We start from the raw sequence: 54,513 nt of genomic DNA, 5'->3' as shown, positions 1-54,513 counted from the left end.
CCTCGCGAACAGCGACACGTTTGCGACAGGCGTCAGAGGGACTTTTCAACCTTCATCAGAGGAAAGAGCCGTGAGCACCTTCAACGAGTACTCAGACAAATTCGAGACCATCCGCATGACACGTACCGATGGCGTACTGGAGATGCACTTCCACACGCACGGCGAGCCACTGGTATGGAATCTGACAGCCCATCGCGAGTTCGAGCAGGCTTTTCTCGATGTAGGACGCGATCGGGACAACGAGGTCGTGATCATGACCGGCACGGGCGATGCCTTCAGCGGACCGGCCATTGCGCCCGGCATGCATCAGAACCGCAATTCGATGACGCCCACGGTCTACGATCCGATCTACTGGGAAGCGAAGCATCTGCTCATCAACCTGCTCAACATCGAGGCGCCGGTGATCAGCGTCATCAACGGCCCGGCCGTGCGGCATGCAGAGATCCCGCTGCTCGGAGACATCGTGCTCGCATCCGACACCGCGACGATCCAGGACACCGCACACTTCCAGGGAGGCATGGTGCCGGGCGACGGCATGCATCTGATCATGCCGCTGCTGATGGGTCGCGCGCGCGGCCATTACTTTCTTCTGACAGGTCAGAGCATTCCCGCCAGCGCGGCGCTCGAAATGGGATTAGTGAACGAAGTGCTGCCGTCGGCCGAACTTTTGCCGCGCGCCCGCGAACTCGCCAGGCTGATGCTCAAGCAGCCGCGTCTCGTGCGACGCTATACACGCACCTGCCTGAACCAGGAACTGAAAGCACGACTGCACGACGTGCTCGGATACGGACTCGCGCTGGAAGGCATCGCCCGCATGAGAGAAGTGGCCGCCTGAGCGGGCCCGATTCTTCCTATCTGCATCACTTCACAAATCAAGGAGGCAGCATGACTGTCAGCAGTATTACCAGACCGATCGATATGGTAGGTTCGGTCATCGATGTGGTCGATTCCACGCCCGATGTGCTCGGCGAGTCGATCATCTGGGATGAGAAAACGCAACTTCTCTGGTGGGTGGACGGGATCGGTCAATCGATCCATCGCCTCGACATTTCTAGCGGCGCCAAGAAGAGCTGGCTGATGCAGGAAGAGATCGGCAGCATCGGCCTGCGCGCCAAAGGCGGCCTGATCGTAGGCATGCGCTCGGGCTTCTACTTCTTCTCGCCCGAAACCGGTGAGCTGACCGAAGTTGCGCGTCCCGATGCCGAGCGTCCGAAGAACCGTTTCAATGACGGCAAATGCGACAGGCACGGCCGCTACTGGTCGGGCACCGTGGAAGCGGCCGCCTACACCCCACGCGGACGTTTGTTCCGGCTGGATCCCGATCTGAAGCCGAAACTCATCATGGAAGGCATCACGTGCATCAACGGGCTGAGCTTTAGCCCGGATAACCGCCTGATGTTCATGACCGACTCGTTCAGTTGCCAGATCGACGTGTTCGACTACGACTCCGTCGACGGCGCCATCTATAACCGCCGCAAGTTCGCCGAAGTTCCGCTCGGACGTGGTATCTGCGACGGCTCGACCGTCGATGCCGACGGGTGCTTCTGGAGCGCGAACATGGACGGCTGGTGCGTCACGCGCTACGACCCGCGCGGACGAATCGACATGGTCATCAATCTCCCGGTGCGACGCGTGAGCAGCCTGTGCTTCGGCGGTCCCGATCTCGACACCCTCTTTATCACTACGGCGCGCCGGCGCATGAGCGAGAAGGAACTCGCGCAGCAACCGCTCGCGGGCAATGTGCTCGCGGTACGTCCCGGCGTGAAAGGACTGCCTGAGCCGGAATTTCTCGGATAACGGTGTGGGCTGCCTGGTATATCGCGTCGTATGAGGATCGCGATATACTGACTGATCGATCGAATAGTACGGTGAGGGAGTCGCCTGGATGAAGACAGAACGCGAAAAGAAGGTGTCGGCACGCACGGGCAACAGTGTTCAGGAACCAGAGCACGCGCCGGGCACCCGCCTCTCCGCGATCCTGAATGCGGCCGAACGGGTGTTCGGTGAGCACGGCTACGCCGGCGCGAGCATGCGGAACATCGCAGAGGAAGCGGGCGTCGCGCAGGCGCTCGTGCATTATCACTACGCGACCAAGGACAAGCTCTACGAGGCCGTGTTCGAGCGACGGTCGTCGGCGATCAATCAGCACCGTGGCAAGCTGCTCGACGCCCTGTTCGCGAGCGAAAGCACCGCGACCGTCGAAGACGTGCTGACGATCGCCTTCACCCCGCTGTCGGAAATTTTTCATGGCGAGGATGCGGTGAATCTCGCGCTTTACGTGCAACTCGTCGCGTCCGTCAGTCTCGGCAGCGACGAGCGTTCACGGCGCATTCGCGAAACCTACTATGACCCGATCGCGGAGCGATTCATCGACGCCCTGCATACGGTCTTGCCTGGCATTGCACGCGAGCAGGCGGTGTGGGCGTATCTGTTTTCGGTGGGAGCGCGGCAGCAGGCCCATGCACTCAATGGCCGGGCGATGCGACTGGGTGCACGGGACCGCGCCAGGAAGTCGACGGCGCACTATTCCGACCTCGTGCGCTTCGCGGCGGCGGGCATACGTGAGTTGGTGCGGAACGAAACCGGCACGAACGCACGATCGAAGGAGCCCGAAGGCCGCGTCGCAAAGCTCTCGAGTGGTCGAACGAAGAAATCGCAAGCCGGCACCGTCGCAAACACACCGACTCGTAGCGTGCGCGGTCGCGAGTGACGCGACGCACCACCTGTGGAGAAATATGAATGACTGATCTAAGCAAATCAGGCTTGCCGACGCAGCAGTTGATTGAATTCGATAACGTCGCTGTCTCGGTGACTGACATCAATCGATCCGCAGACTGGTACGGGCGCCTCTTCGGGTTTCGTCGAGGATACTCGACCTACATCGAACCACTCGAGGCCGATTTCCAGATTCTCGAAAGAGACGACATACGGATCGAACTTCTTTCGCGTGCAACGACCGTTCGCAATCCGGACGCGGATATTGTGCCGGGGCCGCACATCGACCGGACCGGGGCGAAGGCGATCGTTTTTCGCACATCGAGCCTCGAAGCCGTCACATCTCACCTCGAGAATGAAGGCGCGGTCTTCGAATGGAAACTCAAGCCTCTCTCTGCAGACGGCTTACGGTCGACGATGGTTCGAGACCCCGACGGTACGATCATCAACATCCTGCAGTACCCGTAGTTATTCACCTACGAGCTCATTGGCCCAAATGCGGGCGTACTCGCGCGTCGACGCGTTCAGCCGACTCGGCAACAAATAATCGGCGGGCTTGAGCCACCTATCAGTGCAGCATCGTGATCGGTTTACTCACTGGGCTGCAGTCATCGAATCCGACAGCATCGTCTCGGCGATATCCAGCATCGCGCGCAAGCGATCCATGTGTCGCAGGTCCTGATGATAGCCAACCCACAAATCCCGCATGGGAGGTTGATCGGGCGTGTCGATGCGATGCAATCCGGAGATTGCATCGCCAAGTGGCCTTGGCAGCACCGCAATACCTACCCCTCTCAGGCACATCTGTGCCTGGACCGTTCGATTTGTGCTTGTGAAGGCTCGTCGTGAAAGCGGGAACCTTTCCAGCACCCAACTGACGTCGGGAAAGTGCGACTGCGCGGTATTCATGAGAATGAGCCCTACGGATGCCGGATCGTCCTGCAACGCCTGTGCGGTTGCCGCCGACGCAAAGAGGCCATATTGAATTCGCATTAGACGGCGCTGAACAATATCCGGCTCGCTGAACGGCACGATGCGAAAGGCGACGTCCGCCTCACGACGTGAGAGATCGAGTAGTCGATAGCTTGCAATCACTTCCGGCACGACAGCGGGATGACGGCGCGTCAACTCGGCCAGGACGGGAGCCAGTACATAGCCGGCAAACCAGTCCGCCGATGAGATCCGCAGGATGCCTTCGAGGCGTTGGTTGTTGCCGCTCAGACGCCTTTCCATGGACAGCGCGGCATCCTCCATGGATTCCGCCAGCGCGAGCACGGTGTCCCCGGCGTCCGTGAGCACGAGTCCGTCCTTTGTCCGACGAAAAAGCGGCTGCTTCGCTTCGTCCTCAAGCACCTTGATTCGCCGACCCACTGTCGGATGGCTCACATCCAGCATCCGGGCGGACTCGCCGAAGGACCCGCTGCGAGCTACTGCCAGGAAGATGCGAACGTCGTTCCATTCCATGCCCGATCTCCGTACAAAATTGCACGGCAAATATACATGGACGTCAGTATTCGAACAATGTTGTTCGGAGCACTATACGGCTCGATAAACGGATGTCCCCGCGAACCGACTGCGCGCCAATCCCAAGCCAGTCTGATCTGGAACCTCAAGATATGAATACCGAAGCCCGGCAGGTTGTTATCACTGGGACAGCAGCCTCCGACTCCCGGCGCTGGCTCGCCCTGGCAGTGCTGTTGACCGGCACGCTGCTGCCACCTTTGGACTTCTTCATCGTCAACGTGGCGCTACCTACCATACGTACGGGCCTGCAAGCATCTTCAGATGTCTCGCAGTTGGTGATCTCGGTGTACGCCGCGGCCTATGCCGTCACCCTGATCCTGGGCGGTCGCCTCGGCGATCTTTATGGCCGGAAGCGCGTATTCATCGCTGGCATGCTCGGCTTTGGGGTCGCTTCGGCGTGGTGTGGCCTGGCACCGTCGTCGGACATGCTTGTCGTCGGCCGGCTGCTGCAAGGGATCTCCGCAGCGATCATGGCACCGCAATCATTGGCCTCGATACACGCCATCTTCCCGGAAAGAGAAAAGAATCGCGCGTTGAGTCTATACGGCGCGACATTCGGCCTGGCCTCTGTGGGCGGTCAGCTGCTGGGGGGAATGCTGGTTTCCGCCAGTCCGTGGGGACTGGGGTGGCGCAGCGTATTTTTGATCAACCTGCCGATCATCATCGTTGCCGTTCCAGCTGCAACGATGCTGCTGCGTGAAAGCCGAGCCGAGCGTTCGCCTCGCCTGGACGTGCCAGGGGCGTTGATGCTCGCCGTTGGCTTGCTGGCGCTCGTGGTTCCGCTCATCGAAGGGCAAGAACACCGCTGGCCGTGGTGGTGCATAGCGCCGCTGATCCTGAGCATGCCATTGCTATGGGCCTTCTGGCAGTATGAAAAGGCACAGGAGCGCGCCGGCAGAACTCCTCTCGTTCTGCCCTCGCTTCTAGCCGTGCGCAAGTTGCGACAAAGCTTGGCGTCAACGTTCTTCTTCTACGCGCTCGCTGCGTTCTTCCTGGTGTTTGCCGTGTATGAACAGGCCAGCCTGCGTCACGACGCGTTGACGGCCGGCTTGGCCATCGTGCCGCTCGGCATCGGGTTCTTCCTCGGTCCACTGTGCAGCCCGTACATCGCCCGGCGTATAGGCACACGCACTGCCGCGTTTGGCATGGGTCTGGAGGTGCTCGGTCTGATCATGGTCGCAGCGCTGGCGTTCGCCGGTGCGTCGTCGTGGCTTGCGTTGCCGTTGTTTTTGATTGGCGCCGGGCAAGGTATCGCCCTTCCTGCGCTAGTGCGCCTGAACGTAGACCATGTGGAAACACGTTGGGCGGGGCTGGCCTCGGGCCTGGTAAGCGCTACGTTGCAGATCAGCGCTGCAGTAAGCGTCGCCTTGTTCGGCGGTCTATTCATCGCGATCGCGCCTGATGGTGCAAGCGCTCAGGACGTGCAGCTGGGCTTTGCGGTGGCTTCATTGGCCATAGGCGCGTCACTGGCACTGGCAGCCGGACTAAGTTGGAGACTCCGGGAATCATGAAGAATCAAGATCGATACGAAATTATCCAAACATAGAAATTCTTGCCATGAACAGTTCCACCTTTCCTCTCGCCGGCAAGCGCGCGCTTGTGACCGGTGCAGCACGTGGCATCGGCGCGGCCATCGCACTGAAGCTGGCCGAAGACGGCGCCGACGTCGCGATCACCTATGAGAAATCGGCCGCAAAGGCCGAGGCGCTCGCCGCTGAAATCCGCGCCCTGGGCCGCACGGCCGTCGCCATCCAGGCCGATGCCGGCAGCCCGGACGCCACGCAGACCGCGGTCGAACAGGCCGTCGCCGATCTTGGCGGGTTGGACATCCTGGTGAACAACGCTGGTGTCCTCATCGCCGGCCCCTTCTCCGAGCAGTCGCTGGAGGAGATGAATCTGCAGTTGAACGTCAATGTGCGCGGCGTCTTCGTGGCGACCCAGGCTGCGCTGAAGCACCTCCCAAACGGCGGCCGCATCATCACTATCGGCAGCAACGCAGGCCTGTCTGTCCCGTTTCCTGGCATAGCCGTCTATTCGGCCACCAAATCGGCGATGGAGAGCTTCACCCGCGGTCTTGCGCGTGAAGTGGGCCCTCGTGACATCACCGTCAATCTGGTGCGCCCCGGCCCGATCGACACCGACATGAATCCCGCCGACGGCCCGCTCGCGCCTTCCATTCTTCCGAACCTGGGAATTGCCCGCTATGGCAAGACCTGGGAGGTTGCCGAGTCAGTCGCCTTCCTTGCCGGACCTGGTGCCGCTTATGTGACCGGTTCCGGCATTCTCGTCGATGGCGGCATCAGCGCCTGAGTGGATGTCCTGAGAGGACAACTGACCTCCCTGGGCGTTGCACCCACGGCAAAATCTATCAGAGCGTCCAGAAAAGCCCTCCCCCTACAACGATGGCGGGCCGGGCGACGTTGCCCTTATGACGGTAATGGAGAGAGAAAGGCATATGACAAAGATGATCGTGGTCTGCACCGGCGACGCCAACACGAAGTTCGATCGGGATTACTACGCGAATGATCACTTCAACCTGGCGCGCTCATGCTGGGAAGAGTACGGGATGCAATCTGCGGAGGCGTTTTTTCCTTACGCTGAAGCCGATGGCTGGAAATCCATTGGCGTCTACACCTTTTCCTCGGAACAAGGCGTCCATGACGCGCTGGCGAGCCCTAAAACACAGCAAGTCATGGACGATGTGAAGAACTTCACCGACGCGCAAGTCGTGTTGCGCAGTCTGTTCATGGCGTTCTGAGCGGCATCGCAGCGTCAATGTTTTTGGATTCACCTCGCGCAATAGCTACTTGTTCAATTTCTCAGCCTCGCTCGGCTCCTCTCTGGGCTTGTAGCGCGGCGTGGGCTGTGGCAGCAGAAAGAAGGCGACGCACAGCAGTGCAATGGCCACTCCGATGCGCGACGCCGCGATGACGACGGGAATTGCAGCGATCTGGAGCAGCGTCGCGACGCCGTAGCGACGTGTCATCTGCTGGAGGAAATCGGGCGCGAGCCGTTCGTCCATCAGCCGGCGGCCTGGCATTGCGTAGAACCACTTCGCCATCCACGTGCAGGCGGTCAGGGCAAGACCGGCAACAAGGGTCACTGACGCGGCGGACTCGAAACCCGTGCCGAGGTGGAAGCACCAGACGCGGATTGGATAAGGAATGACGACGATCGCCAGCAGGAACAGGAGGTTGATCACGCCGAACCAGTGATCACTCTTGGCGTAAATGCGACCCGAATAATGGTGTTGCAGCCAGTACGCCCCAATCACGACGTAGCATCGTCCGGGCAATACCAAACTTCATGAAGGTAGCCTAACGCCCTCGTCATCCAATACCGTCCTTCCGGCCATTTCTTTCGGTTCGCGAATTGTTGACGATTTTACGCGAGGCGTCGAGTGGCGGTTCATCGCCGATGACCGGCTAATGCGGCATGCATATTTCCCGGCGCGCGAATGAGCCGCCTTACTTCGACGCGTTCAGCAAGATCATTCGATGAACGCGGGAAAGCGCCTGCTGCCATTCGGCGCTATTGCGCGCGGCGTCGCCCTTGTCAATGAGCGGCTCGAGCAACGAGAGCAGTTCCGTTGAACGGGATGTGTCTTCCGGTGTGGTCAGATCGGAAGTCAGCACCCCTCGTTCGTACTTCAAATGACGTGTGCTCCGGTCTGAAGTCTGACGCAGCGAGGCGTGTACCAGCGCGCCACGTTCCGTAGCCAGCTGGACGGTGCTTTCGGCGGAGTCGTCGATCCGCACATAATCGTAGTTCTGCGAGGACCTCGATGAGGTAAGGGCCGGTTTGGTGCCGCCCGTAAGCGCCCGATGGTAGTTGGCGACCAGATGCGATTGCTGGCTTTGCGAAATCTTGCCTTCGAAGCGCGAGCCTTCGAGCTGCGTCGTTTGCGAGACCTGATACGAAAATGCGTCGACTTCGCCCGGACGCATCGGATTGGGCGACGCCGACGCGTCCGTGATCGATGCGCTAAAGTCAGCGAGTCCCGTCAACATCGCCTGAGCCGACTGCTGCAGCCCCGGGCCGTAGCCCGTTCCCGGCAGCACCTCGGCCGAAGGCGTCCCGTAGCTCTCGTTCATCTGCGCGAATCCGTCCTCGAACATCGACATCAACGTTGCGTTGCCGTGCCCGCGTGAATTGGCGTGGTCGAACTGCTGAAGATAGCTCGCCACCGAAGCAGCGCGTTGCGCGTTCGTTCCCCAAAGTGCCGAATGGCTCGTATCGACCTTCACGCTCATGGTTCCCGCCGCGCTCGTGACGCTCAGGCTGCGCGCCGCGCTGTCCTGCGAATAGCTTGCCGAGACGTCCGCATTGCCGGCGCCCGTTATGCTGTATTCAAAGCTCACGGAAGCGAGCACCGAAGTGTCGGACTGCGTCAGGCCGCTCAGGTCGAGTTTCGGTGGCACGGCGCCCAGACCGTCGATGGCCTGTTGGAAACCCTCTGAAAGCTTTGTCAGCGCATTGCGTTCGCTCTCGCTGAGCGCGCCGCTGCTCTTGATGCTGACCGAAAGGCCGCCGTCCTCGCTGCCCAGCGCGATTTCGACCGTCACGCCGCTCGCCGTTCGCACCGTCAAACCGATCTGGCCGGCGGGTTGTTGAGAAGACCGTCCAATGCCGCCCACGCCTGCGGACCCAACGCTGACGGTTTGCGAATAATCGCTGCCCGTGGTCCTGAAGCGATCGAGCAGCGCGCTGCCGAGCCCGGCGAAGCGTCCCGCCATCGTCTGCGCGGCGTAGTTCCCTGCCATCCTGAGCGTTACCGCGTCGCGGTTGTCGCTGGCCCAGCTCACCGTCGGCATGGCGGCGCTCAGCGTGCCTTCCGGCGTATAGGTATCGAGCACCGTGATGCTGCTCGCGGAAGGGACCGTGACGATGGCCGACGGCGAGAGCGCCACCATGCGTCGCGCATCGCCGTCAACCGCCACCGCGGGATTCACGGAATCGGAGCGGGGGGTGGGGACAAGGGGCGCGGCAAGGTTCAGGGACGATAGCGTGGTCATGGCTCAATGCGTTCTTGTTGTTCGCGAGGGAGCGTGGCGCGCAGCTCTGGACAGCGCCATCATCTGCTTATCGTCAATGCTTTCGAATACTTTAGTAAGAACGTGACAGATACGAGCACCCCTCTAGCGTCCAGATAGCCGACATTCAGTCTGCATCGTCAGCGATTCAGCCCTGTTGTCGAACGGCCGTTCCTGGCCGCTTTGAGGCAGTGCCACTGGCAATTTGATCCCCGGAAACCGGCCAATCAGCGGGCGGCGGACACGTGCAGACCGCATCGGCTGACGGCGGGCAGGAGCTGGCAGCGAGCCACGTGACACCATGGACGTGAACGCGCGTATCCTGCCTTCCAGCGGATTTTCCTATGGACATCCGGTGGCCAACGTTTTTTCCGTCAAATCAGGGCGTTCTAGGCATGTCCATAGCACCGTCGTTCTGGGGTACTGCGCGTACACCGGTTGTAACGAGCAGGAACTTGGTCCGCGAGCTTTTGCTTTCATCAGGCTGGCGGATGTGACCGCAGGGTTAGGCCGTCGCAAGTATAAAAGCGCCGGACTGGACCTCGAACTGCAGAACGCTTGCGCGGATATCGGCATGCTGCTATGCGACCGCCCCCCGGCACAACCGCAGACATCACCAGCGACGCAGTGTTGTACTGGGACGCCGGAAAGCTTTGTGGCGCGAGCCTGTCCCTCGACGAGCCGTACGTCGTAGCGCTTCCTATAGACCCCGAGGACTTCCTGCCCGAGGTCCGGGTGGCGGTTACGAACTGGCTGGGGCGGCCAACCTTCAGTTACCGCCCTTCCCTTTTGGAGTGGCTGGAAGATCCGCGGGCGGTAGATCGGGTACCGCAAGTACCGCCCCCGGGGCGGGAATGACGAGAGTTTTCCGTTCGTTATCCGTCGTGCTTCCGCGCTCTGCTTTTCCCTCGTCCCGCGCTCATGCGTCTTCGAGGGCTTTGCGCGCTTCGGCGGACATTTCAAGCAAGCCTGCGTCTACTTCCGCAAGCCATCGGTCGCGCATCATCAGCGCGTCGCGCTGAGCTTGCGGATCGCGTTCATTTTTGATCGCCGCAGCCACCTTCTGCACGTTGGCCAAATCAACCTTTACCGTCACTGTCTCCTGTTGCCGCGCGGCCGGCGCGAGCGGTTTTCCGACTTGTCCGTCAGAAGTCGAAATATGGATAGCCGTTTCCGGCCATCGCTGTCATCAAATTCATGAACACACCCCATACGCCGACCGCTCCGGCGACGGTGAATAACACGAGTCCAGCCAGCCTAGGTCGCAATATGATGGCCATGGCACTCAAGAGTAGGGACACTACCAGCATTGCAGCGAAGCAATTCCGTGCATCGCTGGCGAGATATCCATATCTAGCCCACGGAGAATGAACCCACGAAGCGGCGTATGCCAGAAACGAGTACCCGGCGAACATGCCAACAAGGAAACCCCAGCCCAGGACTACACAGAGCAGCCCGTATCGTCGACCGGATTTTTCTCGTTGCGGAATCGCTCCTGTTGACGCTTCGCCCATTAGTTCAGTCCTCAGCTAGTCCAGTTTTCCTACGCCTTCTGCATGTTGAAGTTTGCCGCCGCGTACCGTGCATTGCACGTCCAGACTTCTTCCCCGTTACGGTAGAAAACTGCCCGACCCTTTGCGACGGTCATTCGGGCTTGCGGAAACACTGCGCTGTGACCGTTGAGCGCGGCCGAGATTTCGTTGCGCTCCCGGCACGTCGCCCAATACTCACCGTCGGCTAAGACTTCGCGCGCCATCTTTGCCAAGTTTTCCATAGGGCTAGTCCGATTGCGCGAAGCGCCTGCGCAGGTGTGCCCGCAATGCGGTTTCAGTGGAAGCCTCGTCGTCCTTGCTCGCTTCATACCAAACGTCCGCGTAGGCCTCTGCTCGCACCTCATTAACGCCTTGTTCAGCGGCAAACTGACGAGCGATGCGCCGCGCCTGGTCAATGTCCTGCACTTCGTTGGTCATCGATTGCTCCTGTTTTCCTAGTTAAGCTGACCGCCCTTTCGCTTGGTACGTCAAGTGCGACAAAGCATCTTCTAACTCAGCCGCCAGTGTCAGCGACTTTTCCGTGAACGCTTCCATATCATCGAGCGACTTGACTTTGGACGGGTCTGTGACCTTCTCAATCTCGTGCACAAACTCACGAGCATCGAAGTCGGTCCACGTGTGAAACGGATTGTGCGCAAACAGGTTGCGCTCTTCCGCGAGCTCAGTGATCGACTTCACGCACTTGTAGGCAAGCTGTTTCATTGACTCAGGCCCGTCCGAGCGAGCTATCAGTTGCTTAATGACCCGGATGCGCACGGGTATCGACTGATCGGCCATCAGTACATCGAGCGTGTCGCTGGACAGCTTCCTCATGTAGCGATAGGTGGCCCGCTCGACCAAAGCAAACGCCCAAATCGCCTCGCCGAGTTTCTGCGCAAGCTCACGGTTTTGGGCCATCCATCCATCGTAGCGAACGCTGTCCTCATCCATGGCCGACGACTATCCAGAGCCCCGTAGGTTTCCAGCTGAAAGTCTCCACATTCAACGCCCCAAGAGGTGTCGTGACGGGAAAGCCGGTCGAAAAAGGGACGCGAAAGTCTTTTCTCTTCTGTTTAGGCATGGTGTGGTGTTCCGTGGCTCAATCTGCTCAACGCTCAGGCTTCAGCGATAGCAACTTTTTCGTGGTTGCCTCGCAACCCGCGAGAAAATGCTCCACCGGTAACAACCAGGAGACAGCGTATAAGATTTTCATGTTTTCCTGTGGGGCTCGCGACCGGCGCGAGCGCTTTTCCCGTTTCGCGCACGCGAAAGTCGCCGCGCAATTTTTCTATGGAATAGCCCGCGTACCGGCTGGAAGCTCATACGCAAGTTCGTTGAGGCGTGCGAACTCTGCCTCGTGGTGTTCTTCCGCAACTAGCGGTCGAGCATTTTCATACCATCCTTGCAAAGCAGCTTGTGCTATCGCGCTACGGATCTTGATCTCCGCTACCGGTAGGGGATCGCAAGGCGGGAGCGACTTACACCGCGCAAATCGTGCTCTTGTCGGGAACCTCAAGCGCACGCAGTACTGCAAGAAGATTGCGCTGACGCTGTGTCGGCAGATTCAGTCGCCAGCGCAACGATCCGTAGACGATAGTCAGTAAGTAACCTGCCAGGGCAACTCCGACGATCGAATTCATCACCACGTACGTCGAGAAGCCGTCCTCGACCCGCTCACCACGTGCGAGGTATCCGAAAAGGCAAAAGGCCATGACGGCCGCGACGCCGAACCTGAACACCTGGCGCCATCTGCTTTTTCCCCAGAATCGCGGGAGGCGCGGCAGGTAGTACATCTGTCTGTCTGGCTGGAACTCGAGGGAGCCGGCAGCGAATGCAACGAAAACGCGCGGGTCCGCCGGACGGCGAAACCCGTACACAAGGTGTTGTCCGTCCAGCGCTTCGGACGCAATTGCGAGACAAACATTGTCGCCATTCGCAAGCGGCAACCCTACCTTGGCGTAGAAGGGAATGGCACTTTCCGGCGAATACAGGACAACGGAGGTTCCATTCACCTGAAATCGAAACGAACGCAGCAATCCTTTGGTAACCCCATACGGGGACCCCTCAGTTTTCACCGACATCGTGCCGCACTCCAACCCGATCACCTCGCCGTCGAGCCGGACGATCTCTGCACGCCTCAACCGGTCCTTGACGTCGTCTGGTAGCTTCTGCTGTGGATCCACCCTGGTCGAGGGCGGGATTCCCATAGAGGAAGGTCGAGGTGGTTTTCGTGGCGTGGGTCGTTTTGCCATTCGATTACGAGAAGTGCGATTACTCATTGCTTCTGCGTGTTGCCACGTGGTTACGCTCAATCGCGCGCTCGAACAAGACGCCGCCCACAACAATCGCGATTGCGGTTGGCACGCCGATCCACCACGATAAACCCCCATCCCGGCATGCCCAGAGGATCGCCAACGCGACGAAGCATCCGAACAGCGACAGCAACAGTGTCCATCCCGGCAGTTTGCCCGCGTCAGCGTCTTGGTTCATGTTTTCCACAGAAGGTCTTTCCATTTTATCGCTCGCCAGTGAGGTCTCGACACCGGCAACTTTTGCAGAGCCCAAAGGTGAACGAACCAGCCAGCGCTCCAACGTCCCACTGTTCTTTCTCGGGCTGCCCGTCCACGTTGAACGTCATCGACACCGCGCAACAGTTTTGAACTGGATGGTCGGGTTCAATATCACCCAAGACACGAATCGCATCCGCCGTCCGCGTGAGACCCCGATGTTGTTGCGCGAGACAGCTTGCTTGCGCAGCGACCACGGGCCGACACCCCGCCGCGATGGACTCGACCCGCTCGTGAACCGCTGAGATACGACGCGCAAAATGGACGACCCGGAAGAACAGGCCCGCAGCAACGCATCCGGCAACGGCGTATTCAATAGCGCGTGATCAACGCGCGACGGTATATTCATATGTCTGTAATTTTCCGTTGTCTTTGAAGACCGCGCAATTCAACTGCGTTGCCATCCTTTGCTTCGTCCTGTGCCAGCGAGCTGTGGTGTAACTATCCAGCACTACGCGGCGCACCAGCCAGTGCATGAAAATCGCCGCTTCATCGCCGGAACCGTGATGCGTACTCCAGCAGATCGTTATTAAGCTGATCCTTCTGCGGGCTGTAATGTGCTTCCGAATGGCAGTTCGGGCAGATGGCCACGCAGTTCCACGGACGGTCACCATTCATGACGCCGAGAATGTGATGGACTTCCAGGAAGCCTGGAAAGCGCTGCTTTTCACCGCAGCCATTGCGCTCGCAATGGTCGGTGCGTGCGAGCACGGCCTTCCGAGTGTCCATGCGGCGCTTGTACTGTTTGACGGTACGGATGTGCTGTTCAGCAATGTCGCTACCGATGTCGCCGTTATCATGAAGATCATCGAAGGTGGTGTCATCAACATCGTCGTCGTCAGGCTCGGTTTTATTGGTTTTGGCCTGATTGGAGGGCCATTTGCGAGCGTAGGCCTGGGCAGCTTCCCGGTCGCCCTTGAATTTGATGAAAGAGGATGTTTGCGTTACCGCCGTGCCCCGCACGACACCGAGCGCTGCGCACTCGCTGTAAATCTGTTCCTTGACCGACGGTGGTAACTCCGGCAAGGAAAAATCAATATGCCGACCGCACACATCCCAGACCGTTTCGACCGGATGGGCGTTGGTGGAACGCTGACCTCTGCTCGTCGCCTTGATGTCGACCAGGCGGAAAAAATACTGTTTGCCGTCGTCCCCGGTCCAAACGTGAGTCGCGCCTGGGCTAGCAGCGTGCCGCTCTTTCAACTCTCCGCGGAAGCGGATATGCCTCGTTTCCCCCGGACCGTCGAGTCCGAGACTGCGTGCCGCATCGGCGACGCTTTTGTACTGATTAGTGATGCCATCTACGGTGACTTCGGCGGCATGATGTTCGCCACGCGCGCGCGCAACTTTAGGATCTTTCCACGAATCTTTTACGCCCTCGCTGACGCTTCGACGCGCGGCTAGGGAGGCACCTTTGGGAGAACCGCTCATTATTTTCCGTGATTACTGATTGTGGCTCGCCGTGCGCTCTTGCCTGTCAAACCGCGCGCTGCATATTGCGATATAGGCGCTGCCTATCGTGCGGCCCGCCAACGTATTCGAGCGCCACGCATTGAACGAACGTGCCTCGCGCGTTTGGCCGTCTTGCCCGGTGACGATGTGCGACTCGACGCCGATCCGTGTGACCGAACGACCCAGCACCACAAACACAGCAGCCGTCAAGATTACGAATGCCCCAACAACGATGATTGTCTGCATGATTTTCCTAGGTGCGAGCGTGGATACGTTCCCACGTCTTCGTCAACGCCTTACACGTTGCGGTAACAACCGCTTCGACGTACGCGCAGTCTTGTGCGAGCTTGATGATTTGCGGGTCATTCTCGCCCGCGCCTGATGCGCGGAGAGAATTCGTCTCGCGTTTCAATTCTTCGACCAGGGCACTTGTCGTTGCCACAAGGTCGGCCGCGCGGGCCCCAATGTCCAATGCTCGTTGCGAAGCATTCACCGGGTTGTGCGCTGCGGCCAGAAGGCGATTGATCGCGTCCATTTCCATGTGGCTATTTTCCTATTTCAAAGTACGCATCACACGGGTGAGCTTGTGTTCTGCGTCTTGCAACTGACTGTATGCATAGGGCAGGTTGCCGCCCTTTCCGAGTTCGTTAGCAACTGAGACTTTTGCAGATTCGATAGATCGGAGCACAGCCTTGAGCTCGCGCTCCAATGCTTCCGGGTCTTGACCTTGAGTGTTCATCGCTTTCCTAGAATTTTCCCATCTCTCTGGCTACAACTCTTCCGTCCAGCTTGTCCCATCCGCACGTGTGATGGTTATGCTCAGGCTCTCGCTGATGGAGAGATTTGCGACATCGTGAAATCCAACGAACAGCCTATCGAGAAACTTCATTTCAAACTCGAGCGGCGTGCTGTCGGCGCGCAACTGCACGTGAACAATGTTGCTTGCTGCCGCTACCTTTTTCGCGCCGGATTGCAAGTCCAGCGGACTTACGATAAATCCGCCGTCGGCGCCGGTGTCCTGTATCGAGTATGCCAACGACGCGACAATCGCCTGCGGTAAGTTAGAAGTAGTGTGTCGTTTGCACTCGACAACCATAAAGGCGACACCGTCCTCGGCGACGCCCTTGGCATCAATCTCCCAGTCAGTCCCGCTTTGGAGCCCAGTAACGTTCTGCTTACCTTCGACACGGGCCAATCCCAAGTCCGAACAAAACCGGTTCAGTAACTCCGCAGCCACGATTTCATATTGCCGTGCTTTCTTACTTTCGTTATTAGCCATGTTTTCCAATCTTATCGACCAATAGCGACGAAAACAGGCGTATCGCAAGTCTCACTGGCCGCATCGAAGTCAGCGACTGCGCGATCGTACTCAGCGATTAGCGAATCCATTTGGGCCTTTAGCTCGGGCGTAGGAACGTAGTTCAATTGCTGAATCTGCCGTCCAACGCGCACCTGCTCCTGGGCGAGGAAATGCAGCCTGTTGGCGCACCGCTGCTTACGTTGGAGGTCTGTATTGCTCATGATTTTCCTAAATTTTGTACGGCACGCGGACACCCGGCTCGTCTGCTGGAAAGTCCTTCGTATTTCGCGAAACAAGCAACAGCGAGCGGACCTGTGCTGACGCCCACACGATGGCATCGGGCAGACGAATCTTTTTAGTCCTGCGAATCTCGACGGCGCGATTGGCGATCGCACTGTCTACTGCGATGACATCGAATGAATCGAGCCATGCGCGGATCGCGGCGTCTTCCTCGGCGGATGCTCCGACCAGCACTTCCATCCAGGTGATCACGCTGATCGCGCGATACTCATAGCGCGCCAGTTCCTTCTTGGCTGCGCCGACCCCGTTGAGATAGTCAATGAGGATGTTCGTATCGAAGAGCGCCTTCACCATTCGGAACGAAGCTCCTGCTGGTACACAAGGCCATCCGTCTTCCGGCTCTTCCACAGGCCGAATACTTCTGTTCCGAGCGCGCGCTTGCGCTGCGAGATATACGCCTCAATGGCATCGCGGATGACAGCTGCGCGGGGCCGCTGTTCGGCCTCCACAATCACAGCGAGGTCGTCAACCTGCGACTCAGGCAGGTCAACCAGGATACGACTCATAACCACCTCCGTTTCATGATATACATATCGTATATCTTTTGGCAGTCTTTCGCAAGCGATGTGTCCGGTTTATCGGCAGGGAGGCGACTTTTCTACAGTCACACGTTCCGCAGCCGCGCATTTAGGACCTACCCTCACACGCGGGACTCATAGTACTTCGCAAAACATCTGCCGAAGCTTTCTGTCGGACACGGCCAGATAGGGCCGGACGTGATCCAGCTCCGGTTTTATAAGTGTCCGATATCACAATCCAAGCCCGGGCACGGTTGGCCGATATGACTCTCATATTTGAGATGCCCCTTCCGTGGCGGCTGCTGACAGTCGTTGTTGCGTTGTGGTTATAGAGCGGGCCGCGTCCGCCTCTGCCAGCGGGCCGGTCCGACCCCGGTCGGACGACCCACAGCGGTTAGTCAGTCGAATCAGCGTGTTGCGGACTGGAGCGCCATGAAGCGGCCGTTGGCGACTTCACCCAACCGGCCACAAGGAGACTATCGTCTGCGCCTTACCACAGGCATTCAGGCGGCGCCACCACTCCAAAAGCGGTCGTTCGCTTTCGAGAACTGGCCCGAAATCATCGGCACGCTTGACGACTGGGGTAGCTGAATCGTCCGCAGGCAATGCGGCGTGTTGTTGACGGTGAGCGACATCAAGATACGCGACGCCAACTGCTTGCATCAGAAAACTCAAACTCTCACCCCGCTCGAGTTCTCGATGCAAGCGAGATAAGGCCGTTCGGAACTCAGCTGAGCTGGGTGTCTCGCCAAAGAACCGGAAGGAAGAAGGCTTTCAACAACGGTAGTTCTGCCGTCTAGTAAGCAGGCCGCCGACATGGCAGGCAGGCGCCAACGCGAGAATTTCGTCAATTCCTCAGACCAACGAAGTGCCGCCCGTTCGGCTCTCGTGAGTGCGCCCATCGCCCTGCGCGACGACTACGATTGATCGCAACGGCGGGGCGATAATCGCGTTCGCGAGCCGCTGTAGGTCGGGGCGAGGCCTGCACATTTCAGATGATCGCGAAAACGCCGCTTCCAGCGCCTCGCAGATATCCAGCGTACGCCGATCGCCGCGAAACGGTCCGATGACCTGCAACCCGAACGGCATGCCGGCTTCGTCCTTCCCGCACGGCAAGCTTGCGGCCGGATTCGTGCACAGCGTGGTCACATAAGTCAGCGCGAGCCATCGATAGTAGTTTTCCTGCGCACGACCGCCTACGCGGCTCGCGAACATTTGCGTCCACGGGAACGGCGAAACCGGCGTGGTCGGCGCGAGTATCACGTCGTGGCGGCCGAATAGCTCCTGAAAGCGGCGCGCGATGGCCGTTTGCGCCGCGTGCGCCGAGGCCGAATCGGCGAGCGTCATCGCCGCGCCCTGCTCGTAATTGGCGCGCGTATTCGGGCCGAGCGATCCGGGATCGTTCTCATACGCCGCGCGCAGACCCGCAACGAAACTCTCGGCACGAATCACGTCGAAGGCGCGATGTGCATCAGCGAAATCCACGTCGATCGGCTCGCAAACCGCGAACATCCCGCGCATGGCCTCGAGCTTGCGGCGGAACGTGCGGCGAATATCGTCGTCGACATCGCACACGCCGAAATCTTCGGTCCAGCCCACGCGCAGGCGGCTCAAGTCGATCTCGCGCGGCGCGAGAAACGCCCCCGCATCCACCTCGTAGCTGAGCAAATCCCCGCTATCGAGGCCGGCCGTGGCCGCGAGTTGCAGGCGCGCTTCCGCCACGTTGCGCCCCATCGGCCCGACCACGGAAATGGGCGTCCAGCCCAGCAGCTTTCGTGGACTCGGCACGAGCCCCGGCGACGGCCGAAAGCCCACTACGCCACACAACGCCGCCGGAATGCGCAGTGAGCCACCCGTGTCGGAGCCGGTACACACAGGCAGCATGTCGCACGCGAGCGCCGCCGCCGAACCGCCGGACGAGCCGCCCGCGTTGCGGTTCGGATCGAACGGATTGCCCGTTGCGCCCCACACGGGGTTGCGCGTATTCGCGCCCGCGCCCAGTTCCGGCACGTTGGTCTTGCCGACGACGATCGCGCCTGCCGCCCGCAAGCGCGCTACAAGCAGATTGTCCTCGGCTGGTACGAAATCGCGATACAGCGGCGAGCCGTGGGTGGTGAGCAAGCCCGCCGTGGCTTCGAGATCCTTGATGCCTGCGGGCAAACCATGCAGCAGACCAAGCGGCACGCCGCGCATCACAGCGTCTTCCGCCGCTTGCGCCGCGCGGCGAGCGGCGTCGAAGTCGGTGGCCGCCATGGCATTCACGTAGGGATCGAGCGCCTCGATACGCGCGATGCACGCCTCGGTGAGTTCGATCGGCGAAAGGGCCTTGCTGCCGATCATTTTGCGCAAGTCGGGCGCGGGCAATTCCACGATATTCATCTTGCTAGCGATCCGAATTATCGTCGCGCGGCAGCAGGTGTGCGTAGCGTTCGATGAAACTCGCGAGTGCCGCTTTCAAGCGCGCCATTTCCGCGTCGCCCACAGGCAAACTCAGCACCACATAGCCGCGCCGGGCGATGTAAATGCCCTGCTCGATCAGATGGAAGAACAACAGGTCCTTGAACTCGTTCATCCCGGCGTCGATGTCGCGTACCGAACGCACGGGCCGCCCGGTGATCTGCACATTCATCAACGAGCCAATGCCGATAAATCGCATCGCAACGTTTGATGCCGCAAAACGCGAGTTCAGCGCTTCGCGCAATGCGTCGCCGCGCGCCGTGAGCGCACGCGCGGCCTCGGGCGTGAAGATCTGCGTGAGGCCGGTCCAGCCCGCCGCCATCGTCATCACGTTGTTGTTGAAGGTGCCCGCGTGCTGCAACGCGCCGCTCCTGCGCGGATCGAACAACGCCATGATTTCGGCGCGGCCGCCGAACGCGCCGAACGACATGCCGCCGCCGATGTACTTGCCAAGCGACGTGAGATCGGGCGTGATGCCGAGTTCGGCTTGCAAGCCGCCCGGCGCAAGCCGCGAGGTCATCACTTCGTCGAACATCAACAATGCGCCATGCGCGCTCGAAAGCTCGCGCAAACCCTGCAAAAAGGCCGGTTCACCGACGATGCAACCCGACGCGCCTTGCATCGGTTCGACGAGAATCGCCGCGACTTCGTTGGCGTTTTTGTCAAGCAGACGCCGCACGCTGTCGAGATCGTTGTACTCGGCATAGAGAAACGGGTGTGGCACGTTGACAACATTCGCGCCGCGCCCGAACGTGAGCACGCCCCCGTGATAGCCGCCCACGAACACGATCACCTTGCTGCGCCGCGTGAAGGCTTTCGCGGTGGCCAGCATCATCAGGTTGGCCTCGGTGCCCGAGTTCGTGAAGCGCACCGTTTCGAGCGACGCGAAACGCTCACACACCGCTTTGGCCAGACGCGATTCGAGCAGATTGTGGCCGCTCAGATTCAGGCCGTCGTCGAGCGCCGCGTCGATAGCCGCGCGAATCTGCGGATGCGAGTGACCGTAAATACCCGCGCTGAATTCGGCGATGAAATCGAGGTATTCGTGACCGTCCGCGTCCCACAGGCGGCAGCCCTCGCCTTTCGCCATTGCCAGTGGAAACGGCTCGTAAAACAACACCGAACGCGTGTTACCGCCGGGCATGACTTCGGTCGCGCGTTCGTAGTGCTGCGCGCTTTGCGGGTTGCGCGCGGCGAACGCGGCAGCAGCAGCGGCCAGCGCTTCGCCGACCGTCGCGGCATCGCTGCGCGCGTGGACCTGCGTTTCGGGAAGAATCGACGTCGTCATTCTGTGTATTCCTGCTTCGTTGAGCGGTGGATCTTAACTTCATTGTACGGTGAACAAGTAAATTTCCCAGCGGAGCGCGCATCAAATCGACTTTTCGCGCGCGCGGTCTTTCATCACAACCAGCGCGGGAAGCGTGAACAACGCGCTGCCCGCGAGCAGCCAACCCGCGTTTGCGCTCGCGCCCGTCGAGGCGATCGTCCATGTGGTGAGGAACGGCGAAAAGCCGCCGAGGATGGTCGCAAGCGCGCCGCCGAACGCCACGCCGGTGGAGCGCACGCGCGTCGGGAACATCTCCGCGAGCGCCGCCGGGCCCGCACCCGAATACATCGTGAACACCACGTTCATGAGCAATTGCGTCCAGAAGAACGTCATGAAACCGATGCCCGAGACAATGAACGCATAGAGCGGATACGAAAGCAGCGCGAAGAACACGCAACTCGCGAGCAGCACAGGCTTGCGGCCGATGCGGTCGGACAGCGCGCCCATGAGCGGCGCGACGATCATCACCGTGGCGAGCGAGGCCGTGCTGGTCCAGAGTGCCTGCGTGCGCGAGATATGCGCATACTTGTTCGCGAACGTGGGCATATACACCGCCACCATGTACGAACTCACGGCCCAGAAAATCACGAACGAAAACGCGTGAAACAGCGACTTCGCGAATTGCACGCCGCTCAATGTGTGAGCGCGCGCCGCCTCGCTCTCGAACGACGGCGACTCCTGCACGCGACGGCGCACGTACATACCCACCGGCCCGAGCAATGCGCCGAGAAAGAACGGAATTCGCCAACCCCACGAAGCGAGTGCGTTCGAATCGAGCGCGCTGCTAAGTATGGCCGCGACGAGCGAGCCCAGCAGCAGGCCCGCTGCGATGCTCGATTGCTGAAACGCGCCGAAGAAGCCGCGCCGGTTCGCGCCGCCCCACTCCACCAGAAACGCCGCTGCCGTGCCCCACTCGCCACCCGCCGCGAAACCCTGCACGAGACGCGCCGCCACCAGCAGCACGGGCGCCCCGATGCCGATGCTCTCGTACGTGGGCAGAAAGCCAATCGCAACAGTACTGAGCGCCATCAGGATCATGGTGGTGGCGAGCGTGATGTGGCGGCCGCGCACGTCGGCGATTCGGCCGAGCACGACACTGCCGATGGGCCGCGCGACGAAGCCCACGCCGAACACCCCGAATGAGGCCAACAACGAGGTGAATTCGTCTGTCGACGGGAAAAAGTTCTTCGCGATGATCGCCGCGAGAAAACCGTACACCCCGAAATCGAACCACTCGAGGATATAGCCGACCATACCTGCGCCGATGGCGCGCCGCTGCTCGGCTCGCAGCGTAGCGGGCGTGGTGGTATCGAAGGGAGCTGCGTGAGAGGAGCTGCTGTTCATGATCGCGTCCGGCAGAGAGACTGGAAATAGGAGTGCGTTGGCGCAGTGGCGAGCATCAGAACTTGTGGCGAATGCCCACGCGCACGGCAAGCTGTTTGTCGTTGCCCGAGATCGGCAGCGTCACGAGCACAGCGCGCGCGCCGCCGTTGGCCTTGTCGTAGTTCGCGCTCAAGTACACATCGGTACGCTTCGAAAGCAGATAGTCGAGCACCGCGTTGAATTCGTTCCACTGATACGGCGACATCTTCGAGTAACCGTAGCCGCCCGCAAGCACAAGATCCGGCCGCAGATTGCCGTGCACGATCACGTTAAAGCTTTGCATCGTCGAGGCGTTCGCGCCCTTTTCGTAGCGCGTATTCGTGTACAAGCCCGAGAGGCCGACGATGCCGAAATCGTACGACGCGCCCAGGCCGGCCGTGCGATAGCGATCGACCACCACGGCTTGCGACGAAAACGCCACGTTCGTGCCGAGGAAGCTGCCCACACCAAGGCTGCTGCCGGGCGTGACCGTGTAGTCGTGAATGCTGGTGGTCGCCGCACCGATGCTGAACGGCCCATGCTCGTAGGTCGCGCTCAGGCTGTACGCCACGCCGTAGTTGTTCGCCGTGGCGCTGAGCGAATTGAAAGCGTATTGCGCGGAGAAACGCAGGCCGCGCACGGTCGGGCTCACGTAGGTCACGACGTTGTTGAGCCAGTTGCCGGAGATGCGGTCGTGGTCGCCCGCGTCGAACGCGTAAATTCCGGACCAGTAGCCCGAGTGGTAGCGGATCAGCGTGGTCGTCATCTGGTCGTAGGTGCGGCCGAGGGAGAACGTGCCGAAGCGGTCGCTTTGCAGCCCAATATATGCCTGACGTCCGAATTCCAGGCCGCCCTGACGCGACGCGCCCGTGTTGGGATTGAAGCCGCCTTCGAGATTGAAGATAGCCTTCAGGCCGCCGCCCAGGTCTTCCGCGCCGCGAAAACCAAAGCGGTCGCCCTGGCTGATGCTGTCGTCCATGCGATACGCGTGATGGCCGCCCTGATTCGACACGAATGTGAGCCCGTCGTCGATCACGCCGTACAACGTGACCGACGATTGCGCGTGCGCAGCGGCGCTCGCCGCCATCAGGCCTATTGCGCTCCCCAACACTTTCCATTTCATAACGATCTCCGATACCCGTCGTGTGAATGTCGCGGCTGAACGTTGCCAGCCGCTCATCTGTCCTTCGACCATTGTTTCGTTGTTCAGTGAACAAGACGAGGTTATATGGCGATCAAAATGGAAACGCAACCAGGAAAAAAACTGAGATGCGTCTGGCGTCGCGGTGAAGAGACAGTTGTGCGGTATACAATGAAAGCTTGTCCGACCCGGCCCTGCTTGACCTCACTGGCCAGGGGTGGCGCACTGGGCGCTTCATCGAATAACGGATCACATGTGAACAAAGCTATTACTGCAAAGGAAGCCGCAGCAAAAACGACGAAGACGGCGGCGAAAGCCACGGCAAACGGCACGGCAAACGGCACGGCCCATTCAACGACATCGCCGGCTAAAACGTCAGTCAAATCGGCGGCTAAAACGTCAGCCAAAGCATCGGCGGGAACGCCCGCGAAACGCACCAGCAGCACGACCAGAAAGAAAGCGGCACCTGCCAACAAGGCGCTTACGCGCGAGCGCATCGTCGCGGTGGCGATCGAGCAGATCGACCAGAACGGCCTCACGGCCTTCAGCCTGCGCGAAGTGGCGCGCCAGCTCGACGTCTATCCCACCGCCGTGTATTGGCACGTGCCCAATCGCGACGCACTGCTCGCCGCCGTGGTCGAAGCGACCATGGCGGGCGTCACGCCCGAAATCGGCAAGCTCAGCTGGCAGGATTGGTTTCGCGAGTTGTTCCGCCGCTACCGCAAGTCGGTGCAGCAGCATCCGAATGTGGCGCAACTCGTGGGCGCGCAACTCGTGTCGAACGCCAGTCTGAGCCCGCTGCTAATCGACCGCATCCTCGCAGTGCTATTGCAGGCGGGCTGCGACGAAGCGCGCCTCGTCGACATGTACAACGTGGCGGTCGCGAGCATGGTCGGCTTCGCCACGCTCGAATTCGCGCCGCTGCCCACCGACGATCTCGCGATCTGGACCAACCAGTTGCAGGAGAAAGTTCACGATATTCGCGCGCTCGAATACCCGACACTCGCGCGTCATCTCCCCGCGCTCGCGAATCGCGCGTTTATCGTGCGCTGGCAAAGCGGCAGCGAGGTGCCGCTCGATTCGAGCTTCGACACCTTCGTGGAAGTCACCATCGCGGGCATGGAACGCATGCTCGCGCAGTGAGTTGGGGATCGAGCCGCGTCAAACGAACGTCAGCAGACGGCGAGGATTGCGCGTAAGCAGCGTGTCGATTTCGTCCTGTGTGAAGCCGCGCCGCAGCATGCGCGGCACGATATTGGCGAAAATGTGCTGATAGCCGTGGCCGCCGTAACGACCCAGGCGCGTGCGCGTGCAGATGTCATGGCTGATCAGCACGCGCTCCGCGTGACCATGGTCGAACAGCGAGCGCACCATGCGCAGGCGCGCGCCGTCGTTGGGCATGTCGATGTCGGACATCGGATACGCGCTCTGCTCCCAGCCGAACAGGTCGAATTCGATCACGCAGCCCGAGTCAGCGAGACGCAGCAGACGCTCGTCGTCGAAAATCGTGCGGTCGATATGGCTGATGATCACGCGCTCCAGCGCAAAGCCCAAACGCCGGATCGTATCGACGAGCTCCTGCGGCTGATCGGCGTGGCGTCCCGGATGAAGATTGAGCGCCGCGCCGGTTTCCTGCTGCGCGAGCAGCGCGCCATGCACAACGCGCTTTTCCTGATCCGTCCACGGCGACTGGCAGCCTATCTCGCCGATCATGCCCGCGCGCACCGCCGTGCCCCACGCGCCTTCCGTGATCTGCCCGATCATCTCGCGCGCGAAGTCGTCGACGCTGCGCTGCGCGTTTGCCGGGTCCTGATACTCGTGCACGTAATGGCCGCAACCCATCACCACCTGCACGCCCGTTTCGCACGCAATCTGCGCGAGTCCTTCGGGATCGGGCTTTAGCCCGCCCGTAGTCAAATCGACAATGGCAGCGCCGCCCGCCGCGCGAAATTCCGCCAGTTCCTCGATCGCCACGTCCTTCTGGTCGAGCCGATAGTTCTTCAGCGACGGCACCTGCCCGTAGTTGATCTTCCAGCAATTGCAAATGTCGATGTCGGTCTGATCGTGATCCGCGTCTTCGGCAAGGCGCGGCGGCACGAGGTCGATCAGCAGATGCTCGTGCATCAGCGTGGGACCGAGTTCGTCGGGCTCGATCAGACCGAGCACGGTCTGAATGCGACCCTTCCGTGAAAGAGGTTCGTTCATGTTGCGGCGTCCATGAGAGCGGCGGAAGCGGCGAGCGTGAACTGGTACAGGCTCACGTTATCCCCAGGTTGATGCGTCCGCCAAGCGGGAATAGATTTCATTGTACGCTGAACAACAAAAAACTGTTCTTCGGTCAAAAAAATTTCGCCGAAGCAACTTTTCCCGGAGACGACACCCATGAGCAAACCGAAAGTCATCGTGACCATCGCGCCAACGGGCGGCATGGCGAGCAAGAAGCAGAATCCGCACTTGCCCACGCAACCGGACGAAATCGCGCGCGACGTGTACGACTGCTTCAACGCGGGCGCGAGCGTCGTGGCGATCCACGCGCGCCGGCCCGACGACGGCGCGACCTGCAATCCCGCGATCTATCGCGACATCAACGCCCGCATTCGCGCGCAATGCGACATCGTCATCAACAACTCGACGGGTGGCGGCGTGCACGGCGACATGATCGCGCAGGCGCCCAACGGCTATTGGGAGATTCTCTGGGAGGAACGGCTGAAGGGACTCGAAGCGGGCGCAGAAATGTGCACGCTCGACGCGACCACCATCATTGCGAGTTTCGATGACAAGGAACTGCTCATGCATACATCGCCGCAGCGCTCGAAGCAGCTCGCGGCAGAAATGAAAAAGCGCGGCATCAAACCCGAGTGGGAAGTTTTCAGCCCGACGCATATCGCGCAGGACGTGGCGACGCTCACGGCCGCCGGTTTCGACACGGAACCGTTCTTCGTCAACATCGTGCTGGGCGCGCATCGTGGCTTTCAGAACGCCATGCCGTATACGCCGCGCGTCTTGCAGTCGATGGTGGATCTACTGCCGAAAGGCAGTATCTTTTGCGTGAGTGGCATTGGCCCGGCGCAACTGCCTTCGGCGATGAATTCGCTCCTGCTTGGCGGCCACGTGCGCGTGGGTCTCGAAGACAATCTGTACTACGGTCCCGGCGAACTCGCCACGAACGTGCAACTCACCGAGCGCATCGTGCGGCTCGTACGCGAGATGGGTTACGAGCCGGCCACGCCGGCGGAGGCTCGCGACATCATCGGCTTGAGACCAGGCTCTCATTTGCATCTCTGATCGCAAATGTCGGCATAGGCGCCTTAGATATAGATCCGGAAAATTCGCAGGAACCCGATTTATCGGTGCTCAGTCCGCTCATCGCTCCGACTAATGGTCCGTCCGGTTTGTGTGGAGATCTAACTCCGCCTTTCTCTCCCTTGACACCGTCGATCACGAGATGTCGTTCGGTAAGCGCCATTCGTATTCGCTCAGACAGGGGCATTCGGACGTCTGCTTCGCTCTAATATAAGACGTTCGGCTGTAACGATGTGACTGGCCGCAAAGGGTCGGCCTGCGTCCATCGGCGCTTCAAATTCATCGCCACGAAGCGGTCACTCATGCTCCGCTCCCCGAAAACGGCCGGTCGTCAACGCGTACTTCCGACCCTTTGGCGTCATTCGGGGCAGCAAGCCCGCAACGACCGCTTTCCGGTTTCGAACGGGCATCGACGCGTCAGCCTCTCGTCATGTTTGCGCGACCCGTCCAGTGGTTCGCTCCACACCTTGGAGCCCGGTCGTCCGATCCGGGAGGATGTCCTGCCGAAAATGACGGAATCCTCCCACAGACACGCTCGCTCATCTCACTACGGTACAGCAGTCACCCGAGTCGTCTGACAGCGGTGAACATTTACGCCAAGAGATAGCGATGCTTTTCGATGAACTGTTCGGGCGTCATCAGAGGCCGACCGACGATCTCCGCCGCGCTCTTGTCGACGCCCGCAAGCAGTTGCTCCTGCTGATCGATCTTGACCGCCTTGAAATGGGCCGCAAATGAAGGATCGCCGTCCATGCCAAGGGTCTTTACAAATTCGTCCGGCGACACCTGCTCGAAGCGAATCTCTTTTCCGAGCGTCTTCGCGAGAATGCCCGTGAGTTCGATGTGGCTGACTTCAACCGAACCTGTGACCGGAATCACTACACTACCGAACGCTTCGGGATTCTCAAGAATCTTTACAACCACTCGTGCGATATCAACTGCGGCAATGGGCACGAAGCGGCTCTCAGGATCGAACGGTGTCAGGTAGCGGCCAGCGCGGATCTCGGCGGCTGCGTATAACATCCATTCGGCAAAGAAGTTGACTCGAAGATGGGCCGCCGGAATGCCCGAGCGGTTGAGGATCTGCTCGGAAAGCCAGTGACTCATCGTTGCCGGGCTGCGTGCGTGAGAGCGCGACTGTCGTTGCGACATGTACACGATCTGCTTCACGCTGTGCTCGCTTGCGGCCTGGGCAAGAATCGCCGTAGCCTCCACCGCACCTTGTGTCAGTGGGTAGCAGAAGTAGACGCCGTCAACACCCTTCATCGCGCGACGGACATCTTCGATCTTCAGCATGTCACCGGTCACGATGTCCGCGCCCAGTTCCTTCAGCACATCGGAACGGCTATCTTCACGGCGAACGAAAGCCGCAACCTTGTGACCGTTTTCCAGCAGGAGGCGTACGGTAGGAACGCCTGTCGAGCCAGTGGAACCTGTGACGAGAAACTTCTTCATATAGACCTCCAGAGACTAAGGAAATGCGGCCAAAACTTGCATGTCGTGCCCGCGCGCCCAAGCAGTACGATCATCATGTTATGGGGCGAATACATGCGCGGAACGCGCGAAGCTTGAAATGCAGCCATCAAACATGATGATCATCATGCTTTCGTTTGCGAAGCATGATGGCTATACTGCTTCCCGTCAACTCATTTTTGTTCGGCTTTCGGAGGACCTATGCGCTACCCACCAGAAGAGACGGCCGAGAAGCATGCCCGCATCTTGGAACAGGCATCCATTTTGTTTCGCGAACACGGATTTTCCGGGGTCAGCCTCAGCGAAATCATGAAAGCGACCGGCCTTACACACGGCGCCTTTTACCATCACTTCGAGTCAAAAGAAGATCTGATCGCGAAGAGCATCGAAGACACATCGGCCAAGGCTCTCGAGTCCATGAGAGAAGGCGTGGCTCGCGGTGAGCCGAGGACTCAATATGTCGACGGATATCTCACCGAACAACACCGCGACGACAGGGGCAACGGATGCATGATGGCAGGATTGGCTAGCGAGATTGCGCGTGAACCCGCGGCTCAACCCGCCTTCACACAACATGTCGAAGGCATGCTCAAAGGCTTCACTGAGCCTCGTGCAATGACAAAAAAGAAGTGTGCTCGTCGCGATGCGATTCATACACTTTCAAGCATCGTCGGAGCCCTCATTTTGGCTCGCGCGGTTGATGACCCGAAACTGTCAGAAGAGATTCTTCGTGAAACACGAGCAGCTCTGGATTAACGCGCGTCTATCGGGTGATGTCGCTTGATCATGTGATTGTCGTTCTAGCGCTGTCGTCACAGGAGCGCAACGAGACTTTGAACGCACTAGGTGAGGGTCTTTTTCAAGCGTATCACGGCTTGCCGCCTCGATTCCTCGGAAAAAGTCGCAGACGAAAAAAAGCCGACCGCGAAGGGTCGGCTAAATGATTCTGCCCATTTCCGAGGGCCGTGGCAGAACCTGAGAGACCGAATCAGGATAGCGGCACTCGCCTGGCCGCAAACAGTCGATCAGAGACCGTAAGCGGCGTCTTTTCTGGCCGCCGGCGAGCGCTAGTCGCGGCAAGGGCATACGGGACTGCGATTTGACGGGCGGGGGGTCAACAGCCGGACTGACAACGCAGGTCGAGGCGGCAAGCGGGGGGCGATAAAGCCTGTCCTCCGGGTTCCTGTCTGCCTGACCGACGAACCAGACGACGACGGCAAGGGTTACGTTGGCCCATGAGTCCCGGACCAATGCGTAAGTTTGCCGACTGTGGGATCGTGTCCGGCCAAAACGCGCCGTTCGGCTTACGCCTCGATTCCGTCTAGCAGCCGTGTCATCGTTGCGGCGTTGCGTTGCGCGACGTCGCGATAGCAGTTGTTGAACAGGACGTGCGTACGCCCTACACGCCGTGCGATTTGCGCGATCGATGGCGCAAGTTCACGCAATTCCGGATCACTGTATTCGTAGTTAAACCGCTCGGCTGCCGACTCGGCGCCACTCCATGTCGACGCGTTGCGGCCATGCAGTCGCACGATCGCCAGCTCAGGCGACGTCGCCTCCCACACAGAGTGCGCGCGCTTTGCCACACCTTCCGGCGCGTCGACGATGACGTGGACGATCCCGCGCTCCCGCTCCATTGCCAGCGTCGACTCACGGTGCTTCTCGCCAAACCAGCTTTCGTGCCGGAACTCGAATGCCGTCAAAAAGGGATGCATGCGCTCAGCACAGTGTTCAACGTGCGCCCTGGCTTTCGGCACCGCGGTCACCCAGTGAGGAAACTGGAAAAGCACTGAGCCAAGCTTGCCGGCCGCGTGTAGCGGCTGCAGCGCCTCGAAGAAGCGCGCCCACAACTCATCGAGCACCGCCGACGGGATGTCCTTGTAGTAGAGGTTCTTCTTGCCGGTGACTGGCAGATCTGCCTGCAGATCCTTCGGGAAAAATCGCGGCTCCGTCTGGTGGCCGGTGAACAGCCGGAAAGCCTTCACGTCAAAGACGAAACCCGCAGGCGTGCGCTCGACCCATAGCGCGCTGTTCGTAGCGCTCGGCATCGCGTAATAAGACGAATCGACTTCAACGAGCGGGAAAACGCTCGCGTAGTACCGCAGGCGCGCCTCAGCGCTAGTGCAGCCGGGAGGGTAGAAGGCTCCGGACTCAATCAGCGTCCTGTCAGTCCAGGAAGCGGTGCCCACCAGAATCGACATGCCAGTCTCCGTTGAGATCGGAGCGACCATTCTGCCACGGTCGTGCCTGCACTAAATGCAGATCACGGGAGCCGTTTGCACGTCGCCTCCTCCGGCCGCCAGGGGACCCATTGCCTCTCGCGGTGCGTTACGGCTTTTTGCCCCACCATGAACGTTTTCCGGTTTCCGGGGGCGTCGTACCCGGTCCAGAGGACGACCCAGATGCGTCACGATCGCTTTCAGTGGTGAGCGCAAGATGGCTCTTGAGGAACGGCGAACGGCCGGCAAGAATAAGCAGGATCATGCCGCCCAGCCTACGTGCAAAATCATCATCGAGCCGGTTATCAAAGTCTTCGAGCGGCACATCGACGCTGGTGCTTTTCTCGATGGCTGCCGCCACCAGATCTTGCGGAACATGGTGATACGAAATGGCCTTTGCGTCCTCATCGAATAGCGTGATCACGCACGTCTTGCGCTTGGCTTCCATTAGTAACCCCTGCACTGTTGATAACGCTCAAACGCCCGCTGCGAGCAGGCCAGAAAATACGCGGGATTTTTATACATGGCTCTGGCAGCATTGCATGTTTCCATGTCGAGTTCGTACTGCGCATGGCACTCGGCCTCGTCGTCTTCGCTCACGCCTCGCGCGGCCAGTTCCATCACATCCCCGCTATTCGCCGCGTTGCTGGCAAAGGCGAGCGGCGGCGACTGCTTCAGCCCGCTCCCCGCTGACCCAGAGATTGCGCTTGGCGTCGGGGTCGAAGCTTCAGGGTTAGGCGCATACACATGGGCCGTGGCCCGCTGCACGACTGGGTCTGCCGGCGAGCCGTCCATCGACATTGACATTGTGCTTTGCGAAGCGATGAGCCGCGGCAATGGATTGCATCGGCAAAGACAGAGATCATCACTCAGTGCGGTTTGTCTGCCATCGGGACCTGCCTTTGGCCAGCGGGGGCCATCACACAGAATCTTGCCAGTGCTGTGGCATGCAGGGCGGCTCACCGCGTCGCCTTCAAACGCGAGAGGCAAGCCATCACAGTGCATGACGGCCGAGCCTTCGGTTACCGTGCCGCCCGCGGTGGTGCTGTCGCCTTTACGTATGTAGTAACGCTTGACCATGCGCGCCTCATTTTCATCGGACGAAAGCGCATGGTACGACCGGAATCGGCATCCGCAAAGGGGAACTCCAACCGGGTTCCCGGTTAGGCCCCCAGGGACCGTCAGCACATTCATGCCCATCATCCGGGCCGCGGCCGCTGACATTCGGTCTGAAACCAGTAGTCGATGAGGCGCTGTGCCGCTTGCAGGTCATCGGGGGAGTACGGATCGTCATGCCATGGCGACGGAGCATAGCCCGCTTTCATGAGCGCGGCCGGTTCACTCTGGTGCTGCGCCATGGTCGGGGGCGCATTCGACTTCGGCGCCGAGAGTTCACGGCATTCTGTCGCGTTAGATAAGGGCGGTTATACGGCATGCCGCGGGCCGCGCAGCCGAGCAGATAGGTCGAAGCGAACATTGCCGCCACGACTGTGCATCGTCTGGTCATATCGCCGCCCTCCCGGCACCGCGAACCTGGCCCCGGGCCTGGACAGATCAACGGCCTGCCCGGCTGCACCGTTCCCTCGACGCAGGCCTCCGGGCGTTCCACGGCGTCGCTATTTGTCGCCGCTGCCAAGCTCGCTGTGCTTGTGCGAATGCGTCGCGCCGTGGACCAGTTCATAGTGCGCGCCCTTGCCCGAGCGGGTCGGCGGAAAATGCTCGCCTTCGACGCACGTCACCTCGAATTCCGGCCCGTCGCCGCCCTCCTTCACCACTTTGTAGATCCCGGACGTCTTAACGATCTCGCCTGGCTTATGCTGGTCTGCCATTTCTGCCTCTCCTTTTGATGGATTGATCCGTCCTGTCAAGCAAGTGGCGCGCCCGTCTTTCACAGGAACGCCATCTGCTGAATGTGGCCACTTGCCGGCCCACAGACGAGTGCTAATCTGTTTTCATGGCCCTGCGCTCAAGCGCCGCCTTTTCTTCTGTTCATCGGGAGACGCCCATGGCTGCCCGTTCAATCGCATCGCTGTCGCTTTCTTTTGGACTGGTGTCCATCCCTGTGCGGTTGTATTCGGCGACCTCAGCGTCCGAGACAATCAGCTTCAATCTGCTCGCTCCGGACGGCTCCCGCGTGCAGCAGCAGTACGTGTCGAAAGCCACGGGAAAGGTGGTCGAGCGCGTCGAAATGCAGAAAGGCTATGAGTTCGAGAAAGACAAGTTCGTCGTTTTCACAAAGGACGAACTGAAGGCGCTCGAGGAAAGCCCCAGTCACATCGTTGAGATTCTGGCTTTTCTGCCTGACCGGTCGATCGACCCCATCTACTACGACAAGGCGTACTTCGTCGCGCCCGACAAACGGGGCGGCAAACCCTACTGTCTGCTGAAGAAGGCCCTTCTGGCGAGCAAGCGATGTGCACTTGCGTCATGGAACTGGAAGGCCAAGACCCATATGGTGCAGGTGCGGGCAACCGACGACGGACTCATCCTTCAGCAACTGCTGTGGGGCGATGCCGTTCGCTCACTCAAGGACGTGGACATCGAGGACGCGCCCATCACCGAGAATGAATTGCAGCTTGCCCTCAAGATCATCGAGCAGGGCGAAACCGAGCGCTATGAGCCGGAAAAATACGAGGATAAGGAAAAGAAGCGCGTGCTCGAAGCGATCGACGCGAAGATCGAGGGCAAGCAGGTTGTGACGCCGCAGGAAGATGCGGCCGCCGACAGCGGCCAGGTGATCGACCTGATGGAAGCGTTGCGCGCAAGCCTGGCGAGAAACGCAAAGCGCACCGCATCGCCTTCGCGCGCAAAGTCACCGGCCGCTGTCGCCGAGCTCCCCGCGAAGCCACGCAAGACGGTGAAGCGGGCGGAAAAAATTGAAGAGCCCGTGGCCGCGCCCACTAAAACGCGGGCACGGCGGTGACGGGCCGCTCGACCGTGCACACCTTTTCGCTACGGGAAGTGCAATCGCTTCTCGGGGTCTCGCGCCGCGCGCTGCGGACCCTGGTCGACGCCGGCTTTGTGCAGCCGTCGCACGGCGCGCGTAACGATCTGCGCTTCACCTTCCGTGATGTGGTGCTGCTGCGCACGGCGTTGAAACTGCGCGGTTCGCGGATACCGCCTCGACGAATTCTCAAGGCGCTCTCACGAATCAGGGATCAGTTGCCCGATGCCGCGCCCCTAACGGGCGTGCGCATTACGGCAGTTGGCGACGCGGTGGCCGTGACGACGGATGACGCGCAGTGGGATGCCGTCTCTGGCCAGCTGCTTCTGGACTTCGAAATCGCGGAAGTGAAAGGCGACGTGACGTTTCTCGACAATGCGCCGGCCAGCGTGAGTGCACGGAGGAAACAGGCCGAAGACTGGTATTCGCTTGCCGAGCAGTTGCAGGCGACCGACGCAGTCGGCGCAGAGGCCGCGTACCGCAAGGCGATTGAGCTTTCGCCGGAGCCTGACTTCCACGCCTACAACAACCTTGGCGCCCTGCTTGCGAGCGATCGCGATCGCTGCGCACACGCTCTCGAAGTGTTCGATGAAGCGCTGCAACATTTCCAGGACGCCGAACTACTGCACGCAAATCGCGCGGTGCTCTTGGAAGAAGCCGGCCACCTTGAAGAGGCCGCCGCCAGCTACCTGCACTGCGTTGAGATCAACGGAAAGAACGACCAGGCGGCACTGAACCACGCTGTATTGCTTGAGCAGCTAGGAAGAGTTGAGGAGGCTATGGCGGCCTACGCGCGCTGCCTCGAAATCAACCCGGCCAACGAGGAAGCCTTGCGCCACCTCACGCGACTCCACGAGCAGAACGGCGATTCGCAGGCCGTTATCCGTCATCTAAGCGCATGGCGACGCTTCAACGGCTGACAAATCGCGGACACCCCGCCGCACCGATGCCACCGCGTCGGGCAATAATCGGCCAGCTACGGCCACCGGACATCGCTGGCCAGATCGTTGACAGGTCCGTCGCTCGGCAAAGGTACAGGTTGACGGCGACCGAGATGGGGTGCCGGGTCCGCGTCAAGCAATGCTGAGGATTAAAACCCGGGCGCTGGCCGCCAATGGATAGATGGCGGAAATGGTTTTCCGTTTAGGAAGGCTAGAAATATTTCCACTACCTGGTCCGACATGAACCATTCATCCGACCGCATGGGAATGTTGCCAGCGCCGAACACTAAAATCGTGCCGTCTGGACGCACTGGACTGGGCTTGTCATGGAAGGCCCTCCGCCGCCTTTCGCCGTCAATTTCGATATGCTCAACCATGCAGGAGATGCCACCACCTGCAACCTGCACATAATTTCCGGCGTCATCTGTCAACGACGCATAGGAGGACGGTCCATAACTTCGCAACGACTTAATCGCGCGGTTGATTTGAGCCGGCGTGGGCGCTGCGATGCCCTCTTTACCCTGAATGTCGAATTTCATTGGCCGATTTACTTCGATACTAGTGGAGCACGGATGGCATCGTACCAGCGCACTAGCCGAATACGTTGAACGGCCGCTATCGGCAATTCCGAAGGGCCGTTCAGGGTCGCGTGTCGTCGGTCCAGACCCCGGGAGACCAAGCCGTCGATGCGATTTGCATGAGGCAGTGGGCGGCCGAGGCCGTGTGAAAACGCGCGCTGAATGCAGCCTCCCGAAAAATCGACCGTTCAGATCGCGCTGTATTGGCTTGGTAGCCGCTCGCGAAGGGTAAGGCGACACCCGAAAACCGAGTACTCTCGCGTTTTCACACGCCCTCGACCCAAAAGCGCCATTCGACAGCGATTCATGGATTCGTGACAATCTGCTTTCTTACATTGGAACTATCGCTGCCGAGGTGATATGCGCGTCAACGTCTCAGTCTCCGATTGCACCGCCCAGTACCAAACAATCGCACTGATTTTGGTCTCGATGTTTTGTTTTGCGGTCGTCGATGCACTAGGCAAAGCGGTAGCCCTCGACTATCCCGCTAACGAAGTGACTTTCTTCCGGATGCTGTTCGGCGTTGTGCCGGCCGTTCTCGTCACTTTCCGTGGTGGTTCGCTTGTCGCTCGGATTCGAGCGATCGACCTTCGCGGACAGACAACCCGCGCACTCACGCTTCTCGGTGCCTCCGGACTCTTTTTCGCTGGCTTGCCGTATCTGCCATTGAGCGAAGCAGTGGCGATTGTCTATTCGGAGGCAATTTTTGTTGTCCTCCTCGCTCCCATTTTGCTCGGCGAACGCTTACTGGTGCGAAATGCCGTCGCCGCGTTTGTCGGCTTTGTCGGGGTCCTTCTAGTGGTCCGACCTCAGGGCAGCTTGTCCAATCTCATCGGCCCGGGTCTGCTGCTGCTGAGCGCTTTATGTGGTGCTCTTTCCATGATTCAGATTCGCAAGCTCAAGGCTGGCGACGACTCAAGCATCACGGTGCTCTTTTTCACGGCGTTCGGAACTGCCGTTACCAGCGTTTCTTTATTCTTTGCCTGGCGGACGCCGACGCTTAAAGACCTGCTGATCATGGCACTGCTGGCGCTATTTGCGACAGCCGGCCAGCTTTTGTTCACGGTGGCGGTTAGACGAGATAGTGCTGCGAAACTGGCTCCCTACACTTACACAAGCATCATCTGGGCAACGCTTTTCGGCTTCTTGGTGTGGGGCGAGACGTTAGGCCTCGTGCCAGTCATTGGAATAGCCGCGATTGTCGGCAGCTCTATCGCTGTTGCCGTTCGCGAGCAGCCACCTGAGGGACCGGCGGTCTAGCAACGAAGCTCTTAGGCGGACATTGGACCTGCTCGAGTCAATCGATCCCGGTCGGCCAATTCCGGCCGTTCGACGGTCTTAGGTAATTCGTCGACAATTTCACGTGGGCGGTTCGGCGGCGCAGTGCCGTCGGGAACAACATGCGACGTCATCCGTCTGCGTCTGCGGCTCCCCTTGGCTCAAGTTTTCGTTGCAACGGCCGTTAGGGCAAGGTATTGGTTTGTGTCGACGTCGCGTTTCCGCTTTAGGGCGTGCCGCGCCTGAGACATCGATTAACAGAGCGGCGACGGCCAATCTTCCACGCGCGTGATTGCGGACTTGGGACGTTTGGCGAAACGCTCACTCACCTTGGCCAAATCTCATTCCCTGTCAAACAAGGCATGCGTAACCTTCTTTTGCTGCTCATTCTATCGACCACTCTAAACTGCCTGTGCACTGTTGCGGCATTTGCGCAAGGCACCGACATGACGGAAGAAGAATTGAGTCGAATGACAGGCGTCGATCCACTCTGGGTGCACATCACCCCGTGTCTCGCGAGATCAACAATTGAGCAGAGTCTGGCGAGACAGCGTGCGGACGGCGTGACTCTGGACCAGATACGCGAGCAATTGTCCGATCAGGTGGCGAGTAGTCCTGATTTCAACAAATTCCTAGCCAATTTCTATAGGCTCGGAGAGGGCGAGATTTCCGACGAAATTCGACAATCGCACGTTGCCTGTGTCGCAAACATAATCGGAGCCTCTCAGGATCGGGTTGACGCATGTTACGTACGTAACTACGCCCCGTTTCTTCAATTGCTGTTCGGCCCGAATCCACGGGCGGCGAATCAACTCACCACAAGAACCGCGTACGTCGGATGTCTGAAAGACGCGCAAGCGAGCAAATCATGATAAGGGAACGTGATTCGATGCATGGCTTCGTTTGTGGTGGCTGTGGTCAATACCAGGACAGACTACCGATGTGCTTCATGCTTCGTGCTTAGCGCGAAATGAGCGCTGCATCGGTGCGGCTACTGTCTTGGCGTCTCCGGTCGGGCCACAACCGGTCGTTCGACATACCGGCGTGAATCGTCGACAATCCGGTGAAACGCCTTCGCTTGCGACCGAAATCAGGCCGATGGAACCTTGCGAGATCCAGTTTACCGCTGACAACCTTTGTCATTGGGCTGGCATGGGCGACCATGTGCCGACTCCGCCTGATCGCAGCTATGAGGTCACTCTGCGATATCAGGGCGAACCTCCGCACGGGGATTCATATCACGTTGTAGATGTGGCCGGTCGCCGGTTTCCGGGCTATGCGTGGGGTTGCATGTTCTCTATGTCGGACTGCTCGAACTTCATTGCCTTCAGTTGGATGGAGAGAAAATTCGAAAGACTGACGACAATTGTCGATGTGAGACATTCCCGATACTTTGTTTTGCCGCGATACATCTACAATCCGCGCATCGAATGGCCCTCAATTCTGGATGTGAAGACACCTGCGCAGGCGCCCTTTTCGTTCGTTGGCTCCGAAACGTGGAGGATTTTTTGACATTCACCACGGCAATTGCCATCTGAATACCTTCGCGCACCTCTCCGATAACTGAACTCAGTCGAATGACGCACTCTGACAGCGGCCACAACCAAAAAATCGTCGTCACACGCGACAGCGTTGCAGCCGGAGACGATATTGACGCTCCTCACCGCTTGGAGTTTGGTATTTCAAGCGATCGGGCAATCGCTGACATTCTTCGATACGTTTCGCAATTGAGCTACCTACCCTCAGTAGTCGGCGCGAAAGCGACTTGGTCTGCCGTGTCGGGGCGTCCACTCGCCGTCATTGCACAGCAATGGCCCGCCCCTAAACCGCTAAGTGTGTTGCCCATTGCATTTTCGGACCTTGACTCTCGTTCCGACCGGCTATATTTGCACTTCAACTACCACGCGCAAGTCGATCCCGACATCGTATTCAATGTGCTCGATCGGCTGCGCCTGAAATCGTTCTGACTGCGTGATTTCTGGAGAATGAGGTTTGGACTTCACCTTTCAACCTCGATGGAAGGAGGAATTAGTCTGCACCTGTACGCTGGGCGAATTCGTCCTTGAGATGCCGATGGGCGTTCCCTCCGTGTACATTCCCACGGAATCCGCTTGGCAGAACCTAGCGCCGACATGGGCGCGTCCGTATTGGAACTTGGTCTACGTCCAATTGGTGGCGTGGTGCGCGAACCACGGATTTCCGCTGCATGTGGATAGCTCGGCGAGTATTTTCGTGACGTAGCGCCCGCGTTTCTTGACCGTTATGACAAACACCGAACTGTTAAGCAAAATTGACGAAGCGCTGTCAGTCATTGAACCTATGCTGACTTCAATGTGGCCGAACGTTCAGAGTATTCACCGTCAACTGATATGGTGCCGCGCTCAAATCTCCGGTGAGCCGTCGGAGCCTAAGCAGGGGCCGCTTACGATGGGGCTGATTGCGACCCGGGAATTTGACATGTGGGGAGACAAGCCAGAACTCGCAGCTCTGATCAACCAAATACAACGCGCCGTCGAGTAAAGTGAATGACTGCTTTTGGCGCTCGCGACGGACCGCTCAGGGTCGACCAGAGCCGACCGTCGTCGGGCTCAGTTGGGTGAAGTGGGAAGGGTGGCGACGATTTCGCGTACTCATCCAGTCCCACAGCAACGTGTTCCGCTCAATGTTCCACCTGCCAGCGCAGCACCGGATGCGTGGCGCCAGCCGGCATCACCCACGCGCCGTCGTTGCCGAAGTTCCAGCCCACGAAGCTCTTCGGGTCACTCATCTGCGCAGTGGTCAGCCCGTTCGAGGCGGGTAGATTGCCGCCATTTTCCGTCTGCGGTGTCGATTCGGTATTCCAGTACACGTCGCTGCCAAGTCCAGCGCAAGATACGCAGACGGTGCCTCGCCGGGTTGAATAGACTGCGCCTGTTGCGAACGCTTCCGATATCGTTCCACTGTTGTTGTGTACAAGCCCTCCCGAACTGCCGCGCGACGCAACGGCGTACACGGTGCCGGTAGCATACGACTGCGATATCGTTCCCTGATTGTCATAGACCAGACCGCCGCCGCCGCTGCCGTGCTCGACCCTCGCACTGCTGCCGGAACGGCCGATCGTTCCATAGTTGGTGCCAACGAGGCCGCCCATATCCGTCGACGAAAAATTAGACTGCGGGCCGATGTAGCCCGACGTGAACGTATTCATGATTGTGCCGTGATTGCCCATGGCAAGAATGCCGGCGAACCCTCCTGAGCGCAGTGCAAAACCCGCTGACGCATTGAGGAGATTGACGTCCCTAACGACCGCGTTCGCGGCAATATCGCTCATGAACGAGATGTCAGGTTTCAGATGCGACACGCTATGCCACATGCCGTCAAACTGTCCTGTGAAAGAAGTGTTGCTCGCGTAGCCCAGCGTCTTGAACGCGTAACCCGTCGCGTCGATGTCGTGGCCGAGCGCGTAGTTGCCGCTCATATCGCTTTCGATGTTCTGCAGATCCTGCACCGTATTGACCAGCTTGTAGCCTGTGATCTGCGTAACCAGTCCACTGTAGTCAGGCGCCACCCACGCACTGTTCGCGAGCAGGGCGCCGGGCGAATAACTGCCGTTCATGTCGTAAAGCGCGCTGACCGTGCCGGTGCTCTGCGACCAGTCGATCGTGCCATTGTTCGTGATGCTGCCGCCATTGTTCACGCTCGCTGCGTCCGCGCGCAGTGTCAGCGCGCCGCTGCCCTGGTTGCTCAACGTGACGCCCGGACTGACCGTCAGGCTATGTGCCGCGTTCAGCGCGAGCGATGCGCCACCGGTCCACTGAATGCTCTGATCCGCGACGAGGTCACCGCTCTGGCCGTTGGCGCCTGTGGTCGTCATCGAAATGGATGTGCCGTCGTTGAGGCTGCGCGTGAAAGAACGCGACGCGCCGTTGTCGAACGTGTACGCGGGCAGGGTGACGTTCCACTGACCCGCGACCACTTTCGCAAAGTCGCCCCAGAACGTGAAGAGCCCGGTGTCCATATCGACGGTGCCCCCTTTGCCGTCGGCGTTTTTCGCGGCGATGTTGCCCGCGAGAATCACCTGTCCTTTCGGACCCGCGACGAGCCACACGTGACCGTCGCGCACCGCGGTGCCGGTCGCGCGTAGCACGTCGGCGTTGCCGGCCAACGCATAGATGTTGCCGTCCACGGCCTGCAGGTTCACCTGCGCCGCTTCAATCGCGCCCGTGTTGACGATCGCGCCACCGCTCGCGGTCTGCACGAACATCTGCGGCGAGCTGGACGAGTCCTGCAACAGCACCTTGTTGCCCACCGCGATCTCGGCGGTGCCGTTCGGCGCACTGATGTTGCCGTAGTTGTCGACTTCACTCGCGGCGATCAGCAGCACGTCGCCGTTCGTCGAGCCGATGTTGCCGAGATTCACCACGCGTTGCGGCGACTGGCCCGAAAACGTGAGCGGGCCGCCGGCCATGAACGACGCGTTGTCGGTGTCGAGTGTGGAGGCAACGAAGCGACCGCCCGTCGTGACCACGCCTTGCGGTCCGACCACTATGCCTTGCGGATTGATCAGGTAGACGCTGCCGGTTGCATTCAGCTTGCCGAGGATCATCGACGGCGTGCCGCCTGTCACGCGATTGAGCGTCGCGCCGTTGCCGTTGTTGATGTTGACGGTGTTGTTCCGGCCAATCGAAAAGCGATTCCAGTCGATCACTCCGCGCGTTGAGCCCGGCTGGGTGACCGTGAGCGTATCGCCGGACGTGGCAATGGAGCCGTTGCCGCTCACATAGGCGCCGCCTTGCGGCAGGATGCCAGCCGCGACCGCCGGCGCGGCGCACGAAAGACCGAGAAGGGAGACGATGACCGAGACAGAAGGCAGCCTGCGCGCATAGTGGGGCGCACGCAGTGTCAATGCATTGAGCGACATCGTTTCCTCTCCTGTAAAAGGATTGGGATGCCACTCGGCCCAGCAGGGTGTTTGCCGGTGTGGCCTTCAAAGCATAGACATAAGTGGACCACTTAACTAACAAAAAACCTTCAGCGTTTTGCGACGGCATTCACTTCTTTCGCGCCGTCGCGGTGGGCTTCAGGGATCGGTGAGGTTAATCGATGCGCAGTGCATGGCAGCGTAGCCAACAGCCCGTCGTAACGTCTGGCGCTGGTCGGCCAAGAACGGCCGCTGGACGTCATAGCGAGGATCGTCGACAATCGGTCCGCTTTCTAGCGGAAACGATTTTCTGCATTTTTCTAGGAGGCGGATCGCAGGAGTGGATCGGATTGAAGATTAAATTTGGAAATTTCGGAATGGAGAGGAAAATAAAGACTGCTCTCCTTGTCTTGCTGGTTGTGACGCAAGAATGTTTTGCGCTTTCCGTCGATGATCTGAAACGCGGTCTCGATCAAGCCATTAGCAATGGCACCTCCGCCACCGATCTCTCGACATACGTGACCGGATACGTGCACGGTAGCGCAGAGTATGGACGTACACTGGGACTCGTGTGCGACGAGGCCGGCCTTCGATCAACTGCTGACGAACTGCTAGCAGTCCACAAATACATCAAAGAAAATCCAGACCAGTGGCCCGATGGCGCGCAGCTCCTGATAAATCGTGCACTTACCTCTCCGAAGTGCCGACTATGAATGGCAACTGGAATCGGCCAGAAGCGGTCAGTCGACGAAGCTGTGTAGATCGTTGACACCCATTAGCGGGCCCGGTGTCAAGTGAGCAAACAACACCCTCGACTGCCTGAGCAGCCGACTTCGATTGCACTGACCGAATGCAGTAGCCGAGCGCACCCGTTTCTTCGATTCATGGCTGCGACGGATCGCGCCAGACACCCATCAGGCTCAAGCGATCGGCGTACATCGGTTGCCTGTCGCCCTGGTGGCTCTGCCACCCCAGAAGAACGTTGGTGCCGCAACACGTCCAACGAATTCGCACAATACTCGTGGTTGCCAGACGTCCGGCACCAATCCAGGGCTGGCTCGTGTTGCAGGCGATCCGCTTTACTGCAAATCGGGGACGGCGGCGCGGCATCCCATTCAATCTCGGTGGCTTCTGTCCAGTCAACGATCAGGGCTTGCCGGTCGCCGTCGTAACGCTTATGCGAAGCAGCGGTTCACATCAAATGGTTTTCGCTCCTTCAGCATGTGGAAACACGCGCGGGCGAGCTTGTGGGCCAGGGCCTTGCGTGCGATCACTGAATTCGTCCTGGCTTTCTTGCGCTCGTAGAACTGCCTGGCTTCGGCGCTAAAGTGCATCGCGAAGTTGGCCGCCTCGATGAATGCCCAGCACAGGTATGGATTTCCGTTTCTGGTATTGCCTTCGCTTTTTTTCTTGCCGTTGCTCATGCGCTGGCTGTCCACGCACCGTGCATAGGAGGCGAAGTTGCCGGCGCTGGCGAAACGTTCGATGGTCCCGGTTTCCAGTACGATCACTGTGGCAAGCGTTTGACCAATGCCGGGTACCGTGGTCAGGAGGGCGTAGTCCGGACGCGGCGCGACCTTTTCGTGAAGACGCTTTTCCACGATGGCGATCTGTGCGGAGAGCGTCGTGATGACCGCGACGTTCGCGCGGACCGCCAGCGCCACGTCGGCTGGGAGATGCAGCTGGTCGACAGTGGTCTGGTCCAGTTGCTTGACCTGATTGCTCGTGACTCGCGTGCCGGACTGACGCGCCGTAATGTTCTCAACGACGAGAATGTGGCTGGTGCGGCTGCGCACCAGTTGCATGCGCTTGCGGGCCAGGTCACGCACCTGGCGATGCTCAGCCGGCAATATGGTGCCAGTGGGAAGGATGCCCAGACGCAGCAGGTGGGCCAGGTAGCGCGCGTCGGTCTCGTCGCCACTGTGCTTGAGCCCATCGTACTTTTTGATCGCCGTGGTGTTGGCCAGATGTACCACGAAGCCGGCCGCCTGCAGGCCGTCGACAAGCCAGTACCAGTTGTACGTGGACTCGACCACGACGCCGGCCAGTTCGGGCCGCCACGGGGCAAGAAGCGCCAGAATCTTTGCCAGGTCGTTCGGCAGCCGCCTTTCGGCGACCACGCGGTCCGTTTCGTCGATCACGCTCACCACGCTGTTGTTCGAATGCAGGTCAATGCCGCTATAGTTCATGATGACCTCCTTCCGGTTAAAGCGGTTTTGGCAAACTCACTTTAACCCCGTCGCCCGACAGGGCGGCGGCAGGAGGTCCGCTAGATGATTTTCAATGAGCTTCTGGTTCAAAGCCCAAGCCCCCGACGCCCATGATCCACGACTATGATCTTTCCGTTATCTTGCCTCGTCTCACCGGCCCTCTTCGCGAGATACTCGACGCCGAACTTTCTGCCGGGAACGTCATGGTCGAGATCAGCAGTGGTTGGCCCATGCCAAGCGTGAATGTATGGCTAAGGAACCCACTGGGGCAGAAGTACACGGCCGACTTCCCGGACCTCGAATACGCCTATCTCGGGGACCCGCGGAACTGGCTGGAGCACTATATAGATACCAAGACCGGAGCTATGGTTGCAGCGAAATGCTAGCGAATACGTCACCTGCATAAGGCAATGATCGGCCCAGTTTCGGTCACTCGATGGCCGCCCCCAGATCGTAGACAGGCCAGTCGACAGCGCGTGCCTGACCGGTGACAATGCACCGAAGGGAATTGAACACCGCACACGCACATGAACATTCTTGGGCATCGCAAACTGCATCGACCCGCGACCAACAGCTTGGGTGGGGCCACCTGCGTAGAGAGAACCTCTGCGGACTTCCTGGTCGATCATCGGTCTTTGCTCGAACTGCTGGTGCAACGCGCTGGCGGCCACTCCGACTTTATGGGCTGTTTTGTGAATGGTTACGCCGAGGAACGCCAAAAAGCGCTGACAAGGCTGCTCGGAACCCCATCACAAAGCGGATTTGAAAAGCGAGTTCTCTTGTATATCTGTCCCGAGTGCGGTGACGTTGGATGTGGCGCATATTCGGCTGTCGTACGGCGGGACGCAAAATCCTACTTCTGGGATAGCTTCGCGTACCAGACATCGGAAAGAAATCTGAACGTGCTTGAATTGCTTGGGCCGTTTGTCTTCGAGGCAAGCCAATATGAAACTGCCGTGCTGGCCGCCGCTGCGTTTGATGCGCCCGATGACGGATGCGCTCGTTGAATCAAGGTGAGTAATGATTGAAGGTAAATCACGTTCCGGAAGCGTGGCAATTGGCGTGCTGAAGGCGCTTCACCTTTTGAACGCTGAAAATCACCCGACGACGCTCGAGGCAATCTGTGGCTGGCTCGCCACATCAGAAAATTTCTACTACGACGATTGGTTGACCGTCGGCGGACGCAGCGCTAACCAATATATCGCTGACCTCCTCGAGGATCTGTGCGAGCTCGGCGTCGTTCGCATAGTCGAGCGCAATACGGGGGCGCATTCGCAGACGAGCGCGGAATGGAGTCCGTGTCTACTACCGTCTGCCTAAACAGCGCCGCAAAGATTGTCGATATTGACCTCAAACGCTCGCTGTTCGCAGTGACTCAACGACTGCTTTGTAGAGCGCTGGATGCCCCCTTCGGGTCGATGACAGCCGGTCGACGTGGAAATGCGCGGCGGTCGGTGTCGCCGCATACTAGGTTGTAACGAACGTGGCCATGGCCGCCTCGCCATTCACTCAATCTATGCTCACTGCCCGCCGCATAGCGGCAGTGATGCCCTGCCGGGTTTGCCAGTAGCCGTGCCATGGGTCAACCGTGAGCGACCGCTGACGCTCGAGAGCCTTGCTCATCGTCCATTCATCGCCGCGCGTCACGTCCTTCAATTCGTCCCACGAGACCGGCATTGATACGCCCATACCTGACCGGGACCGCACGGAGAAGGCGGCGACCGTGCTCGCACCGCGACTGTTGCGCAGGTAGTCGATAAAGATCTTGCCTACGCGGTTTTTCGGCCCGAGCACTGCCGAAAATCGTTGCGGCACGACCGTGGCCATGTGCTTCGCAACCGCGTGCGCGAAGGCCTTGGTCTCACTCCATCCCTGCCGGCGCGTCAGGGGCACAACGACGTGAAAGCCCTTGCCGCCACTGGTCTTTGGAAAAGAGCGCAGGCCGATCTCGTCAAGCACGACCTTCAGAAGCTCGGCAGCTTCCAGCATCGCGGTCCACGGCAGCGCCGGGTCCGGGTCAAGATCGAAGATGATGCGATCGGGGTGCTCGAGGTCGGGCGCGACGGCGTTCCACGTGTGCAACTCAATAACGGACATCTGCGCGAGCCCCACCAGCGCTTCGGGCGTGTTAGCAACGAGCAACGGAGGATGACGCGGATGCAGTTCAGTGGGCAACTCCTCAATCCCAGGAATGGCCGCCCGCTCGCTATGTTTCTGAAAAAACAGCTCGCCCTTGATACCGTCTGGTGCTCTCACGAGCGCAAGCGGCCGGTTATGCAGCTGAGGCAACGCCCACTCGGCGATCGCGGCGTAATACTCCGCCAGCTCCTTTTTCGTGTGACCAGTGACTTCGTCCAGTACACGTTGCGGATTTGTTATGCGGATAGTGCCGATTTTGAGGCCGCCCTTAGGTCCCGGCACTTCGCGCGTCGAACCTGTGTCCGCTTCGACGGGTTCGTCGTACTCCACGGCTACCATCGGCTCTTCGCTAACCGCGGACGCGGGCTTGTCGTCGCGTACGGCATGGAAGATGGGATGACGCACCTCGCCTCCCGGCGTCCATTCCAAAAACGAGCATTCAACGACGACCGAGGGATCAAGCCACAGGTAGTCGCGTTCCTTCTCAGGCTTCGGCGGGTTGTAGAAGGCTGTGGAGTCGCGGAGTACGGACTCCGCTCTCTTCAGAAAAGCGGAGCCAGCGCGCGACGAAAAGTAAGGTCTGACGCTGCCGGCGTAGCGCAACGAGCCATCCTTCTCGTACACGCCGAGCAGCAGCGAATGCACGCCAGAGCGCGCGCCCTTCGCCCGCGTGAAACCGCCGACGACAAATTCCTGTCGAAGGTGGCATTTGAGTTTGATCCAGTCTGGCGAGCGCCCCGAGCGGTACGGCGCGTCGCCGCGCTTGCCAATGATGCCTTCGAGCTTCATTTTGCACGCCGACGCGACGACCGACACGGGGTCCTGCGGAAAGTCCTCGGAGAATCGGATGACGTCGGATGATTGTTCCGCCATCAGGTCCCTCAACAGCGCTCTGCGCGCTCGCAGCGGCTGCTCGCGAAGGTCTGTTCCGTTCAGCCAGAGAATGTCGAACACGAACATGACGATCTCGGCCGTGCTGCGCCGGTCGAAGGCATTTTGCAACGCGTTGAAGTCTGGCTGACCGCTTGAATCGAGCACGACGGCCTCGCCGTCGAGCCACGCGTCATCGACCTGCAGCGCAGAGCAGGCATCCGCGAGACGCGGCAACCGCTCAGTCCAGTCATGACCGTTGCGGGTGAAGATCGTCGCGACGCCGCCCTCGATGCGGGTCATTACGCGATAACCGTCGAATTTGATCTCGTAGGACCAGTCGCCTCCCTTCGGCGGACGGTCCACCAGTGTCGCCAGTTGCGGCTGTATCAGCGCCGGCAAGCCTGTCTCACCGCGCGCTTGCGGTGGAACGACGACCGTATTCGGACGCCCCCGGCCCCAGCGCCCCATCTCACACACCGGCCTCGTGCGGCGGCGCATCCATCAGCCACCGTTTCACCTCCGGACGGCTGCTGAATACCGGATTCGCCACCCAACTTTCGAACGCCGGGCGCCAGTCCTCCCAGACATAATCGTCCATGTTGAACTCCTCGTCGACGGCGCCTGTTCCCCGCTCACACAGGAAGGCGAAGGCCACGGAATAGCCATTCCAATACGCGACCATGCAGTCGTTCAGGTTCGCAACTGTGCCTTGTGGCAGATCGCGGAGCATCATTGAAAGCTGGCGTACAAAGTCGTGATGATTCATAGGGCTCCTCCTTCCCTTCGCCCGTTCGAGGCATAAACGCGCGCGTTGCGCGCCCATTGGGTGACACAGCAGTTTCCATACCGGCGTTTCCGCGCGCCCGACAGGATTCAGTTTTCTGCTGTTCCGCCGATAACTAGTGAGCCGCAATCCGCTTCCTGACCACCGCATGCCAGCCTGCTGTGATCGAAGGGGCGAACTTGACAACCCGTTCCCGCCAGTACGATGGAATGACATCCATCGAGGAATTTATGACGCGACGCGACCGCAATCAATCACGAAGCATGAGCACGCATCCGACAACCGCAGCAGGAAAAGCCCTGATATTCGCCGCTTTCCTAGCTGTCAGTCTCAGGCGTCTTGCGACGTGACGGAGCGACGGACTTCATCAAGCCGATACATGCCATCGTTGCCGCCGACGACGGAGATGCCGCGGTGGCGATGTTCTCCGGGACAGCGCGGAGACAATACCCCGGCTACACGCTGATCGCAACGCTCGCTTCGCCGGTGCCCGCAGCAGGCACGTGCGAGAACAGCATCTAAGATTCAGACGTAAAACATCAATGCCCGTATCGAAAAAGCGCAGGAAGCTGCACAACGCGAGCGCCGAGCAGGCCACGAAGAAGCGACTGCTGACCTCACCGCTTGCACGCGTTGAGGCGGACCGCATAGTCCTGCAGATCCGCGTTGGCCTGGAAGCGATCCGCTCTGGCCACCGCGACGAGACCGCGTTGCTCAACCTCCAGTCAGTGATCCTGCTCACCGAAATGCTGACGGCCGAAGGGCGAGGCGCCTTGTCGTTGGACGTGATCCGAGATACTGGCCGGCGCATCGTTCGTTTACTGGAAGAAGGCAATGATACTGAGCCTTGGACAGTGCCTGCCGCGTTTAGCGACGCCCTCACAGCCATCGTCAACGAGTACGACCGGATGATGCATCAGGTGCCGTTGCAGGCCGTGCTGGCCGCCAGCGGCAAGCTGGAGCGTCTCGAGGCAGAAGACCCGCAGTATTTCCGTTGCGTGCGCGACAGCAACGGCGCGCCTGGCTGACTGAGGAAGCATTCCACGACCGAATTGTGGCGAGCGTTCGCCACAATTGCCAGCAAGTCGCTGGCAGTTTTTTTACTCTAACCGCTGAAGGATTCAAAATGCGTTTGTTGCTTGCACTTGTCTTCCCCTGGCTGCAGTTTTTCACCATCGGCCGACCCTTCGCGGGAATCATCTGCCTGCTGCTGCAGATCACACTGATTGGCTGGATTCCGGCTGCAATCTGGTCGGTCTATGCGCTAAGCCAGTACAAAACGGACCAGAAGATCGAACGCGCGCTGGGAAGTCGCGGATGATCGATGCCATTCGCGGCCCCATGCGCCGGGTCGCGAGGTGATTGTCGATGGCCAGGCTTATCCGCCTGGCACGGAAACGGAAGCAGGAATGTCTACGGTTTTGGTATTGGATCAAACCGGCGTGGCGGCGTCGAACTGCTCGCCTGAACGTGCAAAGGCTCTAATAGGAAAGGGTGCGGCCGAACTGGTCCACATGACACCGATGACGATCAGGCTCACGCGGCCACTGGGAAACGGAGCTCCATCGTCTGCACGCAGACCGCGAGACGTCACTAATCCCAGTCAGAAGAAGCGGTCATCGCGTCTAAGGAGCTTGCGCGCCCGGGACGGGAGTAACTGCTTTTACTGTGGTGCCGCGCTGGACAATGAAGACGTCACGCTCGAACACCTGCTATCAGAGAAAGACGGAGGCTCGTCGCGGCTCGCCAACCTGGCGTTGGCCCACAAAAAATGCAACGAACTCGCTGCAGATCTTCCGGTCGTCGAGAAGGTCCTGCTTCGTGAACGTCTGCGTGCCGCGAGAACCGCGGCGCCACCACACCGCGCCGGCTAACCACGGTGGGTGGTTGCGGCGAGCATCGTCCCGCGACATCGACGGTGACCACATCGGCACTCGTATTGCGCCCGCACGGCTGCCGAGAGGCGGCCCTCTACCGAGAGCCCATATGTGATGAAAAGCTCCTCGCCCGGCCCGATGTCCGAGACCGCATGGATGTGTACCCTTCCATTTGACTCCACAGCCTCGCAATTGGCGACGCACGCGTGGTTCAGCCAGCGCGCGCTGTTGCCGCCAAGAGAACCGTCGATGACACGCCCATCAGATAGTCCGAAAAGGAAGGTGTGCCCCTCCTTGCCGAAACGACGATTGCGGGTTATCGCCTGCTTCCAGCTCATGACCGTGCCGGCGTACTCGAGGATGAGCTCGCCCGCCTGGATGGGACGTAGTGCAAAGACGCCGCGACCGTGAACGCCCGAGCGGCGGACAGCAATTCTTTTCATCAGTACCTGTTGCAGTGAATGTCGAGCGTGCGCTCATTGGTGTGGAACCGGATGCCAACTTGACAGCAGCGGGAGCCTGGTAGAATCGTCCATCATAACCAACGAAACTTCAACGAAATGGAACGCTATAGGGACCTGCTTGCGCAAAAGGAGCAGTTGGAGAAGCTGATCGCCGAAGCGCATAAGAAAGAGGCCGGTGCGGCGCTCGAACGAGTGCGCGAGGCCGTCGCGGAGTTCGGCTTCACGCCGGAAGACGTCTTTGGGAAGCGTCGCGGCAACACCCGTCGGGCGGCGGCGCCGAAGTATCGCAATCCCGAGACCGGCGAGACCTGGAGCGGGCGCGGCCGCGCACCACGCTGGATCAAGGATCAGGACCTCGAACGCTTCCGCATCAAAGAATGAGTGGCGCGCAGCACGACGTTGTCAAGGCCCGGATCTACCTCGCCGGGTTTGACGTTTTCCGCGTCGATGCGCTCGACTATGGTCGCTCGCTCCGGCGGATGTGCGCCGACGCCGGATTCGAGGGCCTCTACCCGCTCGATGCACTGGCGCCGGCGGATCTGTCACCGCAGGAAAAAGCTGCGTGGATCTATCGCTGCAATCTGGCAGCGATCCGCCGCGCGGACATTGTCATGGCCAACGTGGCAGATTTTCGCGGCGCGGGCGAGCCTGATAGCGGCACCGCTTTCGAGATCGGGTTTGCGGTTGCGCTCGGGAAGCCCGTCTGGGCTTATCGGGAGGATCTCGCCGCGTTGCGCGAGCGCGTGCCACGCAGCGCGACACAGCTCGGCGATGTCTGCGAACGCGGCTATCTGGTTGAGGATTTCGGGCTTCCCCTTAACCTGATGCTCGCGTGCGCCGCAAAGATCGTTCAGGGCGGTCCGCTTGCATGCCTGCGTGCTATCTCTGTCGCCTACGAGGGTGGCACGACAGCCCCCTCTTCCTGGAGGCAAGATGGCGGATCGGAGATCCGCCAGGTGCAGGGTTGACGCCACTTCAGTATATAAGGTGCTAAACGCCATGAACGAGTCGCATCTGTGGACAGCCGAGCCGCACACCGCCTATCTGCATTGGCAGACAACAGAGGCGGCCGGCGCGGACCGCCGCCGGTTCTCCCAACGCTCGATCGTGCAACACAAGGCCATGTTCGACCGGTTCCTGCGCCATCTGCTCACCCGAGGGGTGACACTCGCGACGTTCGGGCCCGAGCACCTTGATTCATTCTTTGACGATGTCGAAAACCGCTGTGCGCCAGGGACGACCACGCGCCTGCGTTACGTCAAGCTGATCGACCGGCTGTGCCGCCATCTGGTCGACGTCGGCCTGCGTCACAGCAATCCGGCGGCAACCTTCGCGCTGTCGGCCGCGTGGCCCGAGGACGAGCCTGAACCGCTCTTTCTCGATACCGACGCGGACACCGCCCTCCAAGGCTATGTCCAGCCCGACGCCGGCGACGATGCCCGCCTGTGCCGCAACCGCGCGGTCGTTGCGCTGCTGCTGGGGGCGGGCCTCACTGCGGCCGAACTTCGCGGCGCGCGATGGCGTGACGTGGTCATCGAAGGGATAAGGCCGCAGGTGTCCGTGCCGAAGCGAGGCGCACGCCTCGAGAGGACTGTGCCGCTTCCCGCCTTCTCGACGCCTGCGCTCGCGGCATGGCAACGGATTCATCCGTCGCCCGACGGCGCGCTTCTTTTCCCCGCGCCGCGCACAGACGACAAGCCGATCAACGATGTGCTCCTCGGTGTGATCGTCCGCGAAGCATTGGACGCGATCGGCTTTGCTGCGCCGGACATGAGCCCGCGCGTGTTGCGCAACACCTTCGCGCGTCGGCAACTGCTGTCTGGTCGCACTAACGAGCAGACGAGCGCAATGCTGGGTCTGGCCAGTCATCGCACCGTTATCCGCATCCGCGACACCATCAGCGCCCAGACGACTTGACTTCGCTTCCCACTCCGTAGGCTGGTCTTGCCGGTTCGTTTGCGCCGGCACAACTTTTGTTCGGAGTGCTACATGCCATACAAAACATCATTCATGGACATGGCCTATCCCGATGAAACGGGCCGGCCGTGCGCCCTCCAGTTCCGCATTGCGCTTACGGCAACAACTGAGCGCCTGGCGATTGTCCATCTGCTTGAGACGAAGGCCGAGCACCAGGGTCCGATGGAGTCATCCATCGTCCGCGACCAGATCCTGAATCGCATTCTGGATACTCACCTGCGCGGTGTTCCGCTGAACGCCATCCGGCTCGTTGTCGAGAGCGGCGAAGAGTCGTCGCTGTTTCCAATCGATTTCGATGTGGGGGACTACATCAAGCGTGGCAATCCATACGAGGCGACGCATGTCACAACGGGCCGCGGTCTGTTTCGGGAACGTGTCGCGATCCGGTCTGAGTCGGTTGTCGCCGGACGAACCCGCGTACAGACCAGCCACGCCGAGCCTGTTGCCGTGCCGCGCGAAATAGCCAACGCGCTGCGCTAGGCGTGTGACGCGGTCGGCCCGCTCACAAGCCCAAAAGGCGGTGGTGTTACGCCGTCTTTCGACTGGGCGTGCACCTGCGCGACCGGTCAGAATGTCCTGGAGTTCGTGTATCCCGCGACCCGCATCACAGCCCTTCGCTGCCCACATCATTCGAGAGCGCATGAAAACAATCAAGCCGACGAAAGAACAGCTCGACACGCTCGAGACGGTCGCCTCCGGCGCTACGGTAAAAGTGAAGGCGTACGCCGGCGCCGGCAAGACCTCGACGCTCGGGATGATCGCCGAACGGTTCAGCACGAAGCGTGGCCAGTACCTCGCCTTCAATAAGGACATTGCGGCCGAAGCAAAGCGGAAGTTTCCGCGCAACGTCATGTGTCAGACGGTGCATTCGGTCGCCTTCCGGGCCACCGACAAGGCGCTGACCGCGCGGCTGAATCTCCCAAAGGAGCCGCCTCACCTTCTGGCCGCCAGGTACGGGCTCGGCCCCGTCCGCGTTCCGACGATTATTGGCAAAAACGTCGAGCTATCCGCCTTCCAGGTCGGCCGCCTCGTTGCAGATGGCGCTGCACGCTTTTGCCGGTCTGCTCAGAACGAGCCAGAAGCGTGGCACATTCCAGTCGACGAGATGGTCACCGAACAGTCGGCCGACGAGTTGCGCGCGATGCTTTTGCCCTTTGTGGTACGACACTGGAACGAGAGCATTGACCCGCAGGGAAAGACCGCCATCACCCCGGACACGTATCTGAAGACGTGGGAGCGGTCGCGGCCGCAGATCGGCGCCGATTTCATCCTGTTCGATGAGGCGCAGGACAGCGACGGTCTGATGCTGTCGGTACTGCGTCGCCAGCAGCACGCGCAGGTCATCTACGTGGGCGATCCCTATCAGCAGATCTACGAGTGGCGCGGCGCGGTCAACGCGATGGATCTGATCAAGGCCCGGGAGTGCGCGCTCACCGAGTCGTTTCGCTTCGGACCGCACTTTGCCGCGCTTGCGTCGCGGGTTTTGACCTTGCTGGGCGAGCGGGTACCGCTTCGCGGCCAGCCCCACATATCGTCTGCATTCTTCGAGGACTATGACCCTGCCCGTAGCTTCGACGCCATCCTCTGCCGCAAGAACGTGACCGTCATCGGAACCCTGGCAAACGGGCTGCAGAGTGGGCATAAGGTCGCGGTGCGCGCGAACATTGAAGAGATCCTCGCATTTGCTGACGGCGCGGACCGCCTCATGCGGGGTCAACGCACCTACAGCCCGGCGTCGCTCGCGCTGTTTGAGACGTGGCGCGACGTGCAGGACTATGCGTCGAGCTACGCCGGGCGCGATCTGTTGCCAATCGTTCAGATCATCGACCGTGAGGGAACCGCCTTTCTGCGCGACATGCTGTCACGCGTGAGCCCCGAAGCGGAGGCCGACTACGTTGTGTCGACTATCCACCGCGCAAAAGGCCTTGAATGGAATCGTGTGAAGGTCTGCGGCGATTTCCGTTTCAAGACGGACGATGATGGACGCACTACGCTTACCGACGAGGAGAAGCGCCTGCTGTATGTGGGCCTTACACGCGCCCGGAATGAAATGGACGTGTCGGAGTTGCGCAACGATCTGCTTAAAGTTTTCCAGGATGCGGCCGAAAGCTGATAAGGCTGTCCATACAATGCAAGGAGCAAAGATGAATGAGGTTACGGGACGGGTCGGAAGCACCGGGGAACACGACGCTGCGCTGGACGACACACCAGATACGCTCACGGTTTTTGATCATCTGCGGCTCACCTTCGGCGCCAGGCGCCATCACACAGAAGCAGGAAGGGCCATTGTCCTTCTCGTTGAGCGTTACGAGGCAGTTTGCGTCGCGAGGGACGGAGACACGCCCGCCATACGGAAGCAGGCGCGAGGTTCCGTCTACCAGTTCATAGCGAAAAAAACAAACCTGTCTTGCGACACCATTAAGCTCTATGCCCGATGCTACGAGAAATTTGGCGATAGTGGGGACGCCGTCGAATATCTAACGCTAAGTGATATGCAACTGCTGTTGCCGGAAAGCGTGGACGATGACCTCATCGCACACATCGTCGAAGCGAGGAAATTCGATCCCGACCTACGTCGGGAAGAAATCAGGAAGATGATGCGTGAATACCGCGCGGGCGTTGTTTGACTGTGGGCAGGTCTTGATGCTCAAGGTTTCTCACGACGTCGATCCGGACGAACCGGGGCGATAAACGTCGGTTTTTGAAGCTCGACGCCCTCTGGCCAGACGTGCACCACTATATCTCCTAGAATTACCGCTTATTGCAGATCGCCGAACGAGATGGCAGGCCAACCGAAAGATCAATCCACCGGGCACTCTGGACGCTCCGTTAGCCCCCAAGTTGTCTTCGATGCGCACGAGCCAATCACGCGCGGCAGAGCGCGGGAGTACGGCGACACAGAAAATCCCGCCCTTACCGCCTTCGTCGGTAGCCTCTGGGCGGAACTCCATTCAACTGACGCGACCCCGGTGCCGCGCTGCCCGCATTGCAGTGGCGCCCGTGGCCGCCTGCACCAGCGGGCGAATGAGTATCATGCAGTGCCGTATTTTCGGTGCGTCGATTGCCGTCGTTTGTACACACGACTGACGGGCAGCCCCATTGCCCGCCTCCGGTTCGCGAAGAAAATGCCCGAGTTCTTCCGGCTTCTGTCCCAGCCGGTGCCGCTCGAGGAGGTCTCACGGCGTCTGGGCGTCGAATACGGCGCCGTCTCGAACTGGTTGATGCGCTTCCGGCAACTGATTGCGCTACACGATCCCGACGGCCATTGGACGCCGCTTGTCAGGCTCGGCCTGAAATACCGCCCGCACGGTGCCTGCCCGCGATG

64 protein-coding genes and 1 pseudogene (1 of these 65 running past the window's edge) are annotated in these 54,513 nt (G+C 60.0%); 31 read left to right on the top strand and 34 right to left on the bottom strand.

The features are described 5' to 3' along the window. The first annotated feature begins 70 nt into the window (after nt 1–70). The 4 genes from CUJ91_RS33510 to CUJ91_RS33495 all read left to right on the top strand — a co-directional run bounded on the left by CUJ91_RS33510 (nt 71) and on the right by CUJ91_RS33495 (nt 3,183). On the top strand, nt 71–835 hold the full coding sequence (locus CUJ91_RS33510; protein WP_006047399.1) for an enoyl-CoA hydratase/isomerase family protein: 765 nt from the start codon (nt 71–73) through the stop codon (nt 833–835). 50 nt (nt 836–885) lie between these two features. Then, complete coding sequence (locus tag CUJ91_RS33505; protein ID WP_006047400.1) at nt 886–1,797, top strand: SMP-30/gluconolactonase/LRE family protein; 912 nt, start codon at nt 886–888, stop codon at nt 1,795–1,797. Between the two features lie 88 nt (nt 1,798–1,885). Continuing rightward, entirely contained in the window at nt 1,886–2,710 is an 825-nt protein-coding gene (locus CUJ91_RS33500) for a TetR/AcrR family transcriptional regulator (RefSeq protein WP_006047401.1), read from the top strand. A 29-nt stretch (nt 2,711–2,739) separates the two neighbouring features. Then, nucleotides 2,740–3,183 (top strand): VOC family protein, encoded by a 444-nt coding sequence (locus CUJ91_RS33495; RefSeq protein ID WP_006047402.1) that lies wholly within the window; start codon nt 2,740–2,742, stop codon nt 3,181–3,183. Nucleotides 3,184–3,309: 126 nt separating this feature from the next. Here CUJ91_RS33495 and CUJ91_RS33490 read toward each other — a convergent pair whose 3' ends face one another. Beyond that, on the bottom strand, nt 3,310–4,179 hold the full coding sequence (locus CUJ91_RS33490; RefSeq protein WP_114158427.1) for a LysR family transcriptional regulator: 870 nt from the start codon (nt 4,177–4,179) through the stop codon (nt 3,310–3,312). A 152-nt stretch (nt 4,180–4,331) separates the two neighbouring features. Between CUJ91_RS33490 and CUJ91_RS33485 the strand changes: the two genes are divergently transcribed. The 3 genes from CUJ91_RS33485 (at nt 4,332) to CUJ91_RS33475 (ending at nt 6,997) form a co-directional block, all read left to right on the top strand. Continuing rightward, the gene (locus CUJ91_RS33485; protein WP_006047404.1) at nt 4,332–5,750 is read left to right on the top strand and encodes an MFS transporter; all 1,419 of its coding nucleotides are present in this window, start codon (nt 4,332–4,334) and stop codon (nt 5,748–5,750) included. 46 nt (nt 5,751–5,796) lie between these two features. Then, nucleotides 5,797–6,549: an SDR family oxidoreductase gene (locus CUJ91_RS33480; RefSeq protein WP_114158426.1), complete on the top strand. Its 753-nt coding sequence runs from the start codon at nt 5,797–5,799 to the stop codon at nt 6,547–6,549. A 145-nt stretch (nt 6,550–6,694) separates the two neighbouring features. Beyond that, complete coding sequence (locus tag CUJ91_RS33475) at nt 6,695–6,997, top strand: EthD family reductase (protein WP_006047406.1); 303 nt, start codon at nt 6,695–6,697, stop codon at nt 6,995–6,997. Nucleotides 6,998–7,042: 45 nt separating this feature from the next. Here CUJ91_RS33475 and CUJ91_RS33470 read toward each other — a convergent pair whose 3' ends face one another. The 7 genes from CUJ91_RS33470 to CUJ91_RS33440 all read right to left on the bottom strand — a co-directional run bounded on the left by CUJ91_RS33470 (nt 7,043) and on the right by CUJ91_RS33440 (nt 13,011). Continuing rightward, nucleotides 7,043–7,513 (bottom strand): TMEM175 family protein, encoded by a 471-nt coding sequence (locus CUJ91_RS33470; RefSeq protein WP_006047407.1) that lies wholly within the window; start codon nt 7,511–7,513, stop codon nt 7,043–7,045. 193 nt (nt 7,514–7,706) lie between these two features. Then, nucleotides 7,707–9,254 (bottom strand): hypothetical protein, encoded by a 1,548-nt coding sequence (locus CUJ91_RS33465; RefSeq protein ID WP_114158425.1) that lies wholly within the window; start codon nt 9,252–9,254, stop codon nt 7,707–7,709. A 937-nt stretch (nt 9,255–10,191) separates the two neighbouring features. Next, entirely contained in the window at nt 10,192–10,368 is a 177-nt protein-coding gene (locus CUJ91_RS34570; RefSeq protein ID WP_167450702.1) for a hypothetical protein, read from the bottom strand. A 447-nt stretch (nt 10,369–10,815) separates the two neighbouring features. Next, nucleotides 10,816–11,046, bottom strand: coding sequence for a hypothetical protein (locus CUJ91_RS33455; protein ID WP_114158423.1), 231 nt, complete (start codon nt 11,044–11,046; stop codon nt 10,816–10,818). 4 nt (nt 11,047–11,050) lie between these two features. Beyond that, nucleotides 11,051–11,242, bottom strand: a complete 192-nt coding sequence (locus tag CUJ91_RS33450; protein WP_114158422.1) for a hypothetical protein — start codon at nt 11,240–11,242, stop codon at nt 11,051–11,053. Between the two features lie 21 nt (nt 11,243–11,263). Next, nucleotides 11,264–11,755: a hypothetical protein gene (locus tag CUJ91_RS33445; RefSeq protein ID WP_114158421.1), complete on the bottom strand. Its 492-nt coding sequence runs from the start codon at nt 11,753–11,755 to the stop codon at nt 11,264–11,266. Nucleotides 11,756–12,282: 527 nt separating this feature from the next. Continuing rightward, the gene (locus tag CUJ91_RS33440) at nt 12,283–13,011 is read right to left on the bottom strand and encodes a hypothetical protein (RefSeq protein ID WP_114158420.1); all 729 of its coding nucleotides are present in this window, start codon (nt 13,009–13,011) and stop codon (nt 12,283–12,285) included. Nucleotides 13,012–13,034: 23 nt separating this feature from the next. On the opposite strand from CUJ91_RS33440, the gene CUJ91_RS34245 reads away from it, so the two are divergent. Beyond that, nucleotides 13,035–13,616: a hypothetical protein gene (locus CUJ91_RS34245; protein WP_161966620.1), complete on the top strand. Its 582-nt coding sequence runs from the start codon at nt 13,035–13,037 to the stop codon at nt 13,614–13,616. 244 nt (nt 13,617–13,860) lie between these two features. On the opposite strand, the gene CUJ91_RS35170 is transcribed toward CUJ91_RS34245, so the two are convergent. The 13 genes from CUJ91_RS35170 to CUJ91_RS35055 form a co-directional block, all read right to left on the bottom strand. After that, nucleotides 13,861–14,802, bottom strand: coding sequence for an HNH endonuclease signature motif containing protein (locus tag CUJ91_RS35170; protein WP_114158419.1), 942 nt, complete (start codon nt 14,800–14,802; stop codon nt 13,861–13,863). Between the two features lie 12 nt (nt 14,803–14,814). Beyond that, nucleotides 14,815–15,069, bottom strand: a complete 255-nt coding sequence (locus CUJ91_RS33425) for a hypothetical protein (RefSeq protein WP_114158418.1) — start codon at nt 15,067–15,069, stop codon at nt 14,815–14,817. Between the two features lie 7 nt (nt 15,070–15,076). Beyond that, the gene (locus CUJ91_RS33420; RefSeq protein WP_114158417.1) at nt 15,077–15,364 is read right to left on the bottom strand and encodes a hypothetical protein; all 288 of its coding nucleotides are present in this window, start codon (nt 15,362–15,364) and stop codon (nt 15,077–15,079) included. Between the two features lie 12 nt (nt 15,365–15,376). Continuing rightward, nucleotides 15,377–15,562, bottom strand: a complete 186-nt coding sequence (locus tag CUJ91_RS34075; protein ID WP_132384582.1) for a hypothetical protein — start codon at nt 15,560–15,562, stop codon at nt 15,377–15,379. Nucleotides 15,563–15,592: 30 nt separating this feature from the next. Beyond that, nucleotides 15,593–16,102, bottom strand: coding sequence for a restriction endonuclease (locus CUJ91_RS33415; RefSeq protein ID WP_107708208.1), 510 nt, complete (start codon nt 16,100–16,102; stop codon nt 15,593–15,595). Between the two features lie 11 nt (nt 16,103–16,113). Beyond that, nucleotides 16,114–16,344, bottom strand: a complete 231-nt coding sequence (locus CUJ91_RS33410) for a hypothetical protein (RefSeq protein WP_107708210.1) — start codon at nt 16,342–16,344, stop codon at nt 16,114–16,116. Between the two features lie 7 nt (nt 16,345–16,351). After that, the gene (locus CUJ91_RS33405; protein ID WP_114158416.1) at nt 16,352–16,717 is read right to left on the bottom strand and encodes a type II toxin-antitoxin system VapC family toxin; all 366 of its coding nucleotides are present in this window, start codon (nt 16,715–16,717) and stop codon (nt 16,352–16,354) included. Further along, entirely contained in the window at nt 16,711–16,929 is a 219-nt protein-coding gene (locus CUJ91_RS33400; RefSeq protein WP_107708214.1) for a ribbon-helix-helix protein, CopG family, read from the bottom strand. The genes CUJ91_RS33405 and CUJ91_RS33400 overlap by 7 nt, the downstream gene beginning before the upstream one ends. Nucleotides 16,930–17,796: 867 nt before the next feature. Continuing rightward, nucleotides 17,797–19,320 (bottom strand): amidase, encoded by a 1,524-nt coding sequence (locus tag CUJ91_RS33390; RefSeq protein WP_114158415.1) that lies wholly within the window; start codon nt 19,318–19,320, stop codon nt 17,797–17,799. A gap of 4 nt (nt 19,321–19,324) precedes the next feature. Then, complete coding sequence (locus CUJ91_RS33385) at nt 19,325–20,686, bottom strand: aspartate aminotransferase family protein (RefSeq protein ID WP_114158414.1); 1,362 nt, start codon at nt 20,684–20,686, stop codon at nt 19,325–19,327. A gap of 81 nt (nt 20,687–20,767) precedes the next feature. Further along, nucleotides 20,768–22,069: an MFS transporter gene (locus tag CUJ91_RS33380; protein ID WP_006050636.1), complete on the bottom strand. Its 1,302-nt coding sequence runs from the start codon at nt 22,067–22,069 to the stop codon at nt 20,768–20,770. A 55-nt stretch (nt 22,070–22,124) separates the two neighbouring features. Continuing rightward, nucleotides 22,125–23,210, bottom strand: a complete 1,086-nt coding sequence (locus CUJ91_RS33375) for a porin (RefSeq protein WP_114158519.1) — start codon at nt 23,208–23,210, stop codon at nt 22,125–22,127. A gap of 101 nt (nt 23,211–23,311) precedes the next feature. Next, complete coding sequence (locus tag CUJ91_RS35055; RefSeq protein WP_244231115.1) at nt 23,312–23,704, bottom strand: hypothetical protein; 393 nt, start codon at nt 23,702–23,704, stop codon at nt 23,312–23,314. 28 nt (nt 23,705–23,732) lie between these two features. Here CUJ91_RS35055 and CUJ91_RS33370 point away from each other — a divergent pair, with 28 nt between their 5' ends. Next, nucleotides 23,733–24,371, top strand: a complete 639-nt coding sequence (locus tag CUJ91_RS33370) for a TetR/AcrR family transcriptional regulator (RefSeq protein ID WP_244231113.1) — start codon at nt 23,733–23,735, stop codon at nt 24,369–24,371. A gap of 18 nt (nt 24,372–24,389) precedes the next feature. On the opposite strand, the gene CUJ91_RS33365 is transcribed toward CUJ91_RS33370, so the two are convergent. Beyond that, nucleotides 24,390–25,433, bottom strand: coding sequence for a phosphotriesterase family protein (locus CUJ91_RS33365; protein WP_114158412.1), 1,044 nt, complete (start codon nt 25,431–25,433; stop codon nt 24,390–24,392). A 177-nt stretch (nt 25,434–25,610) separates the two neighbouring features. Between CUJ91_RS33365 and CUJ91_RS33355 the strand changes: the two genes are divergently transcribed. Next, nucleotides 25,611–26,513 carry a beta-keto acid cleavage family enzyme gene (locus tag CUJ91_RS33355; RefSeq protein WP_006050640.1) on the top strand — a complete coding sequence of 301 codons (903 nt, stop codon included), beginning with the start codon at nt 25,611–25,613 and terminating at the stop codon, nt 26,511–26,513. A 609-nt stretch (nt 26,514–27,122) separates the two neighbouring features. On the opposite strand, the gene CUJ91_RS33350 is transcribed toward CUJ91_RS33355, so the two are convergent. Continuing rightward, on the bottom strand, nt 27,123–27,986 hold the full coding sequence (locus tag CUJ91_RS33350) for an NmrA family NAD(P)-binding protein (RefSeq protein ID WP_114158411.1): 864 nt from the start codon (nt 27,984–27,986) through the stop codon (nt 27,123–27,125). A gap of 219 nt (nt 27,987–28,205) precedes the next feature. Here CUJ91_RS33350 and CUJ91_RS33345 point away from each other — a divergent pair, with 219 nt between their 5' ends. After that, on the top strand, nt 28,206–28,760 hold the full coding sequence (locus CUJ91_RS33345) for a TetR/AcrR family transcriptional regulator (RefSeq protein ID WP_114158410.1): 555 nt from the start codon (nt 28,206–28,208) through the stop codon (nt 28,758–28,760). Nucleotides 28,761–29,308: 548 nt separating this feature from the next. On the opposite strand, the gene CUJ91_RS33340 is transcribed toward CUJ91_RS33345, so the two are convergent. The 5 genes and pseudogenes from CUJ91_RS33340 to CUJ91_RS33320 all read right to left on the bottom strand — a co-directional run bounded on the left by CUJ91_RS33340 (nt 29,309) and on the right by CUJ91_RS33320 (nt 32,052). After that, a complete protein-coding gene (locus CUJ91_RS33340) occupies nt 29,309–30,205 on the bottom strand; it encodes a DUF72 domain-containing protein (protein ID WP_114158409.1) in 897 nt (298 codons plus the stop codon). 127 nt (nt 30,206–30,332) lie between these two features. After that, nucleotides 30,333–30,671: a hypothetical protein gene (locus CUJ91_RS33335; RefSeq protein WP_114158408.1), complete on the bottom strand. Its 339-nt coding sequence runs from the start codon at nt 30,669–30,671 to the stop codon at nt 30,333–30,335. Next, the gene (locus CUJ91_RS35245; protein WP_341868942.1) at nt 30,671–31,303 is read right to left on the bottom strand and encodes a PAAR domain-containing protein; all 633 of its coding nucleotides are present in this window, start codon (nt 31,301–31,303) and stop codon (nt 30,671–30,673) included. Before CUJ91_RS35245 ends, CUJ91_RS33335 begins: the two co-directional genes overlap by 1 nt. A gap of 119 nt (nt 31,304–31,422) precedes the next feature. Next, nucleotides 31,423–31,730: pseudogene (locus CUJ91_RS35050) on the bottom strand (DUF4148 domain-containing protein). A gap of 109 nt (nt 31,731–31,839) precedes the next feature. Then, entirely contained in the window at nt 31,840–32,052 is a 213-nt protein-coding gene (locus tag CUJ91_RS33320; RefSeq protein WP_027780548.1) for a hypothetical protein, read from the bottom strand. Nucleotides 32,053–32,228: 176 nt separating this feature from the next. Between CUJ91_RS33320 and ku the strand changes: the two genes are divergently transcribed. Then, nucleotides 32,229–33,146: a non-homologous end joining protein Ku gene (gene ku, locus CUJ91_RS33315; RefSeq protein ID WP_114158407.1), complete on the top strand. Its 918-nt coding sequence runs from the start codon at nt 32,229–32,231 to the stop codon at nt 33,144–33,146. Continuing rightward, nucleotides 33,143–34,087: a MerR family transcriptional regulator gene (locus tag CUJ91_RS33310; protein WP_114158406.1), complete on the top strand. Its 945-nt coding sequence runs from the start codon at nt 33,143–33,145 to the stop codon at nt 34,085–34,087. The genes ku and CUJ91_RS33310 overlap by 4 nt, the downstream gene beginning before the upstream one ends. 170 nt (nt 34,088–34,257) lie before the next feature. On the opposite strand, the gene CUJ91_RS33305 is transcribed toward CUJ91_RS33310, so the two are convergent. Then, nucleotides 34,258–34,647: a hypothetical protein gene (locus CUJ91_RS33305; protein ID WP_114158405.1), complete on the bottom strand. Its 390-nt coding sequence runs from the start codon at nt 34,645–34,647 to the stop codon at nt 34,258–34,260. A gap of 399 nt (nt 34,648–35,046) precedes the next feature. On the opposite strand from CUJ91_RS33305, the gene CUJ91_RS33300 reads away from it, so the two are divergent. The 4 genes from CUJ91_RS33300 to CUJ91_RS35330 all read left to right on the top strand — a co-directional run bounded on the left by CUJ91_RS33300 (nt 35,047) and on the right by CUJ91_RS35330 (nt 38,484). Further along, nucleotides 35,047–35,946, top strand: coding sequence for a DMT family transporter (locus CUJ91_RS33300; RefSeq protein ID WP_114158404.1), 900 nt, complete (start codon nt 35,047–35,049; stop codon nt 35,944–35,946). Nucleotides 35,947–36,410: 464 nt separating this feature from the next. After that, a complete protein-coding gene (locus CUJ91_RS33295) occupies nt 36,411–36,836 on the top strand; it encodes a hypothetical protein (protein WP_114158403.1) in 426 nt (141 codons plus the stop codon). Between the two features lie 705 nt (nt 36,837–37,541). Next, nucleotides 37,542–37,931 carry a hypothetical protein gene (locus CUJ91_RS34070; protein ID WP_153067666.1) on the top strand — a complete coding sequence of 130 codons (390 nt, stop codon included), beginning with the start codon at nt 37,542–37,544 and terminating at the stop codon, nt 37,929–37,931. Between the two features lie 295 nt (nt 37,932–38,226). Continuing rightward, complete coding sequence (locus tag CUJ91_RS35330; RefSeq protein WP_107707624.1) at nt 38,227–38,484, top strand: immunity protein Tsi6 family protein; 258 nt, start codon at nt 38,227–38,229, stop codon at nt 38,482–38,484. A 139-nt stretch (nt 38,485–38,623) separates the two neighbouring features. Here CUJ91_RS35330 and CUJ91_RS33280 read toward each other — a convergent pair whose 3' ends face one another. After that, the gene (locus CUJ91_RS33280; RefSeq protein ID WP_114158401.1) at nt 38,624–40,864 is read right to left on the bottom strand and encodes a two-partner secretion domain-containing protein; all 2,241 of its coding nucleotides are present in this window, start codon (nt 40,862–40,864) and stop codon (nt 38,624–38,626) included. 350 nt (nt 40,865–41,214) lie between these two features. On the opposite strand from CUJ91_RS33280, the gene CUJ91_RS33275 reads away from it, so the two are divergent. Continuing rightward, entirely contained in the window at nt 41,215–41,577 is a 363-nt protein-coding gene (locus CUJ91_RS33275) for a hypothetical protein (RefSeq protein WP_153067665.1), read from the top strand. A gap of 462 nt (nt 41,578–42,039) precedes the next feature. Here CUJ91_RS33275 and CUJ91_RS33270 read toward each other — a convergent pair whose 3' ends face one another. Then, complete coding sequence (locus CUJ91_RS33270; RefSeq protein ID WP_114158399.1) at nt 42,040–43,053, bottom strand: IS110 family RNA-guided transposase; 1,014 nt, start codon at nt 43,051–43,053, stop codon at nt 42,040–42,042. Nucleotides 43,054–43,184: 131 nt separating this feature from the next. On the opposite strand from CUJ91_RS33270, the gene CUJ91_RS33265 reads away from it, so the two are divergent. The 3 genes from CUJ91_RS33265 to CUJ91_RS33255 all read left to right on the top strand — a co-directional run bounded on the left by CUJ91_RS33265 (nt 43,185) and on the right by CUJ91_RS33255 (nt 44,394). Continuing rightward, nucleotides 43,185–43,460 (top strand): hypothetical protein, encoded by a 276-nt coding sequence (locus CUJ91_RS33265; protein ID WP_020070200.1) that lies wholly within the window; start codon nt 43,185–43,187, stop codon nt 43,458–43,460. A gap of 141 nt (nt 43,461–43,601) precedes the next feature. Beyond that, nucleotides 43,602–44,081, top strand: coding sequence for a hypothetical protein (locus tag CUJ91_RS33260; protein WP_208716216.1), 480 nt, complete (start codon nt 43,602–43,604; stop codon nt 44,079–44,081). A 13-nt stretch (nt 44,082–44,094) separates the two neighbouring features. Beyond that, nucleotides 44,095–44,394, top strand: coding sequence for a hypothetical protein (locus CUJ91_RS33255; protein ID WP_114158398.1), 300 nt, complete (start codon nt 44,095–44,097; stop codon nt 44,392–44,394). Between the two features lie 189 nt (nt 44,395–44,583). On the opposite strand, the gene ligD is transcribed toward CUJ91_RS33255, so the two are convergent. Together ligD and CUJ91_RS33245 are read right to left on the bottom strand one after the other, a co-directional pair. Then, nucleotides 44,584–46,554, bottom strand: coding sequence for a DNA ligase D (ligD, locus tag CUJ91_RS33250; protein WP_114158397.1), 1,971 nt, complete (start codon nt 46,552–46,554; stop codon nt 44,584–44,586). 1 nt (nt 46,555) lies between these two features. Next, entirely contained in the window at nt 46,556–46,852 is a 297-nt protein-coding gene (locus tag CUJ91_RS33245; protein WP_114158396.1) for a hypothetical protein, read from the bottom strand. Between the two features lie 560 nt (nt 46,853–47,412). Between CUJ91_RS33245 and CUJ91_RS33235 the strand changes: the two genes are divergently transcribed. The 3 genes from CUJ91_RS33235 (at nt 47,413) to CUJ91_RS35325 (ending at nt 48,744) form a co-directional block, all read left to right on the top strand. Beyond that, nucleotides 47,413–47,898, top strand: coding sequence for a hypothetical protein (locus CUJ91_RS33235; protein ID WP_114158395.1), 486 nt, complete (start codon nt 47,413–47,415; stop codon nt 47,896–47,898). Between the two features lie 98 nt (nt 47,899–47,996). Next, nucleotides 47,997–48,191, top strand: a complete 195-nt coding sequence (locus tag CUJ91_RS33230; protein ID WP_114158394.1) for a YqaE/Pmp3 family membrane protein — start codon at nt 47,997–47,999, stop codon at nt 48,189–48,191. Nucleotides 48,192–48,279: 88 nt separating this feature from the next. Beyond that, complete coding sequence (locus tag CUJ91_RS35325; RefSeq protein ID WP_114158393.1) at nt 48,280–48,744, top strand: HNH endonuclease; 465 nt, start codon at nt 48,280–48,282, stop codon at nt 48,742–48,744. Here the strand turns inward: CUJ91_RS35325 and CUJ91_RS33220 are convergent. Beyond that, nucleotides 48,741–49,190 (bottom strand): SET domain-containing protein, encoded by a 450-nt coding sequence (locus CUJ91_RS33220; RefSeq protein WP_114158392.1) that lies wholly within the window; start codon nt 49,188–49,190, stop codon nt 48,741–48,743. The two genes, CUJ91_RS35325 and CUJ91_RS33220, sit on opposite strands and share 4 nt — an antisense overlap. Nucleotides 49,191–49,307: 117 nt before the next feature. Between CUJ91_RS33220 and CUJ91_RS33215 the strand changes: the two genes are divergently transcribed. From CUJ91_RS33215 to CUJ91_RS33185, 7 genes are all read left to right on the top strand, one after another. Next, nucleotides 49,308–49,592: an H-NS histone family protein gene (locus tag CUJ91_RS33215; RefSeq protein ID WP_027780557.1), complete on the top strand. Its 285-nt coding sequence runs from the start codon at nt 49,308–49,310 to the stop codon at nt 49,590–49,592. Then, on the top strand, nt 49,589–50,179 hold the full coding sequence (locus CUJ91_RS33210; protein ID WP_114158391.1) for a nucleoside 2-deoxyribosyltransferase: 591 nt from the start codon (nt 49,589–49,591) through the stop codon (nt 50,177–50,179). The genes CUJ91_RS33215 and CUJ91_RS33210 overlap by 4 nt, the downstream gene beginning before the upstream one ends. A gap of 31 nt (nt 50,180–50,210) precedes the next feature. After that, complete coding sequence (locus CUJ91_RS33205) at nt 50,211–51,128, top strand: tyrosine-type recombinase/integrase (protein ID WP_027780559.1); 918 nt, start codon at nt 50,211–50,213, stop codon at nt 51,126–51,128. A 72-nt stretch (nt 51,129–51,200) separates the two neighbouring features. After that, a complete protein-coding gene (locus CUJ91_RS33200; RefSeq protein WP_114158390.1) occupies nt 51,201–51,668 on the top strand; it encodes a hypothetical protein in 468 nt (155 codons plus the stop codon). 160 nt (nt 51,669–51,828) lie between these two features. Next, a complete protein-coding gene (locus tag CUJ91_RS33195) occupies nt 51,829–53,301 on the top strand; it encodes a 3'-5' exonuclease (protein ID WP_114158389.1) in 1,473 nt (490 codons plus the stop codon). A gap of 31 nt (nt 53,302–53,332) precedes the next feature. After that, a complete protein-coding gene (locus tag CUJ91_RS33190) occupies nt 53,333–53,815 on the top strand; it encodes a hypothetical protein (protein ID WP_114158388.1) in 483 nt (160 codons plus the stop codon). Nucleotides 53,816–54,313: 498 nt separating this feature from the next. Then, nucleotides 54,314–54,513, top strand: the 5' portion of a protein-coding gene (locus tag CUJ91_RS33185) for a DUF746 domain-containing protein (RefSeq protein ID WP_161966616.1). The gene runs 901 nt beyond the window's last position; the window shows 200 of its 1,101 coding nt (coding positions 1–200); its start codon is at nt 54,314–54,316; its stop codon lies beyond the right edge, outside the window.

Origin of the sequence: Paraburkholderia graminis (assembly GCF_003330785.1) — a bacterium.
Classification (GTDB): domain Bacteria; phylum Pseudomonadota; class Gammaproteobacteria; order Burkholderiales; family Burkholderiaceae; genus Paraburkholderia; species Paraburkholderia graminis.
This window is presented reverse-complemented; position numbering and strand designations above follow the sequence as displayed.

Bases quoted from the DNA above. Each gene is read 5' to 3' on its own strand.
- CUJ91_RS33300 (WP_114158404.1), top strand. From the start codon at position 35,047: ATGCGCGTCAACGTCTCAGTCTCCGATTGCACCGCCCAGTACCAAACA.
- CUJ91_RS33490 (WP_114158427.1), bottom strand. From the start codon at position 4,179: ATGGAATGGAACGACGTTCGCATCTTCCTGGCAGTAGCTCGCAGCGGG.
- CUJ91_RS33425 (WP_114158418.1), bottom strand. From the start codon at position 15,069: ATGCAGACAATCATCGTTGTTGGGGCATTCGTAATCTTGACGGCTGCT.
- CUJ91_RS34070 (WP_153067666.1), top strand. From the start codon at position 37,542: ATGACGCACTCTGACAGCGGCCACAACCAAAAAATCGTCGTCACACGC.
- CUJ91_RS33505 (WP_006047400.1), top strand. From the start codon at position 886: ATGACTGTCAGCAGTATTACCAGACCGATCGATATGGTAGGTTCGGTC.
- CUJ91_RS35245 (WP_341868942.1), bottom strand. From the start codon at position 31,303: ATGGTCAAGCGTTACTACATACGTAAAGGCGACAGCACCACCGCGGGC.
- CUJ91_RS33365 (WP_114158412.1), bottom strand. From the start codon at position 25,433: ATGAACGAACCTCTTTCACGGAAGGGTCGCATTCAGACCGTGCTCGGT.
- CUJ91_RS33335 (WP_114158408.1), bottom strand. From the start codon at position 30,671: ATGGAAGCCAAGCGCAAGACGTGCGTGATCACGCTATTCGATGAGGAC.
- ku (WP_114158407.1), top strand. From the start codon at position 32,229: ATGGCTGCCCGTTCAATCGCATCGCTGTCGCTTTCTTTTGGACTGGTG.
- CUJ91_RS33235 (WP_114158395.1), top strand. From the start codon at position 47,413: ATGCCCGTATCGAAAAAGCGCAGGAAGCTGCACAACGCGAGCGCCGAG.
- CUJ91_RS33440 (WP_114158420.1), bottom strand. From the start codon at position 13,011: ATGGGAATCCCGCCCTCGACCAGGGTGGATCCACAGCAGAAGCTACCA.
- CUJ91_RS33220 (WP_114158392.1), bottom strand. From the start codon at position 49,190: ATGAAAAGAATTGCTGTCCGCCGCTCGGGCGTTCACGGTCGCGGCGTC.
- CUJ91_RS33475 (WP_006047406.1), top strand. From the start codon at position 6,695: ATGACAAAGATGATCGTGGTCTGCACCGGCGACGCCAACACGAAGTTC.
- CUJ91_RS33405 (WP_114158416.1), bottom strand. From the start codon at position 16,717: ATGGTGAAGGCGCTCTTCGATACGAACATCCTCATTGACTATCTCAAC.
- CUJ91_RS34075 (WP_132384582.1), bottom strand. From the start codon at position 15,562: ATGAACACTCAAGGTCAAGACCCGGAAGCATTGGAGCGCGAGCTCAAG.
- CUJ91_RS33375 (WP_114158519.1), bottom strand. From the start codon at position 23,210: ATGAAATGGAAAGTGTTGGGGAGCGCAATAGGCCTGATGGCGGCGAGC.
- CUJ91_RS33255 (WP_114158398.1), top strand. From the start codon at position 44,095: ATGATTGAAGGTAAATCACGTTCCGGAAGCGTGGCAATTGGCGTGCTG.
- CUJ91_RS33270 (WP_114158399.1), bottom strand. From the start codon at position 43,053: ATGAACTATAGCGGCATTGACCTGCATTCGAACAACAGCGTGGTGAGC.
- CUJ91_RS33320 (WP_027780548.1), bottom strand. From the start codon at position 32,052: ATGGCAGACCAGCATAAGCCAGGCGAGATCGTTAAGACGTCCGGGATC.
- CUJ91_RS35330 (WP_107707624.1), top strand. From the start codon at position 38,227: ATGACAAACACCGAACTGTTAAGCAAAATTGACGAAGCGCTGTCAGTC.
- CUJ91_RS33385 (WP_114158414.1), bottom strand. From the start codon at position 20,686: ATGACGACGTCGATTCTTCCCGAAACGCAGGTCCACGCGCGCAGCGAT.
- CUJ91_RS33480 (WP_114158426.1), top strand. From the start codon at position 5,797: ATGAACAGTTCCACCTTTCCTCTCGCCGGCAAGCGCGCGCTTGTGACC.
- CUJ91_RS33455 (WP_114158423.1), bottom strand. From the start codon at position 11,046: ATGGAAAACTTGGCAAAGATGGCGCGCGAAGTCTTAGCCGACGGTGAG.
- CUJ91_RS33410 (WP_107708210.1), bottom strand. From the start codon at position 16,344: ATGAGCAATACAGACCTCCAACGTAAGCAGCGGTGCGCCAACAGGCTG.
- CUJ91_RS33345 (WP_114158410.1), top strand. From the start codon at position 28,206: ATGCGCTACCCACCAGAAGAGACGGCCGAGAAGCATGCCCGCATCTTG.
- CUJ91_RS33500 (WP_006047401.1), top strand. From the start codon at position 1,886: ATGAAGACAGAACGCGAAAAGAAGGTGTCGGCACGCACGGGCAACAGT.
- CUJ91_RS33205 (WP_027780559.1), top strand. From the start codon at position 50,211: ATGAACGAGTCGCATCTGTGGACAGCCGAGCCGCACACCGCCTATCTG.
- CUJ91_RS33230 (WP_114158394.1), top strand. From the start codon at position 47,997: ATGCGTTTGTTGCTTGCACTTGTCTTCCCCTGGCTGCAGTTTTTCACC.
- CUJ91_RS33200 (WP_114158390.1), top strand. From the start codon at position 51,201: ATGCCATACAAAACATCATTCATGGACATGGCCTATCCCGATGAAACG.
- CUJ91_RS33390 (WP_114158415.1), bottom strand. From the start codon at position 19,320: ATGAATATCGTGGAATTGCCCGCGCCCGACTTGCGCAAAATGATCGGC.
- CUJ91_RS33210 (WP_114158391.1), top strand. From the start codon at position 49,589: ATGAGTGGCGCGCAGCACGACGTTGTCAAGGCCCGGATCTACCTCGCC.
- CUJ91_RS33190 (WP_114158388.1), top strand. From the start codon at position 53,333: ATGAATGAGGTTACGGGACGGGTCGGAAGCACCGGGGAACACGACGCT.
- CUJ91_RS33380 (WP_006050636.1), bottom strand. From the start codon at position 22,069: ATGAACAGCAGCTCCTCTCACGCAGCTCCCTTCGATACCACCACGCCC.
- CUJ91_RS33415 (WP_107708208.1), bottom strand. From the start codon at position 16,102: ATGGCTAATAACGAAAGTAAGAAAGCACGGCAATATGAAATCGTGGCT.
- CUJ91_RS33465 (WP_114158425.1), bottom strand. From the start codon at position 9,254: ATGACCACGCTATCGTCCCTGAACCTTGCCGCGCCCCTTGTCCCCACC.
- CUJ91_RS33485 (WP_006047404.1), top strand. From the start codon at position 4,332: ATGAATACCGAAGCCCGGCAGGTTGTTATCACTGGGACAGCAGCCTCC.
- CUJ91_RS33295 (WP_114158403.1), top strand. From the start codon at position 36,411: ATGACGGAAGAAGAATTGAGTCGAATGACAGGCGTCGATCCACTCTGG.
- CUJ91_RS33350 (WP_114158411.1), bottom strand. From the start codon at position 27,986: ATGAAGAAGTTTCTCGTCACAGGTTCCACTGGCTCGACAGGCGTTCCT.
- CUJ91_RS33305 (WP_114158405.1), bottom strand. From the start codon at position 34,647: ATGAAATTCGACATTCAGGGTAAAGAGGGCATCGCAGCGCCCACGCCG.
- CUJ91_RS33280 (WP_114158401.1), bottom strand. From the start codon at position 40,864: ATGTCGCTCAATGCATTGACACTGCGTGCGCCCCACTATGCGCGCAGG.
- CUJ91_RS33495 (WP_006047402.1), top strand. From the start codon at position 2,740: ATGACTGATCTAAGCAAATCAGGCTTGCCGACGCAGCAGTTGATTGAA.
- CUJ91_RS33355 (WP_006050640.1), top strand. From the start codon at position 25,611: ATGAGCAAACCGAAAGTCATCGTGACCATCGCGCCAACGGGCGGCATG.
- CUJ91_RS35325 (WP_114158393.1), top strand. From the start codon at position 48,280: ATGTCTACGGTTTTGGTATTGGATCAAACCGGCGTGGCGGCGTCGAAC.
- CUJ91_RS33260 (WP_208716216.1), top strand. From the start codon at position 43,602: ATGAACATTCTTGGGCATCGCAAACTGCATCGACCCGCGACCAACAGC.
- CUJ91_RS33450 (WP_114158422.1), bottom strand. From the start codon at position 11,242: ATGACCAACGAAGTGCAGGACATTGACCAGGCGCGGCGCATCGCTCGT.
- CUJ91_RS33340 (WP_114158409.1), bottom strand. From the start codon at position 30,205: ATGTCGATTCTGGTGGGCACCGCTTCCTGGACTGACAGGACGCTGATT.
- CUJ91_RS33400 (WP_107708214.1), bottom strand. From the start codon at position 16,929: ATGAGTCGTATCCTGGTTGACCTGCCTGAGTCGCAGGTTGACGACCTC.
- CUJ91_RS33420 (WP_114158417.1), bottom strand. From the start codon at position 15,364: ATGGAAATGGACGCGATCAATCGCCTTCTGGCCGCAGCGCACAACCCG.
- CUJ91_RS35170 (WP_114158419.1), bottom strand. From the start codon at position 14,802: ATGAGCGGTTCTCCCAAAGGTGCCTCCCTAGCCGCGCGTCGAAGCGTC.
- CUJ91_RS33445 (WP_114158421.1), bottom strand. From the start codon at position 11,755: ATGGATGAGGACAGCGTTCGCTACGATGGATGGATGGCCCAAAACCGT.
- CUJ91_RS33245 (WP_114158396.1), bottom strand. From the start codon at position 46,852: ATGAATCATCACGACTTTGTACGCCAGCTTTCAATGATGCTCCGCGAT.
- ligD (WP_114158397.1), bottom strand. From the start codon at position 46,554: ATGGGGCGCTGGGGCCGGGGGCGTCCGAATACGGTCGTCGTTCCACCG.
- CUJ91_RS33265 (WP_020070200.1), top strand. From the start codon at position 43,185: ATGATCCACGACTATGATCTTTCCGTTATCTTGCCTCGTCTCACCGGC.
- CUJ91_RS33195 (WP_114158389.1), top strand. From the start codon at position 51,829: ATGAAAACAATCAAGCCGACGAAAGAACAGCTCGACACGCTCGAGACG.
- CUJ91_RS33215 (WP_027780557.1), top strand. From the start codon at position 49,308: ATGGAACGCTATAGGGACCTGCTTGCGCAAAAGGAGCAGTTGGAGAAG.